General features: G+C 68.9%; 59 protein-coding genes, 1 tRNA gene and 1 riboswitch (1 of these 61 running past the window's edge). Of the genes, 24 read left to right on the forward strand and 36 right to left on the reverse strand.

What is annotated here, in order from left to right:
• The 5 genes from ACIBO8_RS13815 to ACIBO8_RS13835 form a co-directional block, all read right to left on the reverse strand.
• A protein-coding gene (locus tag ACIBO8_RS13815) for an MHYT domain-containing protein (RefSeq protein WP_396115488.1) crosses the window boundary here: on the reverse strand, positions 1-870 show its 5' portion. Its footprint begins 42 nt before the window's first position; the window shows 870 of its 912 coding nt (coding positions 1-870); its start codon is at positions 868-870; its stop codon lies beyond the left edge, outside the window.
• Positions 871-1,075: 205 nt separating this feature from the next.
• On the reverse strand, positions 1,076-1,219 hold the full coding sequence (locus ACIBO8_RS13820) for a GPGG-motif small membrane protein (RefSeq protein ID WP_364706203.1): 144 nt from the start codon (positions 1,217-1,219) through the stop codon (positions 1,076-1,078).
• A gap of 96 nt (positions 1,220-1,315) precedes the next feature.
• Positions 1,316-2,059: a metallophosphoesterase gene (locus ACIBO8_RS13825; protein WP_396115490.1), complete on the reverse strand. Its 744-nt coding sequence runs from the start codon at positions 2,057-2,059 to the stop codon at positions 1,316-1,318.
• A complete protein-coding gene (locus tag ACIBO8_RS13830; RefSeq protein ID WP_396115491.1) occupies positions 2,056-2,310 on the reverse strand; it encodes a hypothetical protein in 255 nt (84 codons plus the stop codon). Before ACIBO8_RS13830 ends, ACIBO8_RS13825 begins: the two co-directional genes overlap by 4 nt.
• A 1-nt stretch (position 2,311) precedes the next feature.
• A complete protein-coding gene (locus ACIBO8_RS13835) occupies positions 2,312-2,896 on the reverse strand; it encodes a nucleotidyltransferase family protein (protein WP_396115492.1) in 585 nt (194 codons plus the stop codon).
• A 184-nt stretch (positions 2,897-3,080) separates the two neighbouring features.
• Here ACIBO8_RS13835 and ACIBO8_RS13840 point away from each other — a divergent pair, with 184 nt between their 5' ends.
• Positions 3,081-3,854 (forward strand): thymidylate kinase, encoded by a 774-nt coding sequence (locus ACIBO8_RS13840; RefSeq protein ID WP_396115493.1) that lies wholly within the window; start codon positions 3,081-3,083, stop codon positions 3,852-3,854.
• Here ACIBO8_RS13840 and ACIBO8_RS13845 read toward each other — a convergent pair.
• On the reverse strand, positions 3,851-4,537 hold the full coding sequence (locus ACIBO8_RS13845; protein WP_396115494.1) for an SDR family NAD(P)-dependent oxidoreductase: 687 nt from the start codon (positions 4,535-4,537) through the stop codon (positions 3,851-3,853). The two genes, ACIBO8_RS13840 and ACIBO8_RS13845, sit on opposite strands and share 4 nt — an antisense overlap.
• 595 nt (positions 4,538-5,132) lie before the next feature.
• On the opposite strand from ACIBO8_RS13845, the gene ACIBO8_RS13850 reads away from it, so the two are divergent.
• A complete protein-coding gene (locus ACIBO8_RS13850; RefSeq protein ID WP_396115495.1) occupies positions 5,133-6,134 on the forward strand; it encodes an RNA polymerase sigma factor RpoD/SigA in 1,002 nt (333 codons plus the stop codon).
• Positions 6,135-6,211: 77 nt separating this feature from the next.
• On the opposite strand, the gene ACIBO8_RS13855 is transcribed toward ACIBO8_RS13850, so the two are convergent.
• From ACIBO8_RS13855 to ACIBO8_RS13865, 3 genes are all read right to left on the reverse strand, one after another.
• Positions 6,212-7,141 carry an NlpC/P60 family protein gene (locus ACIBO8_RS13855; protein ID WP_396115496.1) on the reverse strand — a complete coding sequence of 310 codons (930 nt, stop codon included), beginning with the start codon at positions 7,139-7,141 and terminating at the stop codon, positions 6,212-6,214.
• 42 nt (positions 7,142-7,183) lie between these two features.
• A riboswitch (cyclic di-AMP (ydaO/yuaA leader) is annotated at positions 7,184-7,314 on the reverse strand.
• A gap of 214 nt (positions 7,315-7,528) precedes the next feature.
• Positions 7,529-7,858 carry a DUF3817 domain-containing protein gene (locus ACIBO8_RS13860; protein WP_396115497.1) on the reverse strand — a complete coding sequence of 110 codons (330 nt, stop codon included), beginning with the start codon at positions 7,856-7,858 and terminating at the stop codon, positions 7,529-7,531.
• Positions 7,859-7,871: 13 nt separating this feature from the next.
• Positions 7,872-8,300 carry a hypothetical protein gene (locus tag ACIBO8_RS13865; protein WP_396115498.1) on the reverse strand — a complete coding sequence of 143 codons (429 nt, stop codon included), beginning with the start codon at positions 8,298-8,300 and terminating at the stop codon, positions 7,872-7,874.
• A gap of 80 nt (positions 8,301-8,380) precedes the next feature.
• Here ACIBO8_RS13865 and ACIBO8_RS13870 point away from each other — a divergent pair, with 80 nt between their 5' ends.
• Both ACIBO8_RS13870 and ACIBO8_RS13875 read left to right on the forward strand, forming a co-directional pair.
• The gene (locus ACIBO8_RS13870; RefSeq protein ID WP_396115499.1) at positions 8,381-8,626 is read left to right on the forward strand and encodes a DUF6158 family protein; all 246 of its coding nucleotides are present in this window, start codon (positions 8,381-8,383) and stop codon (positions 8,624-8,626) included.
• A 15-nt stretch (positions 8,627-8,641) separates the two neighbouring features.
• Complete coding sequence (locus tag ACIBO8_RS13875; protein WP_396115500.1) at positions 8,642-9,208, forward strand: DUF1360 domain-containing protein; 567 nt, start codon at positions 8,642-8,644, stop codon at positions 9,206-9,208.
• A gap of 55 nt (positions 9,209-9,263) precedes the next feature.
• Here the strand turns inward: ACIBO8_RS13875 and ACIBO8_RS13880 are convergent, their stop codons facing one another.
• Together ACIBO8_RS13880 and ACIBO8_RS13885 are read right to left on the reverse strand one after the other, a co-directional pair.
• Positions 9,264-9,449 carry a hypothetical protein gene (locus ACIBO8_RS13880; RefSeq protein ID WP_396115501.1) on the reverse strand — a complete coding sequence of 62 codons (186 nt, stop codon included), beginning with the start codon at positions 9,447-9,449 and terminating at the stop codon, positions 9,264-9,266.
• Between the two features lie 8 nt (positions 9,450-9,457).
• Complete coding sequence (locus tag ACIBO8_RS13885) at positions 9,458-9,658, reverse strand: hypothetical protein (RefSeq protein WP_396115502.1); 201 nt, start codon at positions 9,656-9,658, stop codon at positions 9,458-9,460.
• 279 nt (positions 9,659-9,937) lie between these two features.
• On the opposite strand from ACIBO8_RS13885, the gene ACIBO8_RS13890 reads away from it, so the two are divergent.
• Together ACIBO8_RS13890 and ACIBO8_RS13895 are read left to right on the forward strand one after the other, a co-directional pair.
• Entirely contained in the window at positions 9,938-10,141 is a 204-nt protein-coding gene (locus tag ACIBO8_RS13890; protein WP_396115503.1) for a hypothetical protein, read from the forward strand.
• Positions 10,142-10,188: 47 nt separating this feature from the next.
• A complete protein-coding gene (locus tag ACIBO8_RS13895; RefSeq protein ID WP_396115504.1) occupies positions 10,189-11,115 on the forward strand; it encodes an ANTAR domain-containing protein in 927 nt (308 codons plus the stop codon).
• Positions 11,116-11,123: 8 nt separating this feature from the next.
• Here the strand turns inward: ACIBO8_RS13895 and ACIBO8_RS13900 are convergent, their stop codons facing one another.
• The 5 genes from ACIBO8_RS13900 to ACIBO8_RS13920 are packed head-to-tail and all read right to left on the reverse strand — an operon-like array spanning position 11,124 to position 14,934.
• Positions 11,124-11,426: an antibiotic biosynthesis monooxygenase family protein gene (locus tag ACIBO8_RS13900; protein WP_396115505.1), complete on the reverse strand. Its 303-nt coding sequence runs from the start codon at positions 11,424-11,426 to the stop codon at positions 11,124-11,126.
• Positions 11,427-11,480: 54 nt separating this feature from the next.
• A complete protein-coding gene (locus tag ACIBO8_RS13905) occupies positions 11,481-13,115 on the reverse strand; it encodes an MDR family MFS transporter (RefSeq protein WP_396115506.1) in 1,635 nt (544 codons plus the stop codon).
• Positions 13,112-13,597 (reverse strand): MarR family winged helix-turn-helix transcriptional regulator, encoded by a 486-nt coding sequence (locus ACIBO8_RS13910; protein ID WP_396115507.1) that lies wholly within the window; start codon positions 13,595-13,597, stop codon positions 13,112-13,114. The genes ACIBO8_RS13905 and ACIBO8_RS13910 overlap by 4 nt, the downstream gene beginning before the upstream one ends.
• Positions 13,598-13,635: 38 nt before the next feature.
• Entirely contained in the window at positions 13,636-14,274 is a 639-nt protein-coding gene (locus tag ACIBO8_RS13915; protein ID WP_396115508.1) for a class I SAM-dependent methyltransferase, read from the reverse strand.
• Positions 14,275-14,307: 33 nt separating this feature from the next.
• A complete protein-coding gene (locus tag ACIBO8_RS13920) occupies positions 14,308-14,934 on the reverse strand; it encodes a hypothetical protein (RefSeq protein WP_396115510.1) in 627 nt (208 codons plus the stop codon).
• A gap of 240 nt (positions 14,935-15,174) precedes the next feature.
• On the opposite strand from ACIBO8_RS13920, the gene ACIBO8_RS13925 reads away from it, so the two are divergent.
• Complete coding sequence (locus ACIBO8_RS13925; protein WP_366157726.1) at positions 15,175-15,837, forward strand: response regulator transcription factor; 663 nt, start codon at positions 15,175-15,177, stop codon at positions 15,835-15,837.
• A gap of 875 nt (positions 15,838-16,712) precedes the next feature.
• Positions 16,713-17,759, forward strand: coding sequence for a hypothetical protein (locus ACIBO8_RS13930; RefSeq protein WP_396115511.1), 1,047 nt, complete (start codon positions 16,713-16,715; stop codon positions 17,757-17,759).
• A gap of 16 nt (positions 17,760-17,775) precedes the next feature.
• On the opposite strand, the gene serA is transcribed toward ACIBO8_RS13930, so the two are convergent.
• The 4 genes from serA to ACIBO8_RS13950 form a co-directional block, all read right to left on the reverse strand.
• Positions 17,776-18,990 (reverse strand): phosphoglycerate dehydrogenase, encoded by a 1,215-nt coding sequence (gene serA / locus ACIBO8_RS13935; protein WP_396115644.1) that lies wholly within the window; start codon positions 18,988-18,990, stop codon positions 17,776-17,778.
• Positions 18,991-19,129: 139 nt separating this feature from the next.
• Positions 19,130-20,053, reverse strand: a complete 924-nt coding sequence (locus ACIBO8_RS13940; protein ID WP_396115512.1) for a phosphotransferase family protein — start codon at positions 20,051-20,053, stop codon at positions 19,130-19,132.
• Positions 20,054-20,263: 210 nt separating this feature from the next.
• Complete coding sequence (locus ACIBO8_RS13945) at positions 20,264-21,472, reverse strand: glycosyltransferase 87 family protein (RefSeq protein ID WP_396115513.1); 1,209 nt, start codon at positions 21,470-21,472, stop codon at positions 20,264-20,266.
• 39 nt (positions 21,473-21,511) lie between these two features.
• Positions 21,512-21,946 carry a MarR family winged helix-turn-helix transcriptional regulator gene (locus ACIBO8_RS13950; RefSeq protein ID WP_396115514.1) on the reverse strand — a complete coding sequence of 145 codons (435 nt, stop codon included), beginning with the start codon at positions 21,944-21,946 and terminating at the stop codon, positions 21,512-21,514.
• 64 nt (positions 21,947-22,010) lie between these two features.
• Between ACIBO8_RS13950 and ACIBO8_RS13955 the strand changes: the two genes are divergently transcribed.
• Positions 22,011-23,234, forward strand: a complete 1,224-nt coding sequence (locus ACIBO8_RS13955) for an FAD-dependent oxidoreductase (protein ID WP_396115515.1) — start codon at positions 22,011-22,013, stop codon at positions 23,232-23,234.
• On the opposite strand, the gene ACIBO8_RS13960 is transcribed toward ACIBO8_RS13955, so the two are convergent.
• Together ACIBO8_RS13960 and ACIBO8_RS13965 are read right to left on the reverse strand one after the other, a co-directional pair.
• Positions 23,210-24,184: a hypothetical protein gene (locus tag ACIBO8_RS13960; protein ID WP_396115516.1), complete on the reverse strand. Its 975-nt coding sequence runs from the start codon at positions 24,182-24,184 to the stop codon at positions 23,210-23,212. The genes ACIBO8_RS13955 and ACIBO8_RS13960 overlap by 25 nt on opposite strands.
• Positions 24,181-24,504, reverse strand: a complete 324-nt coding sequence (locus ACIBO8_RS13965; protein ID WP_396115517.1) for a PadR family transcriptional regulator — start codon at positions 24,502-24,504, stop codon at positions 24,181-24,183. Before ACIBO8_RS13965 ends, ACIBO8_RS13960 begins: the two co-directional genes overlap by 4 nt.
• An 83-nt stretch (positions 24,505-24,587) precedes the next feature.
• Here ACIBO8_RS13965 and ACIBO8_RS13970 point away from each other — a divergent pair, with 83 nt between their 5' ends.
• From ACIBO8_RS13970 to ACIBO8_RS13985, 4 genes are all read left to right on the forward strand, one after another.
• Positions 24,588-25,592 carry a hypothetical protein gene (locus ACIBO8_RS13970; RefSeq protein WP_396115518.1) on the forward strand — a complete coding sequence of 335 codons (1,005 nt, stop codon included), beginning with the start codon at positions 24,588-24,590 and terminating at the stop codon, positions 25,590-25,592.
• A gap of 49 nt (positions 25,593-25,641) precedes the next feature.
• Complete coding sequence (locus ACIBO8_RS13975) at positions 25,642-26,337, forward strand: 2OG-Fe dioxygenase family protein (protein ID WP_396115519.1); 696 nt, start codon at positions 25,642-25,644, stop codon at positions 26,335-26,337.
• 136 nt (positions 26,338-26,473) lie between these two features.
• A complete protein-coding gene (locus tag ACIBO8_RS13980; protein ID WP_396115520.1) occupies positions 26,474-26,914 on the forward strand; it encodes an SRPBCC family protein in 441 nt (146 codons plus the stop codon).
• 121 nt (positions 26,915-27,035) lie between these two features.
• Positions 27,036-27,269 (forward strand): hypothetical protein, encoded by a 234-nt coding sequence (locus ACIBO8_RS13985; RefSeq protein ID WP_396115521.1) that lies wholly within the window; start codon positions 27,036-27,038, stop codon positions 27,267-27,269.
• 13 nt (positions 27,270-27,282) lie between these two features.
• Here the strand turns inward: ACIBO8_RS13985 and ACIBO8_RS13990 are convergent, their stop codons facing one another.
• Positions 27,283-27,549, reverse strand: coding sequence for a helix-turn-helix domain-containing protein (locus ACIBO8_RS13990; protein WP_396115522.1), 267 nt, complete (start codon positions 27,547-27,549; stop codon positions 27,283-27,285).
• 64 nt (positions 27,550-27,613) lie between these two features.
• On the opposite strand from ACIBO8_RS13990, the gene map reads away from it, so the two are divergent.
• Positions 27,614-28,384, forward strand: coding sequence for a type I methionyl aminopeptidase (map, locus tag ACIBO8_RS13995; protein ID WP_396115523.1), 771 nt, complete (start codon positions 27,614-27,616; stop codon positions 28,382-28,384).
• On the opposite strand, the gene ACIBO8_RS14000 is transcribed toward map, so the two are convergent.
• Positions 28,377-29,150 carry a DUF4352 domain-containing protein gene (locus ACIBO8_RS14000; RefSeq protein ID WP_396115524.1) on the reverse strand — a complete coding sequence of 258 codons (774 nt, stop codon included), beginning with the start codon at positions 29,148-29,150 and terminating at the stop codon, positions 28,377-28,379. The genes map and ACIBO8_RS14000 overlap by 8 nt on opposite strands.
• Positions 29,147-30,184, reverse strand: coding sequence for an SPFH domain-containing protein (locus tag ACIBO8_RS14005; protein ID WP_396115525.1), 1,038 nt, complete (start codon positions 30,182-30,184; stop codon positions 29,147-29,149). Before ACIBO8_RS14005 ends, ACIBO8_RS14000 begins: the two co-directional genes overlap by 4 nt.
• Positions 30,185-30,515: 331 nt before the next feature.
• On the opposite strand from ACIBO8_RS14005, the gene ACIBO8_RS14010 reads away from it, so the two are divergent.
• A complete protein-coding gene (locus tag ACIBO8_RS14010) occupies positions 30,516-31,592 on the forward strand; it encodes a calcium-binding protein (RefSeq protein ID WP_396115526.1) in 1,077 nt (358 codons plus the stop codon).
• Between the two features lie 79 nt (positions 31,593-31,671).
• On the opposite strand, the gene ACIBO8_RS14015 is transcribed toward ACIBO8_RS14010, so the two are convergent.
• Positions 31,672-32,049 (reverse strand): HEAT repeat domain-containing protein, encoded by a 378-nt coding sequence (locus tag ACIBO8_RS14015; RefSeq protein WP_396115527.1) that lies wholly within the window; start codon positions 32,047-32,049, stop codon positions 31,672-31,674.
• Positions 32,050-32,201: 152 nt separating this feature from the next.
• On the opposite strand from ACIBO8_RS14015, the gene ACIBO8_RS14020 reads away from it, so the two are divergent.
• Entirely contained in the window at positions 32,202-32,681 is a 480-nt protein-coding gene (locus tag ACIBO8_RS14020; protein ID WP_396115528.1) for a hypothetical protein, read from the forward strand.
• Between the two features lie 492 nt (positions 32,682-33,173).
• On the opposite strand, the gene ACIBO8_RS14025 is transcribed toward ACIBO8_RS14020, so the two are convergent.
• A complete protein-coding gene (locus ACIBO8_RS14025) occupies positions 33,174-34,007 on the reverse strand; it encodes a hypothetical protein (protein WP_396115529.1) in 834 nt (277 codons plus the stop codon).
• A gap of 238 nt (positions 34,008-34,245) precedes the next feature.
• On the opposite strand from ACIBO8_RS14025, the gene ACIBO8_RS14030 reads away from it, so the two are divergent.
• Together ACIBO8_RS14030 and ACIBO8_RS14035 are read left to right on the forward strand one after the other, a co-directional pair.
• Positions 34,246-34,458 carry a hypothetical protein gene (locus ACIBO8_RS14030; RefSeq protein WP_396115530.1) on the forward strand — a complete coding sequence of 71 codons (213 nt, stop codon included), beginning with the start codon at positions 34,246-34,248 and terminating at the stop codon, positions 34,456-34,458.
• A gap of 510 nt (positions 34,459-34,968) precedes the next feature.
• Positions 34,969-36,243: a competence protein CoiA family protein gene (locus ACIBO8_RS14035; RefSeq protein WP_396115531.1), complete on the forward strand. Its 1,275-nt coding sequence runs from the start codon at positions 34,969-34,971 to the stop codon at positions 36,241-36,243.
• Positions 36,244-36,363: 120 nt separating this feature from the next.
• Here ACIBO8_RS14035 and ACIBO8_RS14040 read toward each other — a convergent pair whose 3' ends face one another.
• Both ACIBO8_RS14040 and ACIBO8_RS14045 read right to left on the reverse strand, forming a co-directional pair.
• Positions 36,364-36,528 carry a hypothetical protein gene (locus tag ACIBO8_RS14040; RefSeq protein WP_396115532.1) on the reverse strand — a complete coding sequence of 55 codons (165 nt, stop codon included), beginning with the start codon at positions 36,526-36,528 and terminating at the stop codon, positions 36,364-36,366.
• A gap of 425 nt (positions 36,529-36,953) precedes the next feature.
• The gene (locus ACIBO8_RS14045; RefSeq protein ID WP_396115533.1) at positions 36,954-37,475 is read right to left on the reverse strand and encodes a hypothetical protein; all 522 of its coding nucleotides are present in this window, start codon (positions 37,473-37,475) and stop codon (positions 36,954-36,956) included.
• A gap of 615 nt (positions 37,476-38,090) precedes the next feature.
• Between ACIBO8_RS14045 and fxsT (ACIBO8_RS14050) the strand changes: the two genes are divergently transcribed.
• Positions 38,091-40,598, forward strand: a complete 2,508-nt coding sequence (gene fxsT / locus ACIBO8_RS14050) for an FxSxx-COOH system tetratricopeptide repeat protein (protein ID WP_396115534.1) — start codon at positions 38,091-38,093, stop codon at positions 40,596-40,598.
• A 297-nt stretch (positions 40,599-40,895) separates the two neighbouring features.
• On the opposite strand, the gene fxsT (ACIBO8_RS14055) is transcribed toward fxsT (ACIBO8_RS14050), so the two are convergent.
• Positions 40,896-43,415, reverse strand: coding sequence for an FxSxx-COOH system tetratricopeptide repeat protein (gene fxsT, locus ACIBO8_RS14055; RefSeq protein WP_396115535.1), 2,520 nt, complete (start codon positions 43,413-43,415; stop codon positions 40,896-40,898).
• A gap of 204 nt (positions 43,416-43,619) precedes the next feature.
• Positions 43,620-43,790, reverse strand: coding sequence for a hypothetical protein (locus tag ACIBO8_RS14060; protein ID WP_396115536.1), 171 nt, complete (start codon positions 43,788-43,790; stop codon positions 43,620-43,622).
• A gap of 485 nt (positions 43,791-44,275) precedes the next feature.
• Between ACIBO8_RS14060 and ACIBO8_RS14065 the strand changes: the two genes are divergently transcribed.
• The 3 genes from ACIBO8_RS14065 to ACIBO8_RS14075 all read left to right on the forward strand — a co-directional run bounded on the left by ACIBO8_RS14065 (position 44,276) and on the right by ACIBO8_RS14075 (position 47,329).
• Positions 44,276-44,998 (forward strand): Ltp family lipoprotein, encoded by a 723-nt coding sequence (locus tag ACIBO8_RS14065; protein WP_396115537.1) that lies wholly within the window; start codon positions 44,276-44,278, stop codon positions 44,996-44,998.
• A 563-nt stretch (positions 44,999-45,561) separates the two neighbouring features.
• A complete protein-coding gene (locus tag ACIBO8_RS14070; protein WP_396115538.1) occupies positions 45,562-45,903 on the forward strand; it encodes a hypothetical protein in 342 nt (113 codons plus the stop codon).
• 676 nt (positions 45,904-46,579) lie between these two features.
• On the forward strand, positions 46,580-47,329 hold the full coding sequence (locus ACIBO8_RS14075) for a DUF4352 domain-containing protein (RefSeq protein WP_396115539.1): 750 nt from the start codon (positions 46,580-46,582) through the stop codon (positions 47,327-47,329).
• Between the two features lie 1,707 nt (positions 47,330-49,036).
• Here the strand turns inward: ACIBO8_RS14075 and ACIBO8_RS14080 are convergent.
• The 3 genes from ACIBO8_RS14080 to ACIBO8_RS14090 all read right to left on the reverse strand — a co-directional run bounded on the left by ACIBO8_RS14080 (position 49,037) and on the right by ACIBO8_RS14090 (position 50,664).
• Positions 49,037-49,519, reverse strand: coding sequence for a hypothetical protein (locus tag ACIBO8_RS14080; RefSeq protein ID WP_396115540.1), 483 nt, complete (start codon positions 49,517-49,519; stop codon positions 49,037-49,039).
• Positions 49,520-49,631: 112 nt separating this feature from the next.
• Positions 49,632-50,396: a hypothetical protein gene (locus ACIBO8_RS14085; RefSeq protein ID WP_396115541.1), complete on the reverse strand. Its 765-nt coding sequence runs from the start codon at positions 50,394-50,396 to the stop codon at positions 49,632-49,634.
• Positions 50,397-50,415: 19 nt separating this feature from the next.
• Positions 50,416-50,664 (reverse strand): hypothetical protein, encoded by a 249-nt coding sequence (locus tag ACIBO8_RS14090; protein ID WP_396115542.1) that lies wholly within the window; start codon positions 50,662-50,664, stop codon positions 50,416-50,418.
• Positions 50,665-50,921: 257 nt separating this feature from the next.
• On the opposite strand from ACIBO8_RS14090, the gene ACIBO8_RS14095 reads away from it, so the two are divergent.
• Complete coding sequence (locus ACIBO8_RS14095; RefSeq protein ID WP_396115543.1) at positions 50,922-51,104, forward strand: hypothetical protein; 183 nt, start codon at positions 50,922-50,924, stop codon at positions 51,102-51,104.
• Between the two features lie 21 nt (positions 51,105-51,125).
• Here ACIBO8_RS14095 and ACIBO8_RS14100 read toward each other — a convergent pair.
• Positions 51,126-51,201 (reverse strand) — tRNA-Arg (locus ACIBO8_RS14100).
• A gap of 48 nt (positions 51,202-51,249) precedes the next feature.
• Positions 51,250-52,323 (reverse strand): alpha/beta hydrolase, encoded by a 1,074-nt coding sequence (locus ACIBO8_RS14105; RefSeq protein ID WP_396115544.1) that lies wholly within the window; start codon positions 52,321-52,323, stop codon positions 51,250-51,252.
• 171 nt (positions 52,324-52,494) lie between these two features.
• Between ACIBO8_RS14105 and ssb the strand changes: the two genes are divergently transcribed.
• On the forward strand, positions 52,495-53,274 hold the full coding sequence (gene ssb / locus ACIBO8_RS14110; protein WP_396115545.1) for a single-stranded DNA-binding protein: 780 nt from the start codon (positions 52,495-52,497) through the stop codon (positions 53,272-53,274).
• The last annotated feature ends 799 nt before the right edge of the window (positions 53,275-54,073 follow it).

Consider the following 54,073-nt stretch of genomic DNA (forward strand, 5'->3'; position numbering starts at 1 on the left):
CCGGGGCGGCACCGGGCGCGGCGAGGGGCGGCTGCCGGGCGTACGCCGCATCGCCGACAACGACGCCTGCTTGAGCGACCACGGGTGGGAATTCTCGGCGTGCACACCGCGGCGGCGGATGCCGGCGCCGTCGGTGAACTCCTCCTCGGTCATGGCCTGCAGAGCGCTGAGCGCGACGCCCAGAATGGTGGCGGCGCTGACCAGGGTGATCGGCACGATCATCAGCAGCGGCCGGATCCCGGTGGTGCCGCCGGACAGGGAATGGCTCAGCTCGACGCTCATCCCCGCCATGCCGGTGTAGTGCATGCCGCACACGGCGAGCGCCATGATCGCTGCGGCGCCGAGCATCGGCAGCCAGCCGTGCACCGAGACGGTGAACCACAGCGCCGTGGTGGAGGCGACGATGGCGATGATGCCCGAGGCGATGACCAGCGACAGGTTGTAGTGGATCGAACCGGAGACGTGCATCCCGGCCATGCCGGTGTAATGCATGCCCATGACGCCCGCGCCGGTCAGTACGCCCGCACTCACCACCCGGGGCACGCTGCGGCGCCCGTGGCCGACGACCAGCAGCCCGAAGCCGACCGCCACGACGGCCAGGCCCAGGCTGGCCATGGTCAGCAGCGGGCTGTAGCGGACCGGGCTCTCGGGGACGTCGAAGCCCAGCATCGCGGTGAAGTGCATGAGCCAGATGGCGGCACCACCGATGGAGAATGCAGCGATGATGAGCCATCGAGAACGCCTGCTGCGGGTACGCGCCGATCGGGCGCGGCCGGTGGAGAGCAGGCCGACGAAGGAACCCAGAAGCGCCACGAGATAGGCGGCGATCGGGTTGAAGGCACCGTAGGTGAAGTGATGGACCTCGGCCACAGCCGGGACTCCTCGCGAACGTCGGGGGGATCGTTTCGCTGAGGATTGAGCCATGAGTCCGATCTCGGACATCGCACTTCGTGTGCGGGTCACTACATAGTGAACCGGGGCCACCGTATGGCTGCCTGCGAGAGGTAGCCATACGGCAGCCCCGGTGCGGTCGTAGGAGACCGGCCAGGTGAATCTGCCGGGGGGACGGGGAACGTTAACTGAAGATGCTGACACCACCGGGGCCGACGAGCAGGCCCACGACGATGAGCACGACGCCCCAGAGAATCTGCCGCCGGAACAGCGCGAGGATGCCGGCGACCACGAGTACGACTGCGAGGATCCAGAGCAAAAGTTCCATGGTCAGCTGATACCCGACCCGTGGAAATCGAAAACCTGGTCCACACACGACGAGGCCCCGTCCCGGCGGCGGGACGGGGCCTCGGTGCATATCCGGCTAAACCGCTACAAGCCCGGCGTCCACATTGTCCGACAGGAGCTGGTAGACGTTGTAGGCCTGCTTGATGACCGGGTGCGCGACGTTCCGCACCGGCACGCCGCCCGGCGTACGCCCCCGCTCGGCGCCGTGGTGGGCATGCCCGTGCAGCGCCAGCGCGGTCGGCGCCGAGTCGATGGCCTGTCCCAGCAGGTACGACCCCAGGAACGGATAGATCTCCAGCGGCTCGCCGACCAGCGTCTCGGGCACCGGCGCGTAATGCGTGAGCGCCACCAGCGCGTCGCACTCGAGTCCCCGGAGCGCGGCGCCGAGCTTCTCGGCGATCGCCTCGGTGGTGCCGACGAAGTTCTTCATCTCCCGCTCGCCGAACGAGCTGGCGCAGGCCCCGGCGAACCCGCCGCCGAAGCCCTTCGCGCCGGCGATGCCGAGCCGGTGTCCGTTGAGCTCGAGCACCGTGCCGTCACCCTCGAGCACCGTCATTCCGGAGTCGGCGAGCACCCGGGCCACGTCCTCCTGCTGGTCGCTCTGGTGATCGTGGTTGCCGAGCACGACGACCACCGGCACGCCGAGCTCGCCGAACTCGGTCGCCATGCACTTCGCCTCCTCGACCGTCCCGTGCCGGGTGAGGTCGCCCGCGACCAGCAGCACGTCGGCGACGTCCGGGAGGCGTTCCAGCGCGGGCCGGTAGCGGCCCAGCACGTCCTTGTCCACGTGGACGTCGCCCACGGCGGCGATCCGGATCATGAAATCTCCTCCACCTCGCTGGGCGCCGCGGCGCGGACGATACCGATGTCACAGGCGATCTCCACGTCCGGGAAGTTCGTCGTGATCTGCCGGCAGATCTCGTCCCGGCGCTGCGCGCTCTCCACCTCGCCGCCGAGCACCAGCAGGTGCTCCCGGCGCTGCAGGGTGATCCCCTGCTCGGCGATCGCGCCGTTCTCGGTCAGGAGGCGCTGGATCTCCGCCTCCACGTACTCATCCAATTGTGGTGTCATCTCATCCCCCCACGGTCAGCTGGGCGTTTCCCGGCTCCGGAACCACCTCGAGGCGGTCCAGCAGCACGAGGAACGCCTCCGCGTACGGCGACTTCGCCGTCTCCTCGCGTACCCGGTCCCAGTCGATCTGCTCCCGCAGCGACCGGGCCACGGGCAGCCCGGTCGCGAAATCGCAGTAGTGCTGGGTGTAACTCAGCAGCTTGTGCATCATCAGCTGGGTCGCCGACAGCACGGGCATGTTGATCGCCTCGACCGGGCGCATCACCGTGTCGCGCAGGGTCGCGTCGGTCACCGGCGACTCCACCGGGCGGTAGATGAGATCCACCATCCGGCCCTCGTCGTAGACCTTGACCAGCCAGTCCTCCGGCGGTTGCTCCACCTCGAAACCGACCGCGGCCAGCTCCGCGAGTGCCCGTTCCTTGTCCTGCTCGCGGATCAGGAAGTCGACGTCGTGGTCGCTGGAGTGACCGCCGTGGGCATACACGGCGAAGCTGCCGCCGAGGGCGAACGGGATCTCCGCCTGTTTGAGGACGGATGCCACCCGTTTGAGCGTGTTGACCAGGCCCTCGTCCACCCGGTGCGGCATGGCGTCTCCCTGTGTCGATGGATGTCCGTTTCCTTCACGGATCGACTACCCCTCAAGGCAAACCTTGTAACGCGAGCGGTGCCGGGCCCAAGGTCAAATTCCACTGCTAAGACCCATTTTGTACGTCCGGAGCGGCCCGCACCTCGGGAACGGTCGGTGACACCACCGGCTACCGTCGGTGGGTATGGTTCCCCGGCCTCGTACCGCCAACCCCGTCCGGACCATCGCGCTCGTGGGCATCGACGGCTCCGGCAAGACGACCCAGGCGCACCTGCTGGCCACGACGCTGGCGGATCGCGGACTGCCGGCGACCTACCGCCGCAACGCCGGAGGCCGCCGCTGGTTCGGTCGTCTCGCCACGGCGCTGGGCCGGCGCGACGGTGAACACCTGCTCGGGCGCCGCGCGATGCTGTTCGTCGAGTCGGTGCTGCGCTGGCTGGCCATCCTGCGAACGCTTCTGCGCCGCCGTTTCACCGGCGAGCTCACCGTCATGGACCGCTACGCCGTGTGCCAGTACGCGAGCATCCGCGCCCACGCCAAGAACCCCCGGCCGGAACGGCTGAACCGGGCGGAACGCCGGGCGCGGCTGGCGTACCGGATCTTTCCCCGGCCGGACGTGACGTTCCTGCTGGTGGTCGACCCGGGAGCCGCCTATGACCGGATCGAGCGCCGCGGGTACGACCACGAGGAGATGGACTACCTGCGCGCGGCAGCCGCGGCCTATCGCGCCATGCCGGAGCACGACGACTTCGTGGTCATCGACGCGAACGGCACGCCGGAGCAGGTGCACGCGGCGCTGCTGGCGCATCTGCCCGCACCGGCTCCTCTATCCGTGCCGATCCCGCGGCGCCGGGTGCCGGCCGTGCTCGTCTCGCACGCCCGGCCCCTCATCGTGACGGCCGCGACGCTGGCGGCCGCCGCGACGGCGGTGACACTCCAACTGGCCGAGGTCTTCTAGGCCCGTCCGTAGACGGGGATGCTCGCGCCGCTGGTCGGGGAGGACGCGTCGTCGGCCAGGAAAGCGATGACCCCGGCGATCTCCTCGGGTGTGACCCACCGCCCGTGGTCCGCGCCCGGCTGCTGCCGGCGGTTGACCGGGGTATCGATCACGCTCGGCAGCACGGTGTTGGCCCGTACGCCCTGCTGCCGGTACTCGACCGCGACCGCGTTGGCGAACGCGAGCACCGCCGCCTTCGCCGTGGCATAGCCCGCGGCCCCGGCGAACGGTGCCACCGCCGCCCGGGACGAGACGCACACCACGGAGCCGCCGCCGGCCGCGACGAGATGAGGCAGCGCCGCCGCCGTCACCAGGTACGTCGGCCGCAGGTTCAGCCGCAGCATCGCCTCGAAGTCGTCCACCGGCGTCTCGTGCACCAGCCCGCCCATCGCGAAGCCGCCCACCAGATTGATCACGGCGCGCAGGGGCGCACTGGGCTCAGAGGTGGCGAGCGCCACTACGGACGCGACGTCCTCCGCCTCGGTCAGGTCGGCTGCGACGCGCGTCACGCCATCCGGCAGCTTCGCCGTCGCCTCGTCGCGTACGGGAGCCACCACCCGCCATCCCGCGTCCCGGAGTTGCTTGACCACGGCCCCACCGAGACCGCCGGCCCCACCCGTCACCACCGCGCTGCGTTCCGCCATGCGGCCACCGTAGCCCTGTGTTTTGCGTCACTGTCCGTGTGGCCGGGCGGTGTCGCGGTAAGGGTTTCAGAAGCCGGTGGTCGCCCGGGCGGGGGTCACCCGGACGGGCTAGTGATCTGCGGCGCGATGTGCCGCATGGTGGCAGATGGTCCCGCGTCGACGAGGCGCCGGGATCTTCGCCGTGGCGTTTGCATCAAGCCCGGCGGCAACCTGTCGATGCTGGACGTGAACCCAATTGGCTACCGGGCCGTACTGGGTAGTGACGAGCGTCGCAAGGCAATCCGTGACGCCCGTCGCTGTGACGGATGAGGGGCTGATGGTGTCATGTATCGGGCGAGGGGTATGCGTGAGGCCTGCAGGTGATCGCTGCAGCCATCAGATCGCCTGTGGCCAACACAGGACGCATCCGACGCCGGGTTCGGCTCCGAATGCCTCTGCAGAGAGCCTTCTTCAGTAAGTATGCACGCGGCTCTCAGGTGACGCTCAGGCATTCGTGACACTTTCGACCCACCAGCCGGAATCAGTGCAGGGCGCCACTTGTTGTGTAGGTGTCAGCACCGCAATGCACGAACTGCGGACGTTACGGGGAGGGCTGATGGAAGCAGGAATTGCCCGTAACAGGGTTAGTGAAGGCAATGAGGGGACCGTGGGCAACGTGGAGAAGACAACCGTGATGCGGACGGACGAAGTCGCCGAGGAGCGCGACCTCGTCGGCGTCTACCTGCACGAGATCTCCCGCACGCCGCTTCTGGACGCCGCCAGGGAGGTCGACCTCTCCAAGGCAATCGAGGCCGGCCTCTATGCCGAGCACCTGCTCGAGAGCGGTGACGTCCGTCGCGGCGTGAGCCGGGAGGAGCTGGAGCGGCTGGTCGTCGAGGGCGAGCGGGCCAAGGACCTGTTCATCCGCGCGAACCTCCGCCTGGTCGTCTCGATCGCACGCCGGTACGTGCGGTCGGGCATGCCGATGCTCGATCTGATCCAGGAAGGCAACACCGGCCTGGTTCGCGCCGTGGAGAAGTTCGACTACGAGCGGGGCTACAAGTTCTCGACGTACGCGACGTGGTGGATCCGCCAGGCGATCAGCCGGGCGATCGCGCAGCAGGAGCGCACCGTGCGCCTGCCCGTGCACCTCGTCGAGGACGTCAACCGGATGCGCAACGTCACCCGCCAGCTCGTCCGCGAGCTCGGCGCCGACCCCGAGCCGGAGCAGATCGCGAAGGCGCTGGGCGTGACGGTGGAGCGCGTCAGCGAGCTCACCCGCTGGGCCCAGGACACCGTGTCCCTGGACACGCCGGTCGGCGACGACGGCGACACCAACCTCGGTGACCTGGTCGCCGACAGCGACGCGCCGTCGCCCGAGGAGATCGTGCTGACCGCCCTGGAGCGCCAGCGCATCGAGGGCCTGCTCAACCACCTCGACGACCGGTCGGCGGGCATCATGCGCGCCCGCTACGGCCTCGAGGACGGTCGCGAGCACTCGCTGACCGAGGTGGCCTCGCGGTTCTCGCTCTCGCGCGAGCGCATCCGCCAGCTCGAGATCCAGGCCCTGGGCCGGCTGCGCGAGCTCGCCCGCGCCGAGGGCCTCCAGGCCGCGTAACTCCTTCCCCCGGCAAACGCCGAAGGCCGGTGCCCCTCACGGGACACCGGCCTTCTGTCGTGCCGGGGGCTGCGTGATCAGGTCACGCGGCCGTAGCCGTACGGGGTCATGATGTCGATCGTGCGATGTTTCACCGGCTCACCGGCTCGTGAGGCGTCGATGATCTTCCCGTCGCCGACGTAGAGCGCGACGTGCCCGAGGTTGCGGTAGAAGACCAGGTCGCCGGGTTCGAGCTGGGACCGGCTGATCCGCCGGGTGGCGCTGTACTGGGCCGCGGCGTTGTGCGGCAGCGACTTGCCCGCCTGGCTCCAGGCCCGTGAGGTCAGGCCCGAGCAGTCGTACGTCTCGAGCCCGTCGGCGCCGAACTGGTACATCTTGCCGACCTGGTTGAAGGCGAACCGGACCACGACCCCGGCGTCGCCGGAGACCGACGGGATGCTGCCGGTGTAGCTCGAGCCCTTCTCGGTGGCCCGGCCGTACGCCGCGGTCCGCATGGCGTACAGGTCTTTGAGCTGGCCCTCGATCTTCTTCTTGCGGGCGGCGAGCTCCTTGACCTCGGCGGTCTGCTTCGCCTGGGTCGTCTTCAGCGCGGCCTGGCGCTCGTTGTAGTTCTGCGTCGTGGCCGTGTACGTGTCGATGTCGCGCTGCCGGCTGCGGGACAGCTGTTCGAGGATGGACATGCGGTCCATCAGATTGCTGCTGCCCTCGAGCACGACGTTCATCGTGCCGACCTTGCCGGTCTTGTACGCCGAGGCCGCGATGACGTTCATCTGCGCGCCGGCGGCCTCGAGGGCCTCCTTGGCGGGTCCGAGCGAGGCGGCGAGCTTCTTCTCGTCGTCCTTCGTCTTCTGCAGGCTGATCTTCATCTTGTTGTACGACTCGACGACGTCCTCGAGCTCGTTGGACGCCTTCTCGATCTTCTTGTTGATGTCACCGGTCGAGGGCGCCGCGTGCGCGGCCGGCGCGACGGTGCCGGTGATCACGATCGCCAGGGCGGCGACCACCATGGTGCGTAGCCTCGTGCGGGCGTGTGGCAACGGAACGTGGCCTTTCTTCCGCTGGGCCGCCTACCGGGTTAGCTGACGGATTCGGGCGGGAAGAAGGCCCTACCGCTGGCGCGGATTCACCCCGGATGCTGCTTCGGTGGTTCCCCGGCTCGCCGAGACGGTGGCGGCGGCCCCGGGGGATGGGGACACCGTCTCCGCCGTCGAGGGATTCGGCGGCGCTGGCCGGCGCCACTTGAGGGTATGGCTGCGGACCGGACCAACCGCATCAACTTATCGGCGATCTCGATTAATACAAGAGCCGGAAGAGTGACTTGCGCCAATTATCACAAATATGGGAATGATCCCGATAACGGACCGCAATTCAACGCCTTCGCAGCGTGACCCCTTCTATTTCTGTGCCATCGCGGGCGGGATGTCCATCCCCTGGACGGCCCACTTGCGGGAAACGACGCGCTCGGCCCAGAACGAGAAGAACGGGACCGTGCCGGCGAGCATCACCAGCAGCATCCGGCCGAGCGGCCAGCCGGCCCGGCGGCTCAGGTCGAAGGTCGCGACGAGGTAGATCATGTAGAGAAAGCCGTGGACCGGCCCTACGGTGGCGACCACCGTGTCGTTGTCGCCGGCGTACTTCAGCGGCATGCCCACCAGCACGAGCACGACGAGGACCACGCCGACGATCCAGGCGATGATCCGGTAGCGGGTGAGGGCTCCCTGCACGATCCACGTCCTTCTACTTGGTGCTGCTCTTGCGTCCGGGGTAGTCGCCGGGCCGGGCGCCGGGATGGGCGTTGAGCCAGGCGAGATAGTCGTTGTAGGCGTCCAGCTCCGGGTCGTCCGCCGGAACCGCCTGCGGAGCCACGGGCACTCGCACCGGCCGGCGCACCGTCACAGGCGCGTCGTCGCCGGGCGCTGCCGCCGGGGGCTCGGTGGGCTCCTCGGGCGCTGGGCGGCCGGCCCGGAGCTCCTGCTGCACCTCGCGCACCCACAGAAACACCACGAAGAGGGCGAAGACCGGCCACTCGAAGGTGTAGCCCCAGCTCAGCGTGTTTCCACCGGTGGCCCGGCTGAACTGCCACCAGCCCAGCGCGAGAAAGCCGGCGACCAGCACGAGCGCGACCACGTGGCGGGCGATCCACGCCGGGGTCCACAGCGCTCTCATGCGGTCGAGCGTACCCACCCGGGGTTTGACGGCAGGCGCCACGGGCAACCGTTGCGTGCAAGCACGAGAAGGGAGAGATCATGAGCGACCCCGAGGTCGACGACCGCGTCGGCACCGAGCAGGGCATCGACCCCGCCGGGCTCGCGGACGAGGACCTGCTCCGTGAGCTGGGCAGCCTGCACCGTACGCGGCTGCAGACCCTGCGGCACGGTCCCGACGCGGCGCTCGCCAACCACCTGCGCCGTACCGCCGAGCTGGAGACGGAATACCTCGCCCGGCACCCCGGCCGTGAGGTCGACCCCCACCGGCTGACCCAGGACTTCTGAGAGGACCTCTTGCGCATGACCTCCTCGGTACGCCGCCGGTTCGACCGGTTGCGGCGCCAGTACGCCCCCCACGAGCACCGCCCGCTCGACGGGTACGCGGCGACCATGGGCGCCTTCGGCGTGCTCGCCGGCAGCCTCACCGTCGCCGCGAAGGTGACCGGGCGTACGGTCCCGGAACGCCCGGCCGTGTCGGACGTGGTGCTCATCTCGATCGCCACGCACAAGCTGAGCCGGCTGATCGCCAAGGACTCGGTGACGAGCCCGCTGCGGGCGCCGTTCACCCGGTACGCCGAGCCCGGCGGCAGCGCCGAGGTCAACGAAGAGGTCCGCGACCAGGGCAGCACCATCCGGCACTCGATCGGCGAACTGATCAGTTGCCCCTTCTGCCTCGCCGTCTGGGTGGCCACGGGCCTGACCAGCGGTCTGGTGTTCGCGCCGAGGCTCACCCGGCTGGCCGCCACCGTGTTCACCGCGACGGCCGCGTCCGACTTCCTGCAGATGGCGTACTCGCTCGCCAAGGAGGCGGCGGAGGGCGGACCCGAGGAGCCGCGCCCTGCGGTGAACGGCCGCGCGATGGCTTAGGGCGTAGACGGAAAAGGCCCCGGCTTCCCGCCGGGGCCTTTGCGCTGTGGACAGATCAGGGAGGCCCGTCGCCGTCCATGCCCGACCAGCCGCGCGGGCTCTCCTCCTCGCCGGAGTCCTCGTCCTCGATGATCGCGGGCTCGACGGCGGTGTCGTTGTGCTCGCTCGCGAAGTCGCTGTCCCCGTCGGGGGTGCCGTCGGAGTCTCCGAAGGCCGGCAGGCGTTCGTTCTGCTGGGTCATGTCGCTCCTCAGGCGTCCAGAGTTCGCAGGGCCTCGGCGGCCTCGTCCTGGGCGTACTCGCCCTCGGGCAGCGCGTCGATGCGGGTCAGTGCGGTCGCGGGCAGGTCGGCGGCGATCGCACCGCGCTGCAGGTCGGCGCTGCTCAGGCGTTCCTGCCCGGAAAAGGCCTCGTCGAGGTATTCGTCCAGTAGGCGCAGGTCATCGCTCACGGCTTCGGACTACCCGGCGAGACGGCCGGCAATCATGTGGTCCAGGTCACAAGTACTCCTGGAATGGGTCCGGGGTGCCGACCGTTGAGAGCAGATGTCGGTGTGCCCAGTGTCCCCGGGCCTCACCCTTTGCCTTCGCGGACTACCGTTCGGCTGGAGCCGCGTTGAGCCTTTCGCCGCGAGGCGACCTGCACACCGGCACCTACGTGACGTCGCTCCCGGCCCCGGCCGGGAGCGACGTTTGTTTTCGGCCCTCACCATCGCGGGTACACGACCGACATGAGTGATGATCGGATCGGGCAGCGGGCAGCGGACCTGCTGCCGGAGGAACGCACCGCGGGAAGCGCCGACCCGCAGGGGCAGGCCGAGGCCATTCTCGCCGAGTCCGACGAGCGCGAAGAGCTCCCGGACGCCGCGCCGAGCACATTCCTGGAACATCGCACGTCGGACCAGACGGTTACGCCCGCCGACGGCACCCGTTAGTGGACACCACTTTCGTGTTCACGGATCCGCATGGCAATATCGGGCAAATGTCTGCCCCGCAACGGAGCATCGGGCGGCGTCTGACGCCGCGTCGCCGCACGACCGCGAGCACCCCGGAGACCACGATCGCAGTGGCGCCCCGCGCCGCCGCGGACCCGGATTCCGGGCGGGAGGCGGAAGGTGTGCCGGGCGGGAAAGCCAGGCGCGGACGGCGGCCCCGGCGCAACGGGAGGCGGGGGAGTGCCAAGACCCGTCGGCCGGCCCCGGGGAAGGCGTCCCGGTCCGGTCGCGGGGAGCCCGCGCATCCCATCGAGCTCGCCGGCCTCCTGCACGAGCTGTCCGTACGCCTGCTCGGCGCCGACGACGTCCCGCAGGCCCTCGACCGGCTGGCCGCCTTCGTGACCGCCGCACTGCCGGGGATGCTGCGCTGCTCGGTGGCCCTGATCGGCGAGGGCAGCCCGCCCACGCTGGCCGCGTCCGGATCCCAGGGCCGAAGCGTCGACGACGTCCAGTACGCGACCGGCGAAGGCCCCGGACTCGAGGCCGCCCGCACCCGTACCGTCGTCGCCGTCCGCGACCTGGCGGCGGACGAACGCTGGCCGGAACTCGCCGCCCGGGCGCGCGCCGAGGACGTGCACGGCGTCGCGTCCGTGCCGCTCGACATCCCGCGTACGGCGGTCGGCTCGGTCAGCTTCTTCACCGGCCGGCCCGGCGGCGTCGACCCGGAGGCGCTGCTGACCGTGCTGGCGGTGGTCAACCAGGCCGAGGTCCTGGTGGGCGAGGTGCACCGCCGGGAAGCCCTGCGCGAGGGCACCGCCGTCGACCGGGCCGCGGGTGTGATCATCGCCCAGCGCGGGTGCGGCGTACGGGAGGCGTACGACGTGTTGCGGGACACCGCCCAGCGGCTCGGCCTCCCCCGCGAAGAGGTGGCCGAGCGCCTGATCGCGGCGGCAGCCCGCAACGCCGACGGCTGACGGATTCCTTACTTCGAGACGTGCTGGACGACCTCGAACTCGAGCAGGTCGGCCCCCGACGCGACCGGCCGCGCGCGCTCACCCGCGTGCGCGGCTCGGCCCATGCCGGACGACCAGGCCTGGAAGGCTTCCTCCGACTCCCAGCGGGTGTAGACGAAGTAGCGGGTCTCGCCCTTGACCGGCCGGAGCAGCTCGAAGCCGAGGAAGCCTTCGGCATTCTCCACCGCGCCCTGCCGGGCGGCGAAGCGCTTCTCCAGTTCGGGGCCCGCGCCCTCGGGGACGTCGATCGCGTTGATCTTCACAACTGCCATACGGAACAGGGTACGAGCGCGTGCTGCGCCCGTACCCTGTGCGGTCGTTGATGCTCAGTGGGCTCCCGGCGGACCTCCCGCGGCGGAGGAGGCCGCGGCGTCCTCGGCGCGCTGCTGTTGCGCCGAGCGCTGGGACAGCGGGATCTCCGGCAGGAAGAAGACCACGACCAGGCCGATGACCATGACGGCGAGCGCCATCAGGTAGACGACGTGGATGCCGTCGGCGAAGCCGACCTTGAACGCGTGCGCGAGCGGTGCCGGCAGCTTGCCGATGAAAGAGGTGTCGCTCAGGTCGCCGCCACCGCCGCGGGTGGGGAAGCCGGCGTCCTCGAGCTTGCCCGGCAGCACGTTGAAGAGCACGGACAGGAAGATGGCCGTGCCCAGGGTGCCGCCCATCGAGCGGAAGAACGTCACCGAGCTGGTGGCCACGCCGATCTCGCGCGGCGACACCGCGTTCTGCACCGCCGTGATCATCGGCTGCATGTTGCCGCCCAGGCCGAGGCCCATCAGCACCATGATCAGCATCGTCTTCCACAGCGGGGTGTCGGCGCCGATGAGCGAGAAGAGCGCCAGGGCCGCCGCCATGAGGATGCTGCCGATGATCGGGAAGATGCGGTAGCGGCCGGTGCGGGCGATCAGCTGGCCGGCGGTGATCGAGCCGGCCATGATGCCGACCACGAACGGGATCATCTGCAGGCCCGCCACCGTGGGCGAGCTGCCCTTGACGATCTGCAGGTACAGCGGGACGGTCATCAGGCCGCCGAACATCGCCATGCCGACGATCGTGCTGGAGGCCGAGCCGACGGCGATCGTACGGTTGCGGAAGAGCCGCAGCGGCAGCAGCGCCTCGTCCTTGTACGCCCGCTCGGCGAACACGAAGGCGACCAGGCCCACCGCGCCGATCACGTAGCAGCCGACGGCCCTCGGGGAGTCCCAGCCCCAGTCGCGGCCCTGCTCGGCGACGGTCAGCAGCGGCACGAGCCCGACGATGAGCGCGAGCGCGCCGGGCCAGTCGATGCGGTGGTCGGTCCGGTGGTGCGGCAGGTGCAGCACCCGGGCGACCACGACCATGGCCGCGATGCCGATCGGCACGTTGAGGTAGAAGACCCAGCGCCATCCGTCGACCCAGAGGATCTTGTCGGCGCCGGCGAAGAAACCGCCGAGGATCGGGCCGATGACGCTCGCGGTGCCGAAGACCGCCAGGAAGAAGCCCTGGTACCTGGCGCGCTCACGGGGCGGGACGATGTCACCGATGATCGCCAGGGCCAGCGACATGAGGCCGCCGGCGCCGACGCCCTGGATCGCGCGGAAGGCCGCCAGCTCGTACATGTTCTGCGAGAGCCCGCAGAGCATGGAGCCGACGATGAAGATCCCGATCGCGAAGAGGAAGAACGGCCGCCGCCCGTAGATGTCGGAGAGCTTGCCGTAGAGCGGGGTGGAGATCGTCGACGTGATGAGGAACGCCGTCGTCGCCCACGCCTGCAGGTTGAAGCCGTCCAGGTCGTCCGCGATGGTCCGGGTCGCCGTCGCCATGATGGTCTGGTCCAGCGCGGCGAGGAACATGCCCATCATCAGGCCGATAAGAACCGTGATGATCTGCCGGTGGGTGAATTCCGCGGAGTGCTCGGTGCCCTTCGCGGCAGCCCCCGGCCCGGCGCCCGCCGGTGCGGTGGTGCTCGACTTGCTCACAGGTTCTCCCGTACTGATACGGCTGGGTCGCTGCGCAGAAGCGCCTCGACAGAGCTGTTGAATTCTTCGAACAGGTCGGCGAACGCGCGGACGCGCTCGGCCGGCCAGTCGCTCAGCGCCTGGCTGAGCAGTGCCTGGCGGACCTCGTGCAGACGGTCACAGGCCGTGCGGCCGGCGTCCGTGACGGCCAGCCGGGAAGCGCGGCCGTCGGCCGGGTCGGCCTGCCGGCACGCGAGGCCGGCCTTGACGAGCTGGGCCGTCTGCCGGCTGACGGTGGACGGGTCGGCACCCTTGACCTCGGCCAGGTCGGTGACCCGCATCGGGCCGAGGTGGCGCAGCGGGAACAACAGCATCAACGCGGAGAACTCGGCACCGAACTCTCCCGTGTTGAGCATGCCCTTGGCGCGTGGCCCGAGGCGGAAGAACCGAACCAGTTCGTCGGCCAGCCGCCCGGTCGCGTCCCCGGTGTCCGGCTTCGTCACGTACGCACCTCCCCGGCCTTCCGGCGGATGCGTGCAGCCTACAACTTGTTGGTTGATGAACGCATTGTGTTCCGCATCTCCCACACCCCCGTGACCAGCGCATCCGTTTCCTCCAGGGCTGCCGGGACGGGCACGGTGTACTCCGCCCGGCGGACGAAAAGCCGCTCCGGGAAATACCCGCGTCCGGGATCGCCAACCAGGATCAGACCGGTCGAACCGGCGGCCCGCCGCAGCGCGGTCGTCATGGCGCCGGCGACGCTGCGGGTGTAGAAGACGTCCCCGGCCAGGATCACGTCGGCCGGTCCGGCGTCGGAGATGTCGGCGGCCCATGCCCGTACGGCCACACCGTTGGCGGCGGCATTGCGCTCGGCCGCCGCGGCCGCCGCGGGGTCGAGGTCCACCGCCTCGACGGATGCCGCCCCCGCGCGAGCTGCCGCGATCGCGGCTACGCCGGAACCGCAGGCGACGTCCAGCACTCGCCGGCCCGTCACCGTCTCCGGGTGGTCCAGCACGTATCGGGCGAGGGCCTGGCCGCCGGCCCAGACGAAGGCCCAGAACGGCGGCGGGACGTCGCTGCGGAACTCGCCGCCGGTCGCGTCGAACAACCCCGTGCCGCCGCCGGCCAGGTGCAGAGAGATCTCCGGAGCCAGGGGTACGGGGAGCAGCTCGGTGCGCACCGCACGATTCTCCCTGGTCGTCGCCCTCCGAGCCTATGCGGCGATTTCTGCCGGTTCGTGATCAGCCGCGTCGGCCAGCGCCCGGCCGAGCGGGCAGCGCGAGTCCAGCTCCAGCACCTGCTCCGCCAGGCGTCGGGCCGTCCCGGAGTCGCCGGATGCCAGTGCGCGTCGGCCGGCATCCAGCAGGGCTTCGGACAGGCGCCGGCGGTAGCGCTCGCGGGCTTCCACGGCCCAGCTCGGCTGGTCGACGTCCTCCAGCAGAGGGCGGGCGGCCAGGTGACCGGCGGCGGTCAGCGGGCGCAGGGCCCGGCTGGCCGTGCGGCCCGATGCGGCGGCCACCAGTTCGTCGAAGCGGGCGACGTCGACGCGTACCCGCTCGGCCACCAAGGAGTAGCCGCCGGGAGTTGCGGCGATCACCGAGTCGCGGTCGTCGCCGCCCGGGTCGAGCCGATGCCGCAAAAGGGACAGATGACCCTCCACCTTGTCCTCATGGCCCGGGCCGCCCCAGAGCAATTCGGTCAACTCCGCCGTACGCACCTCGCCGTGCAGCGCCAGCAGTGCCAGGATCTGCCGGGGCTCGGCGCCGCCCAGATCCGAGCCGGAAAGCCGCAGTCCGCGCGTGCGGACCTCGAGGGGACCGAAGAGCTGGATTTCGTACATGGCGTAACACCCTGGACGGGGGACGGTCGTGCGACAAGCCACCGCGACGGTGAAGAGAACCCCGAAAGCAAGGGGTAGGTTCCACCGAAGATACGAGTTATGGCGGCCGCTCGGACTCATCCGCACGGCGGGCGGCCACTGCGATCGGATTGGCTCGGATGGGCTGTCAGACTGTTGGTACGCCTTGGCTTCGCGCGGGGGACACATAGACTTCCAGCGCTGGCGGATCAGGAGGCGTGAATGGTGAGCGAGGCGATCACGGTGCTCGTGGTGGACGGGCACCAGACGTTCGCCGAGCTGCTCGGTGTGGCGCTGGCCGGGCAGCCCGAGCTGCTGTACGTGGGACATGCGCGTACGGGCGAACAGGCCATCCGGATGGTGCAGGAGGTGCGTCCGGACGTCGTACTGCTCGATCCGGACCTTCCGGACGCGGACGGCATCGCCATCGCCGAGCTGCTGCGGCATCGGCAGCCCGACACGCGGTTCGTCATCCTCACCGCAAACAACGAGTCCGCTCTGGTCGGTCGCGCGACGGCCGCCGGCGCCTCGGGCTTCCTGTCGAAGAACGGCCCGCTCGGTGACGTGATGAACGCGATCCGCACGGCCCACGGCGGCGGTATGACGGTGTCCACGGACATCCTCGCGCGACTGCTGCGCAGCACCGCACCGGTCGTCGGGCCCCGCGCTGGTGGGTTGACGGCGCGTGAGCACGAGGTGCTGGTGCTGATGGGCTCCGGCCTCGATCCGCGGGCGATCGCCCGGCGGCTCGGCATCAGCGTGCACACGTGCCGTGGCTACGTGAAGGCGGTGCTGGGAAAGCTCGGCGCGCACAGCCAGCTGGAAGCGGTGGCGGTGGCCACCCGCCGGGGTCTGCTACGACCGGACGGACATAACGCAGAGTAATTCACGCTTGCACTCATCCGCTAAGCCGCGGGATCCGTACCACTCGCCGGGAGCGCCTCGTGGGAGACGGCGCAGGCTGGGCGGGAGGGCTTCGCGTGGAACGACCGATCGTGGATCCGTCCGATGTGTCCGTTGCGCTGACGGCTCTGCCGCCGAACTCCGGTGCCGGGTGGGCCAACCGGGACAACGACTCGCTCTACCGCCGCCCGTCCGCGGCAACCCCGCTCCGTGATGAGGTAGATGACAGCATGGCCGACTCCGGAAGCTGGAACGCTTTCTCCGCACCGTCCGAGGGCAGGCGGCAACCGGCACCCGAGCCGGAGTTCGGACCCGCGCCGCCGGCCACGTCCGGGCGGACGTCCTTCGGAGTGAGCGCCGGACCGATCAGCGGCCGCGACGCACGCCCGACATCGGGCGGGCCGACACAATCGCCGGAAATGCCACTTCCTTCGCGGACTGCCGGAGAATTCTCTCCGGCGCGCGGCTGGAGCAGCTCTCCGGCGGCCGGATGGGACAGCCCTCGGGCGACGCACGGCTCGGACGCCGCTCCAGCGGCGCACGGCACCGATACTCCTTCTGCCGCCCACGGCGCAGGCACCTCGCCGGCTATGTGGGGCGCGGATGCTCCCGCCTCGTCGCGCGGCGGAAACAGCCCGTACTTCGCGCCCGGCGCCGACACATCCGCCATGACGCGCGGGGCGGACGCCTCTTCCATGACGCGCCCGGCGGATGCATCTGGCTCGACGCGCGGCGGGAACAGCCCGTTCTTGGCGCGCGGGGCGGACGCCTCTTCCATGACGCGCGGGGCGGATGCCTCTGGTTCGACGCGCGGCGGGAACAGCCCGTTCTTGGCGCGCGGGGCGGACGCCTCATCGATGACGCCCGGCGCGGGCAGCTCCTCGGTCGCTCCCGGCTGGGACACCGGCGAGACCGCCCGTGTGGCCCGGCACTCCGATGCGGACGATTGGTTCAGCGCGCTGCGGCCCCCGCCGACGGTCAGCGCGGACGCCGTTCTCGAGCGCTCCCGGCGACCGTTCTCCGCACCGGTCGCCGACGCGGACGACGGTGTCGGGGACATCATCGGCGGGCCGGGCCACGAGATCCGGCAGCACCGGGCGCCCCGGCATCCCGCCGCGCCCGTGTCGCCCGCCGCGAAGCCGGCCGAACCGCGCCGGGGTCGCGGGGTCATGGTGGCCGGTATCGCCCTCACCGCCGCGGTGCTGCTGGGTGCCACGGTCGCCGGGGTCACGTACTTCTCGGGCCCGAACAAGGACCTCACGTCGGTGCTGGAGCTCGGCGCGGGCAAGAAGGAGAAGCGTACGGTGGCCGCGCCGCTGAACGGGCGGACCGCGGCGAGCTTCGAGCTGGTCAGTGCGGTCACCCGGGTGACCGTCCGCAATGAGGACCTCGGCAACGACCTCTACCGGATGACCGCGCCCGCGGGCTCCGGTGTGCTGCCCGAGCCGGAGCTGACCCAGGACGACGTGCGGCTGCAGCTCACGCCGGACGCCGACGGTGGCACCGGCGACGTGGAGGTCGTTCTGTCCGCGGATGTGACCTGGACGCTGCGCTTCTCCGGCGCCGCGGACGAGCAGATCCTCAATCTGGAGGCCGGCAAGGTGGCCGGCATCGACCTGGTGGGCGGCGCGCGACGTACGGCGATCCAGCTGCCCGAGGCGGCGGGCACCGTGCCGCTGAAGGTCACCGGCGCCGTGGACGAGCTGGCGATGACGTCACCCGCCGGCAATCCGGTCCGGGTGCAGGTGAAGGGCGGCGCCAAGACCGTCGCGGCCGGCACGCGGACGCTGCGCGACGTGCCTCCGGGATCGACCGTGACGCCGAAGGACTGGGCCACCAATGACCGCTACGACGTCGAGGCCGAGGCCCGGGTGACCCTGCTGTCGATCGAGACCGCCAAGTAGGGCCACCCGGCTCCGCTCAGGAAAGGACCCGCAACCGGACCGTCTGGCTCATCGCCCGCAGCTGGTCCAGGACGTCCTCGCTGTAGCTGCCGCTGATGTCGGTGATCAGGTAGCCGTACTCGCCGCGGGTGCTCAGCAGCTGGCCCTCGACGTTGACGCTGTGCTCGGCGAGGATGCTGTTCACCTGTGCCAGGACGCCCGGCATGTTCAGGTGCACGTGGATGATGCGGCTCATGTCGGTCTGCGCCGGGAGGGCGATGCTGGGCAGGTTCACGCTCAGCGTGGTGTTGCCCTCCTGCACGAAGTGCGCCAGCTTGTTGGCGACGAAGTCGCCGATGTCGGACTGCGCCTCCTCGGTCGAGCCACCGATGTGCGGGGTGAGGATCACGTTCGGCAGGCCGCGCAGCTCCGAGACGAACTCGTCGCCGCGGCCCTTCGGCTCCTTCGGGAACACGTCGACGGCCGCGCCGGTGAGGTGACCGCTGGTCAGCGCCTCGCGCAGGGCGACGTGGTCGACCACGATGCCGCGGGACAGGTTGAGGAAGATCGCGCCGGGCCGCATCTTGGCGAACTGCTCGGCGCCGAAGAAGCCGGCGTTGCCGGGGCGGCCGTCGACGTGCAGCGTCACCACGTCCACCGACTCCAGCAGCTCGTTCAGGGAGCTGCACCGCTGCGCGTTGCCGAGCGCGAGCTTGTCGGCGGTGTCGTAGAAGGACACGTGCATGCCGAGGTTCTCGGCGAGCACCGAGAGCTGGGTGCCGATGTTGCCGTAGCCGACGATGCCCAGCCGCCGGCCGCGGACCTCGTGGCTGCCGTTGGCCGCCTTGTCCCAGACGCCCTTGTGCATCAGCTCGTTCTTCTCGGTCAGCCGGCGCGTCATCGCGATGATCTCGGCCAGCGCCAGCTCGACGACCGAGCGGGTGTTGGAGAACGGGGCGTTGAAGACGGCGATGCCGGCCTGCGAGGCGGCGGCGAGGTCGATCTGGTCCGTGCCGATGCAGAACGCGCCGATGGCGACGAGGCTGTCGGCCGCCTCCAGCACCTTCGCGGTCACCCGCGTCTTGGAGCGGATGCCGAGCAGGTGCACGCCCGGGATGCGCTCGAGGAGCTCGACCTCGTCGAGGGCGTTGCGGACGGACTCGACCTGGTAACCCTCTGCCTCGAGCCGGGACACCGCGTCGGGGTGGATGCTCTCGAGCAGCAGAACTCGTACCTTGGCTTGGTCGATCATCACTTTCCGTTTCCTTGGGGAGAACGTTCCTCAGGGGGTTCGTCCGGGCCGCCACGCCGAAGCCCAGCTCACAGGCGTACCAGACTAATGCCCTGGATTGCCCGGACCCCGACGGTGTGCTGGAGGTCCCACCTGCCGGTCACCCCGCCGGGTGGAGTCGCTCGCGCAGCCACGGGAGCAGGGCGTCGGCGTGGGCCCGCTGGAAGTCGCGCACGTAGGGAATGCCGGGCGCCGGATGCCGCGACCGCTCCATCAGATATCCGACGAAACCCGCGCACACGTCGGTGGCCCGTCCCGGGTCGATGCCCGCGAGCAGCCGATCGCCGTCGCCGCCGTGCGCGATCACGTTCATGGCCAGCAGGGCGGTGTCCAGCCACGGCGGCCCCGCGCAGGCCCACGGCCAGTCGACGACGGTGACCGAGCCGTCACGGCGTACCAGAAGGTTGTCGGCCCTGATATCGCAGTGCGCGACCGTCACGCCGGTCCGGAGGATCTCGAGGCCGCGCCCGGCGGCCTCGCTCAGGTCGTCGAGATGGGCCGCGGCCCACGGATCGAGGCCGGGCATGGGATCGGTCCGCAGCAGCGCCCACCCGGCGAACTGCTCCGCGAGTCGCTCGCCGGCCTGCGGCACGCCGTGCATGGGCGCCGGCGTGAGGAGGTGGCCGAGGTCGCGCAGCGCGCTCACGGTCGCATCCACCTCGTCGTCCACCCACGGGGTACGGGGATGCCGGCCGTCGACGTCCTCCAGCACGAGCACCATCCACTCGCCGTCGTCGAAGCTGCCGAGGAGCCGGGGCACGGGCGCCGCATCGGGCATCTGCCCGGTCAGGTGGGCTTCGCGGCGGGCCAGCTCGACCGAGGTCATGTTGAGGTGGATGCTGACCGCCTTGACGAAGGCCCGGCGGCCGCCCTCGGTGACCACCCGGTCGGCGGTGCCGGGTGAGAAGCCGCCCCGCTGGGACGTCGCCGTCGTCACGCGGTCACCGATCAGGCGCTCGATCTTCCGCCGTACGGGACCCGGCAGATCGTGCCACCCGATCCGGAGTCCTGCCGCCTGGATCATGCGTAACCCCTCGTCACCCGCCTCGCCTCGGAGATCCTCGCAAGGTGTCCGAGGTTCGCCAACGGACACGGTGGGTGGCGTGGCACAGGCGCTCTCCTGGACAGCCGGGTTCGGTCGCCGAAAGTGTCAGGGGCGGGCGATAGCGTCCCGGGTGGTTCGCGGAACGGAGGACGGCACGTGACGGAGTTGCCGGAGGAATGGCGGCATCGGCTACGAGCGCGCACGGAAGAGGCGGTGAGCCGGCGAGCCGCCGCCGCCGCGGCGCGGCTGTGCCGGAAGCGCCGGCGGGGGCACGGGCTGACCGAGCGGCACGCGACGCGGCTGGCGCGGAGCCGGGCCGATCGTCGGCCCTTCGCTCCCGATCCCGCCTGTTCGCAGTAGGGCGGGTGCGAACACGGCGATCGCCACGGCGAGCAGGAATCGGGAGTTGCTCCACACCGGTGGGTCCAAGGCCGTCACCGGCAGCACCATCAGGCCGAGGACGAGGACCGGCCAGAGCCTTCCGCGTACGGGCAGGAGCGCCGCCAGCACGAGCCAGAGCTGGTGGTGCGTCCACGAGACCGGAGAGAGCACCACGCTCGCCGCCCCGGTGACGATCAGGGCCGCGAGCCACTGCTCCCGGCGGCCGAGGCGGGCGGCATGCCACAGGCCGGTGGCCGCGATGCCGCCGCCGACGACGAGCAACAGCCAGGAGCGGGCCGGGACCGGCACGCCGAAGCGCATCAGCACGCCGTTGAGGGACTGGTTGCCGACCGAGGTGATGAACCCGAGCCGGCTGACGTGGAACACCTCGGACGTCCAGAAGCGCCACGAGTCGCCGGGCAGGGCGACGGCGGCCGTGAGACCGCAGGCGAGGAAGGCCGACGCGGCGGTCACGGCGGCGCGGCGGCGACCGGCGAGCCACAGCATCGGGATGAAGATCAGCGGGGTCAGCTTGACGGCCGCGGCCACCCCGATGAGGACGCCCTGCCAGCGGCTGCGTCGCAGGGCCAGCACGTCGGCCGCGACCGCCGCGGCGAGGAAGAGGCTGATCTGCCCGTACTTCAGGTTCGAGGAGACGGGGGCGGAGAGGACGAGGACCAGCGCGTACGCCGGTGCACGCCGCCGGTCGAGCAGCACGGCGACCAGCGCGACCACGGCGATGGTGGCCAGCGTCCAGAGCAGCTGCAGCGGCAGTGCCGGCACGTCCGCAAGCGGCAGGAACAGCAGGCCGGCGAACGGGGGATAGGTGAACGGCGCGTGCCCGGAGCTCATGAAGTCGTAGAGGCTCGCGCCGTGCCGTAAGCCGTCGACCGCACCGGTGTAGACGCCGAGGTCGGAGAGGCGGACGCGGGCGGGGCGGGCCAGCACGGCCCAGGCGGTGATCGCCGCGGCGACGGCAGCGGGCAACCAGAGGAGTGGCCGGCGTGGGATACCCATGCTCGGAACTCTACATAGGGGTGGCAAGGGCCGCCCGGGTCACGGTTGTTCGGCGACGGTGGCCATGAAGTCCGCGATCAACGCCAGCTGGGCGTCGTCGTAGCGGGCGAGAACGGTGATCATCCGGTTCGCCTGGCCCTGGTAGTGCGGTGCCACCAGCTTGGCGATCTGCGCCGGTTCCAGCGACACGATCACCTTGCGGCGGTCGTGGGGATCGCGGTCGCGGCGGACGAAGCCGGCCCGCTCCAGGCGGTCCAGGACGCCGGTGACCGTACCCGTCTTGAGGCCGGTCAGTTCCGCCAGGCGGCCGGGGGTCAGCGGTCCGTGGACGTCGAGCAGCGTCATGAACTGGGCGTCGCTCGGCCCCAACTTGAGGCGTTCGGCCACCTGGTGGCTGAAGAGCACGGCCGACGCGATGACGCGCTTGGTGGATTCGACGATCGCCTGCTCGTGGCCCGACCGCGTGCTGGACACAGTTATCTCGCCTTCGCTAGTATCTCGCGCAGACGAGATAATTGGCGCTACGAGGGATTTTCTCATGGGTGCAACGGGCGAGGCGTTGATCATCGGCGGGGGCATCGCCGGACCGGTGGCGGCGGTGGCGCTGCGAAGGGCGGGTGTCGCGGCCACGGTCTTCGAGGCGTACGGGAAAGAGGCGGACGGCATCGGCGGGGAGTTGATGCTGGCCCCGAACGGAATGGCGGCCCTCGCGGCGATCGGCCTCGACGAACCGGTGGCGGCCGCCGGTGTGCCGACGCCGCGGATGGTCATGGAGACCGGCACGGGACGGCGGCTGGGAGCCTTCGAGGATCTGCCCGGCCTGCCGACCAGCCGTACCTTCCCGCGGGCGGTTCTCTATCGCGCGCTGCTCGATGTGGCGGTCGACGAGGGCGTGCACGTTCGCTACGGCAAGCGCCTGACCTCGTTCACCGACAACGGAGAGTCGGTCGTGGCCACGTTCGCGGACGGCTCCACGGCCGAGGGGGACGTCCTCATCGGTGCCGACGGCATCCGGTCGACCGTGCGCGGCCTGCTGGATCCGCGGGCGCCGCAGCCGCGCTATGTCGGCCTGATCGGCCTCGGCGGGTGGGTGCGCGACGCCGGCCTGCCGAGCACGGGGGGTGCTATGCATCTGGCGTACGGGAAGAAGGCCTTCTTCGGTTATCGCGTCGACGACGACGGGACGGCGGGGTGGTTCGCCAACCTGCCGTCCGCAGAGATGATGACCGCCGGCGAGGCACGCAGCATCCCGGACGCCGAATGGCTGCGGCGGCTTCGGACGCTGTTCGCGGGCGACCGGCTGCCGGCGCTGCGGATCCTCGACCGGGTCGGTGACGGGCAACTCGTCAATGTCGGAGGGCTTCAGGACATGCCTCCGGTGCCGGTGTGGCACCGCGGAAGGGCTGTTCTCGTCGGGGATGCCGCGCACGCCACCTCGCCGAGTTCGGGGCAGGGTGCCTCGCTGGCGATCGAGAGCGCCGTCGAGCTCGCTCGGTGCCTGCGCGACCTGCCGGTGCCCGCGGCGTTCGACACCTACGAGGCGTTGCGCCGGCCGCGGGTCGAGCGGGTGATCGCGCAGACGGCCCGGGTCAACCGGGACAAGGCGCCCGGTCCGATGGGCCGGTTGCTGCGCGATGTGCTCTTCCCGGTCGCGATGCGCACCTTCTACGACCCCGAGAAGATGATGGGCTGGATGCACCGCCATGCCATCGCGTGGGAGCTTCCGGCAGCGACGCATCAGTCCTCGGCCGGGCGGCGGTAGGCAGCCAGCAGGGCGACGATCAGGGCCGTGGCGGCCAGCGCCGCCGGATGCGTGAGAAAGCCGAAACCGAAGACCGCCGAGTTGTCGGCCAGCCGTTCGACGCTCGGACTCGACCGGCGCAGCAACTCGCCCGCGGTGACTGTGCCGATGGCGGCGGCCACTCCGGCGGCCGTGCCGGCAACCGCGACGTGGCGGGTCCCCGGTCGGCGTAGCAGCCCCGCCAGCACGTACGCGGAGCAGAGCGCCATCGGCCCGGCCATCGCGGCCGCGTTCCCGACCAGCAGGGGTGGCAGGAACCGCGTCGTGCCACCCGGCAGGAGGGCGAGCGGCAGCCAGAGCGGAGCCGATGCCGCCGGTGCGCCGAAGGTCGTTGCCGCGTGCAGGGACCCCGCGGCGACCGCGAGATCGAGGGCCGCCAGCGTGCCCACGACAGCGACGACGCGGGACCGGGTCAGTCGCAGTGCCAACGCGGTGAGGACGGTCCACACCACGACCGCCGGGCCGACGTCCCGCCAGCCCATGAACGGCATCACGGCGACCGCGTTGCCCGCCATCAGGAACGCCCACAGGGACGCGCCCATGCGGATGACCCGGCCGGCCGTGGGGCGACGGCTCGTGACGGCCATGATCGCCACCGCGGCCGTCAGCGCCCCGGCAGCTCCGGGCGCGCCCAGGTGGTGCTTCGCCGATTGGACGCCGTTGAACAGCGCAGCGGCCAGCAGAGTCACGGCGATCGGCGTCGCGGTGGCGCGGGCCCGGTCGCGCCACGACGGGCCGTCGGCGGTGGGGGAGATCGCCAGGCTGGCGGCGAAGGTGAGCATCCGCGCCGGCCGGTCGCGCAGGACGTCGAGCTCGGCAGACCATTCCCGCTCGAGGCCGGCGGCGAGGTCGGCGGGCCAGCGGCGGGCTGCCAGCGCGACCAGCCACCGGGCGAGGGTGGCGGCCCTCATGTCGTCAGTCCCGGCTGCGTGCTGCCCGTGCCCCGGCTCAGCTGCTGGTGCATGGCGGCCACCTCGCGGCGCGCATCCGTCTCGCCCTCGGCGGTGAGCCGGTAGTAGCGGCGGCTCGGCCGGCCCTCGGCGACCGGGTCGATGTCCTCCCACTCCGATCGCACCCAGCCGGCGGCCTCCAGACGGACCAGGATCGGGTAGAGGGTGCCGCTCGGCAGCCCGGTGGCCTCCATGAGCTGCAGGCCGTACCGCTGGGCGGTGGGGTCGGCCAGCAGCGCGGCGACCACCTTGAGGACGGAGGACGTCATGCGCAGACCCATGTACGCACCCTACATAGGGTGGGCAAGCAAGGTAAGTTGCCTCTTGCTGCCACTGTGGACGCCGGAGGACCTGGGGAGGTCGGTTGAACGGGCGCAACAGCCAGTGGGTGGTCCCCGGTGTGCTGCTGAGTGTCTCCGTCGTCTCGTACCTGTTGCTCTACACGCTGCGCGAAACGGTCCATCTGCAGACGAATCTCCCCGTGGTGGACCGCATCTGGTCCGACGTCAGCACCACGATCCTGCTGGCCGGCATCGTGCTCGCCACCTGGGAGCGGTCGTCGCGCCGCGACATGGAGCGGTTCGTGCGCCGGCTGTCGCAGGAGCAGCGGGAGATCTCCGAGCGGATGCTCGAGAACGTGCTCGAGCGCGGCAGCGTCCGGGCGCTGCTCGCCGAGAAGATCACCGAGCCGGTCTTCCTCTCCATCCAGCGCCAGATCATCGACGTGCCCGTGGTCAACCGCGACTACCGGCTCAACCTCAAGATTCAGCGGCTCGCCGAGGCGCCGGAGTTCGTCAGCATCAAGATCTTCGAGCGCTACCGGCTCTGCAACACCTCGCCCGAGTCCCGGGTGCTCGATCTGCACTGCATGTCGGACTTCAACTACGAGGACCGATTCCCCGGGTACGGCCGCCTCACCGAGGTGCGCCTGCAGCCCAGCCGCCAGCGCGACCGGCTGCGCGCGGACGGGGTCGGCTCGGACGACGACCAGACCCTCGGTGAGGACAAGCTCGCCCAGTACGCCGAGCGGCTCGGCAGCGCGATCGAGTACCACATCCCCACGCCGCGGGTGGACCCCGGCGACGAGATCATGATCATGGTGCGGCGTACGAAGATCCAGCGCGCCAACGACGTGAACTTCTGGCGGGCGCTGCAGGCCACCGAGAGCGTCGAGCTGGACATCGAGCACGACGAGGAGATCGAAGTCTCCGCCTTCCAATCCGCGCCCTGGCGTGCCTTCAGCAAACAGGTGCACAGCGACCGGACCCAGAGCATCTGGACCATGGCGTACGCGATCATGCCGCACCAGGGCTTCGACATCTCGTGGCGGGTACGCGAGCCCGGCGAAGAGCCGCCCGAAACCGTTTGACCTCGGCGGACGCCGTACTATGGGAAGATCCGCTGTGGAGGCGACGATCGTGATCTCAGCACGTCAATCCATCACCACCGACCTGGCCGAGCGCGGCTACTGCCTCCTGCGGGGCCGCGACCTCCGGCTCGGTCCCGAGCATCCGGCCACCCTGTCCGCGCTGGCCGAGGCGTGGAACGACCTGCCCGCCGACCCTTACCTGGCGGAGCCGCATCGCTACCGCTTCCGGCGGCACGCCCGCTACCGCTTCGAGGGCGGCGAGCTCACCCGGCAGCCGGACGGGCCGTATTACCAGTCCAAGAAGGACAACAAGCTCTTCGGCGGCACCGAACGGATCTTCGCGCCGGTGACGCCCGAGGTCGGCGCCAACCCGTTCCTGCGGGAACTGCTGCTGTTCAACATCGCCCAGCTGCCGGCGTCCGCGACCGGCTGGGACGTCAACATCCACGTGGTCCGCATCGTCGGTTCCCGCGACGTGGTCGGCGAGCCCGTGCCCGAGGGGGTGCACCGCGACGGCTTCGCGTACGTGTCCATGCACCTGATGAAGCGTGAGAACGTCGTCGGCGGCGAGACCGAGGTGCGCGGCGAGGACGGCACCCACCTGCTCAAGGGCGTGCTGGAGCACCCGCTCGACTCGCTCTACCTCGATGACCGGGCGCTGCTGCACTACACGTCGCCGATCTCGCCGGCGGACACCGAGCCGGCCCACCGCGACATGCTGCTCGTCAGCTACGACCAGAACTGAGCCGCCTGCTCGACGTGCTTTTCGCCGTGCGCCCGGGCGACCGATCGCCGGGTCCCGGCCGCCGCCCGATGTGGCGAGCCGGCGATTCGCGCCGCCCTGCTGCCCCGGACGGAGGCGCCGGCGGCATCCTGATCGGGTGCCAGCATTCGACATCACGACCGCGATCGCGGCCACCCCGGAGCAACTCTTCGACCTGAGCCTCGACGTCGGCGCCCACACGGCGTCGATGTCGGGGTCGGGGGAGCGGATCGTGGCGGGGGTGCGCAGCGGGCAGATGCGGCTCGGCGACGAGGTCACCTGGTCGGCGCGGCATTTCGGGGTGCGGTGGCGGATGACGTCACGGATCACGGCCTACTCGCGGCCGGAGCGGTTCGTCGACGAACAGGTCCGGGGCCCGTTCCGCCGGTGGCATCACGAGCATCTGTTCTCGTGGGACCCGGAAGCCGGGGTCACGGTGATGCGGGACGTGATTGCGTTCGTGGCTCCGGTGGGGGTGGTGAGCCATGTGCTGCTGGGGCCGTACATGAAGAAATTGATCGAGCAACGCAACGCCCACCTCGCGGATTCCTTTTCCTGACGTCGATGCCGTCTTCGGCATCGTTCGTTCGGCTTGCCGAGTCGAGATCGTCGGTTGACCGTGCGCGGGAGGCGTCCCCGTAACCTCGTCGCATGATTTCCGCCGTTCCGGGTCGTCGGCATTGACGGGCCCGAAGCACGCAGCCGTCTACCCGCCCGGGGAGCGCGGCCGGCGGATCCTCTGGCGAACGGTCACGATGGGGCTGTTCTTCGCCCTCGAGGTGGGCGGATTCTGGGTCGCGCACGTCCTCGGATGGGCCGACGGGCTTGTCGGCGCGCTCATCGCCGTGCCGTATTGGACGGCGGTGACCTCGGTGTGGTCCCGCTACGGGCCGGAAATGCCCGGGCTGGGCTGAGCGTCTGGCTCGTTCAGGAGGCCTGGCGGGCGGGCATGTCGGCCCGCCAGGCCTCGGCCAGGTCGCTGAGCGGGATGCCGAGGGCCTGGCTGAGACAGACCACGGTGCCGAACGCCGGCGCGGGCAGGCGGCCCGCCTCGATCTTGCGCAGCGTCTCGGGAGAGATGCCGGCCGCCAGGGCCACCTCGACGAGGCTGCGGCCGCCCCGCGCGGCCCGGAGGGCGACTCCCAGGCGCCTGCCCGCTGCGATCTGCTCGGCGGTGAGGGGTTGGCGAACCATGCCAGCAGGATAGCCCTCCGGAGGGCGTGGTATAAAAATACCGCATGGGGAGAGGCAGGTTGTCGTGATCGAGCTCAAATCCGCCGAGGAGATCGGCCTGATGGCCGTGACCGGCCAGTTCGTCGGCGAGCTGCTCGCCGAGCTGCGCGGCGTCGCCGCGGTGGGCGTCAACCTGATGGACCTCGAACACCACGCCCGCCGCCGGATCGAGGAACGCGGTGCCGACTCCTGCTACTGGGACTACGAACCCTCGTTCGGCCGCGGCCCGTTCCGCAACGTGCTCTGCCTGTCGGTCAACGACGCGGTGCTGCACGGCCTGCCGCACGACTACGTCCTGCGGGACGGTGACCTGCTCAGCATCGACATGGCGGTCGCCATCGACGGCTGGGCCGCCGACTCCGCGCTCTCCGTCGTCGTCGGCACCCCGGACCCGGCCGACCTGAAGCTGATCGAGGCCACCGAGGTCGCGCTGGAGGCCGGCATCGCGGCCGCCCGGCCGGGCGGCCACCTCGGCGACGTCTCCGCCGCGATCGGCGAGGTCGCGAGTTCCTACGGGTACGGCGTGAACGGCGAGTTCGGCGGGCACGGGATCGGCCGGACCATGCATGAGGCGCCGCACGTCGCGAACAGCGGTCGTGCGCGGCGCGGCATGAAGCTCGAGGCGGGCCTGACCATCGCGATCGAGCCGTGGTTCTGCCGTTCCACCGACAAGATCCGGTTCGACGAGGACGGCTGGACGATCCGCTCCGCCGACGGATCGCGGACCGCCCACTCCGAACACACGGTCGCCATCACATCGTCCGGCCCCCGGGTCCTGACCCGCGCTCTCAGCTGACCTTCACCTTGATGGTGGAGTCGGCGAACAGATCGTCGGAGATCCGCAGGTACGCGAGGGTCGTGTCGGCCGGCACGTCGTACACGAGGAGCTGGTCGACGGTCTTTCCGGGATCGATCGGCTCGTCGAGATCGGTGCCCTTCGTGTTCGCGTACATCTCGGCGATCGTGCTCCGTTCCAACACCCGTTCCGTGGGGCTGGTGGCCTCGAGGCTCGTGGTGGGATAGCTGTCCGTCTTGTCGCCGACGTTCTTCACCGAGAACGACACCACGCAGAACTTGCCCTTGGCCTTCTCGGTGGCGCTGTCGTCGTAGGAGGTCGCCGGATCATCGGGTTTGGTGATCGCCTTCTTGCTGCAGTCGACACCGCGGACCGTCGCCTCGAACGACTTGACCCGCGCCGTGGCCCCGACCGCCACCTCTTCCACGTCGCCCGACGAACCCGAGAAGATCGACCAGAACGACGGGATCAGCACGCCGCCGACCGCCAGCAGTGCTCCCACCAAGAAGACCACGGCGATCAGCTTCTGGCGGCGGATCACCTCGGGTGGTTGCCGGATGGTCCGCGTGCTGGTGCTGATGGTGATGTGCGGCACGCCGGTGCCACCCGCGCCGTAGGGCCAGCCGGACGCCTGCGACGCCGGCATGGGCACCTCCCGCCGGCAGTACGGGCACCGCATGACACCCGCGGCCTGGTCGACCTCCATGCCGGCCCCGCAGGACGGGCAGCTGGACGAGACGGTGGCGGACTGCCCCTGGCCGGTCATCGCGGCATCGGGGGCGGCGTGTGGGCGAACAGGGGCGCGAGCTCCGCCACGTCCGCGGCTGGTGTCCATTGAGGCATCCCGGCCCGCCACACCAGCGTTTCCCGGGTGATCGCGCCGGCGCCCACCTGCCCGGCGAGGGCGGCGGGGTCGAACGGGCCCTGCTGGCTGCCGCCCACGCCGGCGTACCACTGCGGCGTCACCGGCAACGGCGGTGGCTGGGCGGGCGCGGACGCCTGGTTGCCCAGCTGCTGGCCGAAGAGCATTCCCACACCCAATCCCGTGCCCACCCCGGCGGCGCCGGGGTTCCGGGCGGCGTCCTCGATGGCATTGGCCGTCTGGAAGGTCGTGTATCGCTGCAGGTCGCCGATGATGCCCATCTGCGTACGCCGGTCGAGCGCCTGCTCCACCTCGGGCGGCACGGAGATGTTCTGGACGATGACGGTCGGAATCCTCAGGCCGAGCGGGGCGAGCTGCTCGGCGAGCGCCTCGGTGAGCTGCGCGCCGATGGCCTCCTGGTGGGCTGCCATGTCGAGCAGGGACACGTGCGCGGTCGCCAGCGCGGAGGTCAGCCGGCTCACGATCAGCTGCTGGAGATACCCCGCGACTTCTTCCGTACGGAATTCCGGATCTGTGCCCACCAGCTCGGTGAGGAACCGCCGGGCGTCGCTGATGCGCATCGCGTACGCGCCGTATGCACGCAGCCGCACCATGCCGAATTCCGGGTCACGCACGATGACCGGGTTCTGAGTGCCCCATTTGAGGTCGGTGAACTGCCGCGTGTTGACGAAGTAGACCTCGGCCTTGAACGGCGACTCGAATCCGTACTTCCAGCCCTTGAGAGTGGACAGTACGGGGAGATTCTGGGTGTGCAGCGTGTGCGTGCCGGGGCCGAAGGCATCCGCGATGGTGCCCTCGTTCACGAAGACGGCCACCTGAGACTCGCGCACCACCAGGCGGGCGCCCATCTTGATCTCGTTGTGATACCGCGGGAAGCGCCACACGATCGTGTCACGGCTGGCATCCAGCCATTCCACGATATCGATGAATTCGCCGCGTATCCTATCCATCATCGCCATACGGACCTACCCGACATCTCTTACGCGGCCGGTGCTCGGCCCCCGTCATCCCGGCCGGATGATATCAACGGTGATCAACTCGACGTGTACCCGTTCGGGCGGCTTTCCGGACGGCTGGTTCGGCGCTCGCACCCGCCTTCGAGTCCACAATGAACCGCTGGTCGCGGCTCCGGGGGAATTGACCGAAATCAGCATCCGGGGCCCCGCCGGCTTGTTGATCTCCCGTACGCTGCAGCATCCGTGCCCTTTCCTTCGGCACGCGGCGATACACATCGAGGAGTCATTCCGCATGGCAATGTCCTTTCCGCCCCGGCTCGCCCACATCACCCTGGGCCTCACCGTCGTAGCCGCCGCCACGACGACGATCGGCGCCCCGGCCCTGGCGGCGGCGCCGGGCGTCGCCAAGGTCGTCGGCTCGTCCACGGTCAGCTTCACTGCCAGCGCCGGTAACAAGAACGCGGTCGTCGTCACGCGCTCCGGCAAGACGATCACCATCGACGACCGGGTCAAGGTCAAGGCCGGCCACGGCTGCACCGCGGTACGAGGCGACGCGACGAAGGTCCGCTGCAAGACCGCCGACACACCGACCTACGTGACCGTGAACCTGGGCGATCTCAACGACTCCGCCACCAACAAGAGCGACCTCGGCATCGTCGCCGTCGGCGGCGCCGGCGACGACACGCTGACCGGTGGCCCCGGCAACGACTCGCTGTCGGGCGGGGCAGGCAACGACAAGCTCGTCGGCAAGGACGGCATCGACAGCCTCATCGGCGACGCCGGAAACGACCGGCTCGACGGCGGCACGGGCGGCGACGTGTTCATCGGCGGCACCGGCGCGGACACCTTCATCGGCGGAGCCGGCGCGGACACCGTGATGTACACCGATCACACCGCCGCCGTGACCGCCGACCTCGACGGGGTGGTCGGCGACGACGGTCAGCGGAACGAGAAGGACACCCTGCAGGCGGACATCGAGAACCTGTACGGCGGCAGCGGCAACGACACCCTCACGGGCAACGCCGCGGTGAACGTCATCTCCGGCGGCAAAGGCAACGACACGATCCACGGCGCAGCCGCCAACGACGTGATCAGTGGCGACGACGGCGACGACAACCTCTACGGCGACGAGGGCGCGGACGTGCTGACCGGGGCCAACGGCAACGACACCATCTACGGCGGCGAGGGCAACGACATCGGCCAGGGCGGCCTCGGCAGCGACCACCTGTACGGCGAGGCGGGCGACGACTTCCTCTCCGGCGACGGCGACAGCGCCGCGCTGGACGTGCTGGACGGCGGCCTGGACGGGGCGACCGGTGACTTCTGCACGGTTGCGGCGGCCGGGACGAAGACCAACTGCGAGATGTAACAGCCGATCGGTGCGTACGCCCGAGCCAGCTGCCCTTCGTGGCCGGCTCGGGCGTTTCGCGTTCGTGGTCGGCGGCGGATCAGGTGAAATCAGCGGCGGGCAACGCATCGGCCGGGGCCGCTACGGGCGGATGGTTCTGCTCGTACTGCCACAGCACCCGCCGCGACTCCTTGGTGTCCAACAGCCGCAGACCCCGCTCTGCCCAGTCCCGCAGGTCCTCGTCCTCGCCCTGCAGCTGTGCGACCAGCACCTCGAACGACCGCGGTGAGCGAGCCTGCCCGAGGAGCTCCAACAGCCAGCACCGCAGTCTGTGGTCGGTCTCTCGGCCGAACTCGACGATCAATTGGTCGACGTACGCTCCGGCGATCTCCGACAGCCGCTGAAAGCCGTCCTCCGCCAACTGGGGGTCGTGGCGACGCATCAGCCGCAACGCCCGCTCGAACTCGCTACCCACCATCGCAGGCTAACCGCCACGCGGACCTCGGCCGCTACGCTTCGCCCAGCACGGGCGGGACGCCCGGGTCGCGAACCGACAAGCTCGGCCCCGGACGAGCATCAAGGCTCGCAAACTCAGCAACTGAGTGCCTGGACCCCAGGCACAATAGCCGGATGCTTGCCGACGACGCCCAGCTCTGGCAGCTGTTGCACTCCCTCGACGACCCGGATCACCTCGAGTTTCCTGCAAACTACGACCACCACCGGGCCAGAGCCCGCTTCAACGCCCTGGCCGAGCGACTCGACCGCGACTTCAACTGCCAGACCGACGTCGACCGGAACGCGCAAGACGCCAGCTTCCACGGGCGCATCGACATCCCTGCCGCGGCCACGGCCACCGGCGAACGTCTCGTCATCGTCATCAGCAACTTCGGCGACCTGGCCGTTCTCGCCGTGGAAAACCCTGGTGTCTGGGACGCGGAGGAAGCCGCCTCGGTGCTGAATCCCGACGACAACAACCGGATCCACAGGGCCCTGCACGACCTCGGCTACGTCGCCGTTCCCGAAGGACCCCTCTGGAAGCGCTACGACGGCCCCGGGGGCGTCTTGGCCTCCGACGCCTCATGGTGGAACCGCTACTTCGACTATCTGTGACCCCGGGTCGGGTAAGCGGCCGAGCTCAGAACCTTGGCGACGGCTCTACGGTCGCATCAATGCCGGGATGGCTCTGGGTTGGGATGGGCTGGCGCGCCCGGCAGGATTCGAACCTGCGACCGACGGATTAGAAGGGGGCTTGATTCGCCGAGCTGTGGCATCTAGCAGCGACTTCTCTGTCGTAGACTCAATCTCCTGTGTCTCCACTGTTTCGCCGGAGCCGTGGTTCGTGACACGAGCCGTGCCACGGGTGGCCGTTCAAGACAAGCCGGTTCTGGGATATTGGGTCTGTACCGTCCCCTAACGCACAGTGAATCTGCCGGCGCCACGTTCACCCCAAGGGCGCAGATCGGTGCATCGAGCGTGTGCCCTGGACGGCGAGGGCGTTACATAGTTCTGGCGGTCGTAAGGCGGCCCACTCGGACGACCTCAGTGTTGCCGGCAGTGTCGCCGCCCAACGCACGGTCATCGGACGGCAGATAAGCGCTCGACCTACTTCACTCGCCTTGCCTGCTCATTCAAGGCAACAAGCCACCGGTCGCCGTCGACATCGGTGAACTCCACCTCGGTGCGAAACAGGGCAGGCAGTTGGTGTGGTTCGAGCCCCGCGGGCCAGGAGACGCTTAGGCCCTTGAGATCCCAGTTCAGAGACTTTGGAGGTGCCCCCGCTGGCAGGACCGGAAGCACTCCTAGCCCGAACTGCGCGGGTCCTCGGGGATGCAAGGCTTTGCCGTCCGCGGTGGGGTAGAACAGTCGGGCCTCAATTCGGAGGATTGGTTCAGCGCCGTAATTTCCCAGCCTTACCTGGAAATCGCTGACTGTCAGGAACTGCTGGCCGCTGCATCCGGCGTCAGTGAGCACTACAGCGCGGGCCTGCCGTGTGATCGGCTGGCGCTCTGACCGCGCCAGCGGCTCGGGAACACTTGTATCGGGGAGTGCGGGCCGCCGATCAGTGACACGCTGGCTAGGGATGGCTTCTGCTTCCGGCGCAAACCGGGCTCTCGTCCACCTGTGGCGCACGTCTTCGAGAAGGCTGGCGCTGCTGACAAGCGATGAACCTGGTCCGGTGGGGTTCTTGCCTGCCAACTCGGCCAGCATCCGGGTGATGGCCTCTACGTCGTGCCACCGGGTTGGGGCGTCACGTCCGAGAGCCTTCCGGATCGTCTCGTGGCTAGGGCTAGCAGGTAGATCATCGTTCGCCTTCATTTGCTTCGCGAGATCGCGGTGGGTGGGGCAGCCAGCCAAACACCAGAGGTCAAAGAGCAGGTAGACGAAGTCCGCCACTGGACCCGGCGCTAACACGGGTCTTTTCAGCTTCGGCGGCATACCCCTCCTTCAGCCAACCGCTGCCAAGCGCAGCCAACCCAGGGTACGGATAGAAGTCGATGATGCGAGGTGACGCGCCGAGTCAACGAACGCCAGTCATCATCAGCGGTTGCCTAGAGTAATCAACGCCCCTTCTCCGTCGCTAACACTGGATGTGCGGCTCACCTTTGAGCCCGCACTCAAGCTGCTGCCTCGGCCCACGCCGAGGGGGATCGGATGAAGGGTTCTTGCACGCACCATGAACGTTGCCTCGACCCGAGCTCTTTGGCTCGCACTGATCATGATCTGCTCCGCGCTCGTGGGCCTGGTCGCCAGCCTGCTAGATATGAGCGACGGCACCTTGCTGGCCGACGCCATCGTCACCGGCATCAAGGCCGGCGCGGGAGCCGTCGTGTTCCTGATCGCGGTGTTCTGCTTCGCTACTGCCGGCAGCGGCCCGCCTCGAGCGTAAGCGTGTCAGCGACTGCGCCAACGAAAGTGGCCACGTCTAGCTCTTGGCCGCAGTTATCACGCCTTCGTCAGTCTGCCGCGCAGGCCCGGCCATGAACCAAGATCATCAAAACAGGTCAGGCCCGGCTCAGACCGTCACCATCAGGAGCTACGAGACGGTGCCGGCGCCTGACCTCGAGAAGCACGGCGACTGTAGAGAATCCCAGTCCGGCCTGCTCCGATCGAGCGATCGAGGAGTGACTGTGAACATCTGACCAGTTGCTTGGTGCGGACTTGGAGGTGGCCGGATGGGCCGGTTCTGGGATGCGGCAACGGATCAAGCAGGCCGGGAGTTCGGCGAGCGCCACTAACGGTGGTTCGCCGGTCCCCGGATCGCGTGCGGGGTTGCGCCGCGGTGACGGGCTGGGGCGACCGCCATTCGATTGACGCCTACCGGTTTTGTCAGGGGTCAGTCCTACACTGTGCGCACGTCCAAGGTGTGCACATTTGTGGATCTTTGTAGGGGGCGGTCGTGTCGGTATCTGAGCCCTCCTTCACGGTTGAGGACATCAACCCGGAGGACTTTGCGGACGGAGTCTTTTACCTTCCGCTCGGGATTGAATTGCAGCCCCGCAGCCATCGTTGGGGCTATCCAGACCGGGCGCGGCTCCGGGAACTGGTGGCGCAGGACCGACCGCACGGGGCCAGTGGCCGCAAACTGTTGTGCTTGCTGTGTATGCGGCAGAAGGCGGTGCGCGGCCAGGCTGTCGAGCCAGTGTGGATGACGTTGGTGGAGACGCGGTTCGGACCGGTATTCCGGCACGAGAACGGTCGGTCGCCGCACGAGGAGCACACCCCGGAGAGCGATACGCATAAGGCGCTGAAGGAGCGCGAGGCGTCGGCGTGGGAGGCGGCCGGTGCGGAGGTGCAAGTGGAAGAGTGGCGGCCGCGGGCCAAGCGTCGACCCGATGTGCTGGCGGTGGGTGCGCGGCTGACTGTGGCCGGGGAGGTGCAGCACTCGACGATCTCGGCCTCGGTGGTAGGGCGGCGGCAGAAGGCGCTGGCGGCGGCTGGTCATCGGGTGGTGTGGACCACGGGCCGGGATGCTACTGACGTCGACTTCCTTCGGCGTGTCCCACATCTGGCGGTACCCGCTCTCGATGATCACCGGTTGTATTTGCGGGCACGAACGCCGACGTTGAACGTGGTGACGGGGTGGACGTTCTTTGAGGCCCAGCGGTGCGGCTGGGCGGACCTGTGGCGAGGGGTGAGCCGGTGCCCGGTGTCCGGGCGGGCGGCGCCGTGTGGGCGGCTGCATCTATATCCGACGTTGAACGCGAAGGAGTACAAGTCCGACCCAGACGCGATGTTTCCGTTCGGTGAGACTGTGCACCTTGACCATCTGCTCGAAGGGATTCTGCACGAGACGTGGGTTCCATATCGGGCTGCGGAAAGCCGGACTACTTGGGTGCCCGCGGCGGCATATGAGCGGGTTGTCGATGAACGTGGTGAGTTCGGTGATCCCGACATGCCGGGGCGGTTGCGTGGTGTGCGGCGGGAAGCGCGGCGGGTGTGTGAGCGGAACGGTCGCACCGCTGCGGCGGCGCCGCCGGCGCTTCCTGCGCCTGCGGTCGTGGTGCCGGCTGCCGCGACTGTCCCGGAATCGGCGGCGGTCGAGCAGGCGGAACTTCCCGGGGTCGGCGCCGGCGTGCTCTGCTGCGGTGCCCGGAGCGCTGTATGGGCGGGCGGGCCGCTTCAGCTGGGCTGCCAGCTGTGTCGCAACTCCCCTACATACTACGGGCGTTGACCTGAGGCGGGCCCGGTAGCTCACCGTTGCTCTGCGACCGTCGAACCCGGAATGGCCCGCTTCCGTTAGCTCCTAACACGACCTGCTGAATCGATGTTAATCGGCGCTACAAGGTGAATGTCACTCTCGTTTGGCTGTCGGGCCGGGCGCGATGGTCTCGGTGAGGTCGTTCCGCTTGCCGGTGATGGGATCAATGCCGGCGTAGACCTTGACCCTGAGTGACCCACTCGGCAGGGTTTCGATGCGTCCACGTTGGCGCCCGGTGGATCGGGATGCGGCTGCCATGGGCCGAACCTAGCTCGTTCGTGCCATGAATCGCACCACGCGAAGTAGTTCAAGATCCGTGATCATGGGATTGACCTGGGCGCGCCCGGCAGGATTCGAACCTGCGACCGACGGATTAGAAGTTGTAGCGCTTCGAGTTGGCCTGAGGGTCGGAACCTGCGCTGACCTGCGAATGAACTCTCGCGGTCCTCGCCGTTGGGGGCTGTTGTTGTCCGTCATTGACCGCCGTATCGGGCACGTATCGGGCACGATCTCGGCCGAACCGACGCTCTCTTCCGTGTCAACTAGGTCAAGGTCGAACGTCTACTTCGACGTACTGCTGTGTGCCCTGGTCAGGGGCGTGGTTTTCATCGGTCTAGGGGAGTGTTGGAGGCGGTGCTTTACAAGATCGTCTCCCCGCTTTCTCCCAGATGTGCGGCGATGGTCTATCGCTCCCCGTCGTCGGCGCCGAGCTCTCGCCGCATCGCGTCGAGCAGTGCTTCCAAACGTTCTTGGTAGCCGCTGCGGAACGCTGCTGCGTCCCGCTGGCTTTCCGACCGCGTGTCTGGAGGCCCGAGCGCTTCACCTGGGAGCCACCAGAGGTGGTCAGCCGCATCGCGAACGGCCTTCGAAGCAAGGAGGAAGAGATCTTGACGGCAGATGTTCGCTGGTCGAACCGCATCTAGTGCTGCTGATCGTCTTGCCGGTGCGCTTTCGTTGTTCTGGGCGAGGGTTGTTAAGTACGCGGATGTCCTCATGTAGACCTCGTCCATCGCCGCTACGTAGGCCGCGTAGGACCTTCGGCGGTCGCCGTGCCAGCGGCTGAGGTCCTCCCGGCGGCTTCTCCTGCGATCCAGCAGCCACGTCGTCATCTGGGTAGCGAGTACGCCGAGGATCGCGAAAGCGCCGGCTATCACAGGGACGCCCCACCATGGGGAAGTGTTCGCGGCGGCAGCAGCGATCAGCATCTGGGCCTCCAAGCGCTTATGTGCCACTTCCGAGGGCGCGTACTGGCATCGTATGTCGTCGGCGAACGGGCGTTATTGCGGCAGTTATCCGGCGTACAGGCCGACTCGTCCGTCGCCCGCCTGCTTACGGCGCTTTTCATGGTCCTTGAGCTGGTGTTTCGAACGTCAGTACTGGTTGATGTCGGTCAGTACTGGTCGGCGTTTGACGGCCCAGCCACGGTCCTGACGGCCCAGAGACGGCCCAGGAACGATCTTCAAAAGCACGAAGCGGGCGACCGTTTACCGGTACTGGCATCCCGTCGCGCAGGCTCCGCCCTGCCGGGCCGCGCCCGGGTGGTGAAGGTGGAGCGCCCTACCGGACGAACGACCTTCGCCACCCGGGCGCGGTCTGGCTGCCTCCGGTGTGCGATGGGTCGCGGTACCGGACCGGACATCCCGGAGTCGCCCGGGTCCAGGGGCGGAGCCCCGGCCGCCGGAGGCCTTCTCCGGGTCGTAGGGCCGGAGGCCCTACCCGCCGGAGGCACGGTTGTCGCGTTCGGCTGGGTCGACGCGGGTGTCGCCGTGCGGGTGATCGACGGCTGCAGGGCTGCTGTGATGGATGGGATACTGTGCGTTATGCCGGAGCCTTACAGGACGCCGCGTCGGGTGTTTCTGAGTCACACCTCGGAGTTGCGGCGGTTGCCTGTGCCGCGATCGTTCATCGCGGCGGCCGAGGAGGCGGTGACCAAGGCCGGCGACGCGATGACGGACATGAAGTATTTCGCCGCGCGAGATGACAAGCCGGCGGCGGTATGTCGGCAAGCGGTGACGGACGCCGACGTATATGTGCTGGTGGCGGGGTTCCGGTACGGGTCACCGGTGCGGGATGAGCCGGAGCTGTCGTACACGGAGTTGGAATTCGCGGCGGCGTCGGAGGCGGGGATGCCGCGGCTGGTGTTCTTGCTGTCCGAGGAGGCGGAGGGCCCGGCCGACCTGTTCCGTGACGTGCGGTTCGGCGATCGGCAGGAGGCGTTTCGGCGGCGCCTGCGCGATTCGGGGTTGACGACGGTGTCGGTGTCCTCGCCGGACGGGTTGGCGGCGGCGGTGTTGCACGCGCTGACCGAGCTTGCCCGGCCACGATCGGCTGACGTGCCGGTGGGCCGGGTGTGGAACATCCCGGCCCCCACTGCGACGTTCACCGGCCGGGACACGCTGCTGGGCAGCCTGCGGTCGGGGCTGGCCGCCCGGGGGCGGGTGGCGGCCGTGCACGGCATGGGTGGGGTGGGCAAGACCACGACGGCGATCGAGTACGCGCACCGGTTCGGCGAGGGCTATGACGTGGCGTGGTGGGCTGCGGCGGAAGACCCGGCGCTGATTGCGGACCAGTTGGCCACGCTGGCGCAGGCGCTGGGCCTGGCCGATGCCACGGTGGCGGCGGAGGCGGCGGTGACTCGGCTGTTGGGGGCGCTGCGGGGACGGGACCGGTGGCTGGTGGTCTTCGACAACGCCGAGGACCCGTCAGCGTTGGCCCGGTTCTTGCCGAGCGGTGCGGGCGGGCACGTGATCGTGACTTCCCGCAACCCGGATTGGCATGATCTGGCCGCCGGGGTGGAGGTGGAGGAGTTCACCCGGGCCGAGTCGGTGGCCCTGCTACAGACCCGCGTGCCGGCGATGTCCGGGGTGGACGCCGATCGGGTGGCGGCGGCGGTGGGAGATCTGCCGTTGGCGGTCGACCAGGCCGCTGGCTTGCTGGCGGACACCGATCTGACCGTCGACGACTACCTCGAGCTGCTGGCCGTCCAGTCCCGGCGGCTGCTCAGTCGGCGCGGCGAGGGTAGGTATCCGCTGTCGGTGGCGGCGGCATGGACCGTCGCGTTCGACCGGCTCGCCGCGGACGATGCGGCGGCGGCGCAGGCGTTGATGCTGCTGGCCTGGCTGGCGCCGGAACCGGTGCCGATCAGCCTGCTGACCGGGCACCCGGGTCTGCTGCCCGAGCCGCTGGCGGGGGTGGTCGCCGATCCGCTGGGGATGGCCGGGCTGCGCACGGTGGTGCGGCGGCGGGGCCTGGCCCGGGTCGGGACGGACAGTGTGCTACTGCATCGGATCCCGGCCGCGCTGCTGCGGGCCCGCACCGAGGACGACGCCATCGAGGCGACCCCCGGTGGTGCGGGTTGGGCTGTGGTGGTGGTGCGGTTGCTGAAGGCGGCACTGCCGGGCGACCCGTGGGACAACCCGCCGGTGTGGCCGGCCTGGCGCCGGCTGCTGCCGCACGTGCTGACCGCAATCGACCCCGACCGGCAGCTGACCGCCGCCGCCGCCGAGCTGGCCACACTCTGTGATCAGGCCGCGTCCTACCAGCAGGCCCGCGGTGAGCCCCGCGAGGCGCTGCCGCTGTCGCAACGGGCCTACGACCTGCGGCATAAGCTGCTCGGCCCCGACGACGACGGCACTCTCGTCTCGGCCAACAACCACGCCCTCGACCTGCGCGAGCTGGGTGAGATCGGTCGGGCGCGGGAGTTGGACGAGGACACCTACGCCCGCCGCCGCCGGGTGCTGGGCGAGGACCATCCGGACACCCTCACCTCGGCCAACAACCTCGCCCGCGACCTGCACGTGCTGGGTGAGGTCGCTCGGGCGCGGGAGTTGGACGAGGACACCTACGCCCGCCGCCGCCGGGTGCTGGGCGAGGACCATCCGAACACCCTCACCTCGGCCAACAACCTCGCCCTCGACTTGCACGCGCTGGGTGAGGTCGCTCGGGCGCGGGAGTTGGACGACGACACCTACGCCCGCCGCCGCCGGGCGCTGGGCGAGGACCACCCGGACACCCTCACCTCGGCCAGCAACCTCGCCTATAGCCTGCACGTGCTGGGTGAGGTCGATCGGGCGCGGGAGTTGGACGAGGACACCTACGCCCGCCGCCGCCGGGTGCTGGGCGAGGACCATCCGAACACCCTCATTTCGGCCAGCAACCTCGCCTATGGCCTGCACGTGCTGGGTGAGGTCGCTCGGGCGCGGGAGTTGGACGAGGACACCTACGCCCGCCGCCGCCGGGCGCTGGGCGAGGACCACCCGGACACTCGCGCCGTGGAACGACGGCTACGCGAGAAGGAAGACCTCGGCAGCAGTGCGGCATCCGAATAGAAGCCCCAGTTCCGCGGTGTCCGGCGGTGCTGGGGCTTCGCCGTGTCCGGCGAAGCTTTCCGTGTGCGCGGCCGGGGCCGGCGCGGAGCCGAAGGCGGGAGCGCCGTGCCCCGAAGCCGCGCCTTGAAGATGTGGAGAAAGTTCTCACCCGGAAAAGACAGGAAAGACAGGAAAGACAGGAAAGACAGGAAAGACAGGAAAGACAGGAAAGACAGGATAATTTGCCGTGTCCCGGGGCCGACATGACAGGTCGGCATCAGGACATGCGGTGACACTCCGCTCGGACATAGTCGGCCCTCATGGTTCTGTTGGGTCAGATGGGTTGAACTGCTGTCGGAGTTTGCTGGCCTCGGCGTGTTGGCCGAGGGCGTCCAGGTCGACGGCGAGGTTGTGGGCCGAGCCGAGGGTGAGGGGGTGGTCGTCGCCGAGGACCCGCCCCCTGCGGGCGAGGGTGTCCTCGTCTAGCTGACGTGCCCGTTCGTGCTCCCCGACGTGGCGCAGGTCGGCGGCGAGGTTGTTGGCCGTGCGTAGGGTCTCGGGGTGGTCGTCGCCGAGGACGCGTCTGTACCGGGCGAGGGTGTCCTCGTCCAGCTGGCGGGCTTGCTCGTGCTCCCCGACCTGGCGCAGGTCGGCGGCGAGGTTGTTGGCCGAGCCGAGGGTGTCGGGGTGGTCGTCGCCGAGGACCCGCCGCCTGCGGGCGAGGGTGTCCTCATTCAGCTGGCGGGCTCGCTCGTGCTCCCCCACCTGGCGCAGGTCGACGGCGAGGTTGTTGGCCGAGCCGAGGGTGAGGGGGTGGTCGTCGCCGAGGACCCGCCGCCTGCGGGCGAGGGTGTCCTCGTCCAGCTGGCGGGCTCGCTCGTGCTCCCCCACCTGGCGCAGGTCGTCGGCGAGGTTGTTGGCCGCGGCGAGGGTGTCGGGGTGGTCGTCGCCGAGGACGCGTCTGTACCGGGCGAGGGTGTCCTCGTCCAGCTCGCGGGCCTGCTGGTAGTGGCCGAGCTGTCGGCGGATTTCGGCGAGAGTGGCCGCCGCCGCCAGGGTGCTGGAGTCGTCCGGGCCGTGCCGTTGGGTCCATGCCTGGTGCAGGTGCTCAGCCAGGGGCAGGGCGGTGCGGGCGTCGCCGCGGGCGGCCAGCTGCCACATCGCGTTAATGGCGGTCCAACGCAGGTCAAGGTTACTGGTGGCGGCCGGGTCGGCGGCCAGGAGGTGAGGCAGCAGCATGGTCCATCGCGGCCACCATTGCGGGTTGGTGCCGTCCTCGGGGGAGGCGGCAACCAGTAGCTGTTCGACGGTGCTGCGGTGGGCGTCGGGGGTGGGGTCGGTGTCGCGCAGCACGGCTTGGACCAGCCGGTGCAGTACCGGGCCGGTGTCGGTGAGCCGGGCCAGCCCGTACCGGGCGAGCTGGGCCACGGCGCCGGCGAACGGGACCGGCCGACCCGCCATGGCGGCCAGGGGGTCGGGGAGCAGGTCGGGCCGGGCGGTGAACACGTCGGCCGGGATGGGTTCGGCTCCGAGCCGCGCACACAGGTAAAGCAGCTGCCCGGCCCCGGGATCGGCGGTGCGTAACCGATCGGCGGTCAAGGTGATGGTGGCGGCCAGCGGGGCCGGGTAGCCGGCCGGGGGTCGTCCGGTCTGCATCAACTCGGCGGCGTGTTCACGAAGCTCGCCCAGGTAGGTGCTGACGTTGAGGCGGGTTTCGCCGAGCAGGTCCGCGGCTTGCCCGACGGCCAGCGGCAGGTCCCCCAACGCCTCGGCGAGCTGATCCGCATCGGCCTGACCCAGATGAGGCAGATGGGTCTGGAGCAGGGCGACGGATTCGTCGCGGGTGAACACGTCCACGTTCACCCCGGTGGCGACACCGGTCCAGTTGGGGTTGCGGCTGGTGATCAGCAGATGGCCTGGCCCGTCCGGCAGCCACGGCGCGAGCTGGTCGCGGTCTTCGGCGTTGTCGAAGACCAGCAACCACCGCTCCACCCGGCGCAGATGATCGTGCAGCGCCTCGACCGCCTCCGGCGTGGCCGTGCCGGCCGGGACCAGAGGTAGCTTCTGGGCCAGGGTGGCGAGGTGGTCGCCGATCACCTCGGGCTGCTCGGCCGGGATCCACCACACCAGGTCGTACTCCCCGGCGAACCGGTGGGCGTATTCGAGGGCGAGCTGGGTCTTGCCGACGCCGCCAAGGCCGTGCAACGCCTGCACCGCGACCCGGCTGCCGCCCCGCAGGGTGTCGTGCAACCGGTTCAGCATGCCGTCGCGGCCGGTGAACCCCGGATTGCGGCGGGTCAGGTTCCACGCCGCGGGCAGCGACCCGGGCGGCCGCGGCCCCCCACGTCCATCAGCCGCAGGAGTCGCGGCGCGCTGGCCGGGATAGGTTGGCGCGACTGCCGACAGCGTTCCGGCGGGCGAGGGGTCGAGCACCCGCCGTACGGCGTCGACCAGCACGGTGACAGCCTCGTCCTGGGACAGGTCGAACACGTCCGGCACGATGATCGGTGACCACAACCCGCCGTGCAGATCAACGCCGTCGACCCGCAGCGGGATCAGCTTCGCGTCCGGATCCTTGCGGCGCTGCGCCAGCCGGCTGGTCCATTCATCGGTGGTGTACCGGCCCGGATCCAGGTAGGCCGCCGACAGCAGCACCAGCATCGGATTCTTGCGGTGCAACGCCTCGTGCATGGCCTGCATGAAGTTGGTCCCCGGCGCCCAGTCGATCGTGTCCAACTCGGTGCGGTAACCGGCCGTCTCCAGGTGCCAGCGTGCCCACTCGGCCCACGCCCGGTCCCGGCCCGCGTGCGAGATGAAGATCCGGGACGCATCGCTCACAGCATCCACAATGCACCAGCCACCATCCGTACGACGACCACCGAACGGCGGATCTGCACAGCTACCGTCTCTAACCCGATCTGTCATCCCCGCGTCCTGATACCGATCTGTCGCCCGGGTCATGGGACCACACATTCAGCGGATCGCTGTCTAGTCCCACCTGATGTTTGACGTTTCCGTCCCAGCTGTGGCTTGACGGTTGGTCTAGGTCTCGTTGCTGGGCTCGGCTGCGGAAGGGTTTGCCGAGCCCTCGGTGCCGTCGGCGCCACCTTTGCGGCCGAGAACTTGCCACCCCGTTTCGGTGCGGAGCAGGTAGACGTCGCGCCGGTTCATTCCGTACCGGCGGTTGAACCAGTGCTCGACAGGTTGAGCCATGCCCTGACGTTAGAACGCATGTTCGATTGGATCAAGCGCTCGAAGGCAACAGGGGTTTGGGTTCTCAGCGGAGTTGATCCCTTCTCGCTCGATCTGATCCACCCCGGCCCACCTGCGGACCAGTAGGGCCGCAGCCTCCCGGGGCGATGCAGCGCCGAATCGGTAGCGAATCTCTCATGTCGGTGGATGACCGGGTCTCGTGGTGGGCAGTTCCGGTCTTCAGTGGCCTCTTACTCGCTCAAGACAGGAAAACTAGTAAGTCACCGGTTTGGGTGGCGCCGAGTGGTCAGACCCGTCCGCTCTTCATACGACTCCATGGCGCGGCCCCTCGCGTCGGTGAACTTCTGCGCCCGACAGTGGACAGGACGTTCTGTTCTGCCGATCAGACGCCGACTAAAGAGGCTCCTCCTATAAGCCCGCGTCAGTACACAGTCGAGGAGTGCGCAATGTCCTTTACTCCACCGCCGAACCCACACCAGCCACATGTGCCCAACAAGCGGAAGAAGCTGCCGATCGTCCTCGGGAGCCTGGGTGCGGGGTTCCTTCTCTGTGTCAGCGCAACAGTTATCGCTGCGGTCGCCAACGACCGTGCGCCGCAGAGCATCGCGAGGGATGTTGGGAACACGGCGACGCCGGCTGCCGGGACCTCGGTGTCGCCAGCGGTAGCGCCCACATACTCCTCCGCTCCGGAGCAGACCACCGCGACGCCGAGTCCGAGGCTGACCACCACTGAGCCACCGAGCGTTGAGAAGACCGCCGAGGCGCCGACCGAGCCGGGGCTGTCCGTAGAGCAGCAGAACGCCATCGAGACCGCCGAGCGGTATCTCGACAGCCAGTCGTTCTCCCGCTCCGGACTCATCAAGCAGCTGAAGTATGAGGGGTACTCAACGAAGGTTGCGACCAAAGCGGTGGAATCCCTGGGCGCCGACTGCAAGAGGCAAGCAGCCAAGAAGGCGGAGGACTATCTGGACAGCTCGGCTTTCTCTCGCACGGGCCTGATCAAGCAGCTGGAGTATGAAGGTTTCACGCGCGCTCAGGCCGTCTACGGTGTGGACTCCTTGCGCACCAATTACAAAGAGCAGGCAGCCAAGAAGGCGGAGGACTATCTGGACAGCTCGGCTTTCTCTCGCACGGGCCTGATCAAGCAGCTTGAATATGAAGGTTTTACGCATGAACAGGCCGTCTATGGTGTCGACCAGGTGATGTAAGAGAAGGAGCTCATCGGACGAGTGCCTTCTCAGGCGCCAACGATGAGCCGCACTGATCGGGCTGGAGCTTCGGTAGCGTTCGATCGGATGCAGCACCAGCGACGGCGCCCTCTGGCGGCCCGCCCGTCGGCAGCGAGGGCCACATCCTCGGCCTTCTGGCTGCGTTGTATCAGTTCGGGCTGAAGGAACCGCCTCGTCTTCTTCGCAGCCGTCTTGGCTACGGGGCCGACATGCCGATCCTTCGCTCGAACGATGACGCGCCGTTGAGGGTTTGATCTAACCCGGCGCCTGCGGATTCGGGCGCTCCACGCATTTCATGCGCAATGCCGCTAGCGAGTCCTGGTGCACCAGGCCCGCGGCGGGCGTTTCCCAGATTAGGAGAAGTCATGACTCAGCCCCGCCGCGTCGCCATGGCGCTTGCCGGCATGCCGCTGCTAGCTGGATGCGGGGGAGGCCCCCAGCCGGCCGCAGCGCCCAGCCTCCCGGCGCCGACAGCGGCATCGTCCCCGTCCACCACACCGGCCACCGCGTCGCCGTCGCCCACACTGTCACCATCGCCGTCGATGAACCGCAAGCAAGCATGCCAGCAGGTGGTGGAAGGCGCCACTGACTGGATTTACCTCATCGCTCGAGTCTCTGACGACCCGTCTCTACAGAGCGTCAACTCGATGGAACTCGATCAACTCTCATTTAAGATCAGTGAAACGCTTCCGTATCTGGATAGGACCACTGCCGAGCATGCCGGAAAGCTGGTCAATCCACTCACGACCCTTCAGTCGGTGATGGCGACCGGCGAGAATCTCGATGTCGACCTTGAGGAGGCGCGCGACGCGGTCCCTGATGTATTGGCGGGTTGCCGCGGGAAGGCGAGTCTTAAGGGCTACGACTCGCCGTACAACAAGTGATAGCCCAAGTGTGCACTTGGGCGCGAGAAATACCTGCTCAACCGCCTGCGGCTCTATCCCTCAGGCGACAGAAAGGTCGGCCGCGGTGAACTCCCACGGCGGTGGCATGCGAAGGCCGCCCCCTCGCCGTAGGCGGTAACCGAGAAGTAGCGGGGCCGGCCAGCCGCCGCGAAACATTCGTTGTTGAGCTAGACGCGTCCTGGTCCTCAACTCGGCGCGTCTCAAACGGTGCATGAGACGCCAGCACACGGCTCACCTGCTGTACAGCAGCCAAGTACAGCAAGCGATGAGACTGCACCGAGCCGAACGAGACGACCGCACGTCGTCTGACCTCATGCCCGGCTTGATCCAAGCGCTCCGCCTAGACTCCCTCGGTCGCGGGTTCGAGTCACGCCCGGCCCACCAAGCCCCTGCTCAACGGCTCGGCCTGTCCGGTGAAGGGGCACCGAGGGGCCCGGTGCAGCTGAGTAAAGGAGCACGTCGGATAGACGTGGTCACCTAACCGGACAGCGACCGTCGACTTATGTACAGATCCGTCGGTTATCAGCACTATGTGTCGGCGTGCCTAGTTTGGTATCCCGGTTCCGACCTTGAAAGTGATCGAGCGGCCGGGTTTCTTGGACTGGGGCCCGGCCGCATCACCAGTCCTGTCTCGGTCCAGCACGGAGCCCGCCCAATGTCATACCAACCACCGGATCCGAATCAGCCTCAACATCCCCCCGTCCCGCCCGGGTACGGTCCTCCCCCGCCGGGATTCCCGACCGGGCCAGGACAGGCACCCTATGGCCCGCCGCCAGCGAAAAAGAGCAAGAAGAAGCTGATCTTTGGCATCGTCGGTGGAGTGTTGGTCTTGTGTTGCGGCGGCGGTGTGATCGCCGCTATCGCCGGTGGAGACGACGACAAGCCCGACGCGTCAGCGACCACAGCGTCAGCCAAGAGGCAGGCCACCACCAAACCCGGCGCGAAGACCGCCCCGAAAGCGCCGGCGGGGAAGGTGACGACGGAACCTGTGGCCACCCGCGACTCCGGGCCAGGCCTGGGCGACCCCGTCCGCGACGGCAAGTTCGAATTCACCGTGACGAAGCTCGACTGCTCCAAGACCAAGGTCGGCTCTGAATTCCTGAACGAAAAGGCTCAGGGTAAGTTCTGTATCATCTCGGTCACGGTGAAGAACATCGGCAAAGAGGCCCAGACCTTCGACGGCTCGTCACAGAAGGCCTACGACGCCGAGGGCACCGAGTTCTCGAACGACACGGGCGCTGAAATTTACGCCAATGAGGGAAGCCCGACCTTCCTCCAGGAGATCAATCCCGGGAATCAAGTGAAGGGCAAGCTCATTTTCGACGTGCCGAAGTCGACGACGCTAACCGCTCTCGAGCTTCATGACTCGGTATTTTCGGGTGGCGTGAAGGTGTCCTTGTCCTGAAGTTGTCCCCTCCTTCCGACTGGAACGCGACACGTTAGTAATGCGGTTCATGCTCGTGCGTGTGCAATGTCGGTGGGGGCCCTTGGGTGGCTTCCTAGCCAGCGCTGAGGTGGCGGCAGTCTCCACCTCACGCCGTCAGCTCAGACGGATCGCAGGTCGGTTGCAGTGGCACTTGATGTGCGACCGACCTGCAGGCCGCGCGCCGCTACTCCCTCGTTAACTTGGGAAGGCGGCCAAGCTGGCACCTGGGTGAGCCGTGGGCCGAGGAGCGCCGGCCCGACTGGGAGGCGGACCTAAAGATGGTTGGTCGGCACGACTGGTCGAACGAAGAAGCCCCCAAAGCGGTTCTAGCCGGTGTCCGCCATTGGAAGGCCGGTCCGATCAACGGTGCGCCGCGCTGGCAGTGTGGAGGTCGGTACAGCACCGCAGTACAGCAACCGACCGAGCTTCACCCACACAAACCGAACTCGGTGACCACACCTGACCTCGTATGAAGCCTTATCCGGCCGCCTCGCGCGAACTTGACACGGAAAAGGTTCCGGCCGACGGTCCGGTCTGACGCAACGACATCGTCAGCGTCGCGTCCTATTCAACTTGGCTCACGCCCGGGTCGCTAGTAAAGAATATGAAAGCCTCGCCATCGGAATCGATGCGCAACTCTACGCGGACTCCGGTGTGGTTGTTGCCGTTCGACCAAGTGCCTATACCCCTACATTCCAGGGCGGTTTTAATCTTCGAGCCCTTCGGAAGGTGGAATCCACGACGGTTGTCGCGCACAACCCTTGGTGTTCGCACCTTCAAGAGCTTGACCTTATTTTGATCGTGAGCCGAGTTCTGAACTGCCGCCGCCGAAATCTGCGAGCAGTCCACGTCCAGGAGCGACGACGTCGAGGGAGAGCTAGGAGTGAGATCGGTTGACGCAGACGTCGATTGTTTCGATCTCGAGCCAACCGAGCCCGAAATCAGCGGCGCCGAAGACGGCGTCGAGGGGAGAGAAGACGGGTCGGTGGCCTCAGAGTGCGAATCGCACCCGAGGCCGCTCACTATCGTGGCAAGAGTCACTGCGGCGGCCGGGATTGAGAGTCGATGGAGCCTCATCAGTCCTCCAGCGCTCGTAGACCTTTGGAGATCACGTTAGACAGGACTCCGCTCGTACGTTCGCGCTTCACTCGAGTTCCCACTGGGTACACAGCGGCTCGGCGGACTCGTGAGTTCACAGGGGGCTGCTGCGCTCAGGTGGTCATGGCCGACGGCGGGATCACCTACCGTCGCCATGTCCGTCGAGCCGAACCGCCACGCGGACACCCGCCCGCACCCTCGACACCGACCGCCGAGCTGAACGAGGTCAGCGCGTCCGCGCCGGGCCGGTTCTGATCGCCGCCTTTGCGTGGTCTAGGGCATCTTAGAGTTCGGTGTGGCGTGTTCGTTGGGCCGCGCACCTCTCCGGTGTCGGATGGAGCCGGTCGCGGGGAGACCAGGGTTCTTGAGCGGCAGAGCTGTGGCGGCCTCCGCTGATTCAGTAGGCGCCTCAAGTCATGCCGCGTTCGTCCGAAAAGACTCGAGGCGGCCAGCGGGCCTTCGTTCTGTGGCAGTCAAACGAGGAAGTGGTATCGGCTGACCTCGCCGGACGCCTTACGAAGCCGCTTTGCGTTGTGCTGGGGGTTAAGCGGTCGACAGTTCGTCCAAGTCGCTCGCTACACGCGGTGGTCAGCGCGGCGTGACCGAATGCTGAAGTGCCTGTGTGGTGGCTGCTGCGACCGCGCTAACGGCGATGAGCCATGCCAGGTAATAGAGGTGGCCAGCATCGGTGAAGGGCGAGTCGAAGGCTTTGCTAAAGGTGAACATGCGGGCAGCTGGTGGCGTGCCAGACAACGTATTGGCGCTGAGGCCGAGCACTACTCCCAGGGCCACGAGAAAGCCAACTCCCCAGCCCGCCTGCAACTTCCAAGCGACGGCCAGAAACCGGGCAAGGGTGTCACGACGCTCGCGGATGACGAGCACGGTCGCGCCAGCGACGACGATGGTCGATAGGATTGCGACCGACCAGGACGACGCATAGGCCATCGTTCTGGTGAGCCGCAGCAGCGACAGTTGGTGTCCCACAAGATTCGCTGCGTCGGGAGCACACGACGTCAGAGCCTTACATTCGCGCTCGGCAAGATCAGCCTCGCCGGGCAACGGCTGGAGCATCTGATGAACGTATGCGCTGGTCGTCAACCATGCGAAAGCGACGATCGAGCCGAGCGCGACGAGCCAGCCGCCGACGAGATATCGGAACGGTCGGTGCCCGGTCCTCGTGGGGTCAACCAACGTTCACCGCCTGCGGCCAAGTGCCGACCGGTGGGCCGGCCAGCTTCTCCAGGTTGTTGATCGAGGCGCTGGCGTCACGCGCGTTCTTCAGCAGGTCCACGACCCGGGTGGCGATGCTGAACAGCTGGTTGATGGCCTTGTCTACAACGGCGCCGGCGGCGCTAGCGACGGCGTTGATGGCCTCGATGATCCCGAACACCGATTCCGCGTCGACAGCTGCTTGAGTGACGGCCCCGGCGATGAGGGCGATGTACTCGCCCATCTTGACGGCGTACTCCACGTTGGCCTTCGCGATGGTGAACAGCCAAGTGCTGATGAAGTCCGCCTTGGTCGCCATGTCGCTGGCGGCGGCCTGCTGGAACGGAATCTTGGCGCTGTAGGCGTCGGCGGCCGCACCCTTCCAGTAGATGAGCTTGTCGCCCTTGACGGGGATCCTGCCGGCGGCGGCGGATGCCGGCCTCTGAACCTGGGCGAGCCAGTCGAAGCTGGTCAGGATGAGCGAGACGACAGGGGTCGAGTGCTCGACCAGGTACCGGGCCTTGTCAATGATCTTTTGCAGGCCTTCCCGGGCGCCGTCGAGCTTTTCCTTGACCCACAGCAGGACGGCGGCACCCAGCAGCCATCTCTTGCTGCTGACTTCGTCGACGATCTTGTTGAAGCCATCGATGATGAGTTCGATGCCGCTGCGAGCCTTGTCGATTGCGGTGCGGAACTCTTGGGTCAGTCCCTCTGGGGTGATCGCGGGATCCGGGGCCATGCGTGGGGGTCTCCTTGCCTCAGAGGTTGCCGTAGATCTTCGTCAAGGTCTCGGCGGAAACCTCGTCGGTGCCGTCGTACTCGTCGGCAGCTCTGTTGAGGGCCTCGCCGATCTGCTCGCACTCGGCTGACCCTTCCCGGCAACGGTCTTGCACGAATTTCTGGTAACCGGCGTAGATGGGAGCGGCTGCGATGGAGATGCCGTCGCCGCACCAGAACGCACTGTCATCCAGGGTCAGATTTCCGACACAGCTGGCGACGGTGTCCATCTCACCGGACAGCGCGAACCACTTTTGGCTTCTCGGTGCAAAGTCTCGGTGACGACTCCGAGGTCACTCATACAGCGCTCCTGTTCCGTTCTGTGGCGTCAGGCAATGGCTTGGAACGCGGCCAGGGCGTCGGCGGCGAGCTCGCCGGGCGACTCCCGCATCGCTACGTGTGTGTCGATTCGGACTTGTGTCACCCTGAACCCGGTCAACACGAGCCGGACCAGACCGGCCGGACCGGCGATGATTCGCTCCGCGGCATGCCTGTCATCGTCACAGCCGCCCGTCGGCTGGGGCACGCCAACGCGAGCGTGACGACCCGGCACTATGCCCGGCCCATCGACGGGCGGGACGCCCAGGTCGCGAAGCACCTCGACAAGCTGGGCACCGAACGGGCATCGGGCACGCAGCGGGCACGGAAGTCCGGAAAGACGAGCACATGATCGGTGAACAAGGCACTGACCTGGCGCGCCCGGCAGGATTCGAACCTGCGACCGACGGATTAGAAGTCCGTTGCTCTATCCGCTGAGCTACGAGCGCCTGGCCAGCACATACTAGAGTCCCGGCGCCGTCGTGGCGAGCCGGATGTCAGGCCGTCGTGGTGTCCGCTTTGTCGTCCGATGTTCCCGCGGCCAGCTCCGCCTCGGCCTCCGCGCGGGCGACTCCCTCGGCGCTGTCCTCGGGGGCCGGCGGGATTTCCTCCTCCGGGGTGCCCTTCGGCGGCAGGAACCCGTCCACCCAGCGGCCCAGTTCGCGGAAGACCTCGGCGCGTACCTCCTTGCCCGACAGCGTCAGGTCGTGCATGCCGCCGTCGAACCGGGCGATCGTCACCCGGGAGCCGAGCTTCGGCGCCCAGCGGACGATGTGGTCGACATCCAGCACCGTGTCGGTCACCCGGGCGTCCTCCGACCACGCGCGGCCGCGATAGGTCCGGGTCGAACAGGCGACAAGGACCGGTGCGTCGATCCTCAGCCCGGCGCGCAGGCGGGCCTGGCCGCGGCGAATCGCTTCAAGCCATCCGGTACGCACGGGGAAACCGAGCAGTGGCTTCCAATTCAGCTCGTACGTCCACTCGCCACGGTGGTCGGAGTGCAGACTCTGCCCGTACACGCCGAGAGTGCCCACGGGCAGGACGCGGTAGGGGTTGCGGGAGCTCGTACGCCCGACGAGGTTCATCAATGGGCGGCGCAGCACCCACGGCACGTTGAAGTCGAAGAACGGGCTGTTGAGGAACAAGCCGTCGACGATGCCGCGGTCGCTGCGCGCGTGCGACCACAGGGACGTGATCAGCCCTCCCGTGGAGTGGCCGGCCACCAGCATCTGGTCGTGGCCGTCCTGCTCGCGGATGATGCGCGCCGCCTCGTCCAGCTCCGGGAAGTATTCCGTGAGGCTGCGCGCGAAGTTCGGGGTCTGGTGGGGCAGGAGGCTGCGGCCGTACTTGCGCAGGTCGAGCGCGTAGAAGTCCCAGCCCCGCTCGGCGAAGAAGTCCGCGAGGTGGGTCTGGAAGAAGTAGTCGACGAAGCCGTGCACGTACAGCACCGCACGCCGGGTGGGCTTGTCCGCGCGGCGCCGGACCAGGGTCGCGACGACCGGGCCCTCGTCGTCGGTGCCCAGGTCGATGGTGTGCCGCTCGTACGGCGGGCCCAGGACGTCGATCTCCACGCCGCCAGGTTACCCGCAAGTAGGGCGGGGTGCGCCATAGCACGCACGGCCGATCTTCGACGGTTTTCCCCATCGCGAGGTCATCCACAGCCCCCGACCGCTCTTTCGGCGGCGCGGCCGGCATCCACGGCACGCTGCTCCCACGAACTCCGAACCGATTGAGGAGAAGCGATGTTCGACACCAACATTGTCGTGATCGGCAACGTGCTCACCGCGCCCGAGTGGCGGCGGACCGCCGGCTCCAACACGCTCGTCGCGAACTTCCGGCTGGCGTCGACGGCACGCCGGATCGACAGGGACACGGGCCGGTGGGTGGACGGCAACCATCTTCGCGTACGGGTGAACTGCTGGCGCCGTCTCGCCGAGGGCGTGGCCTCCTCCGTCACGGTCGGCGACCCGGTCGTGGTGGCGGGACGCCTCTATACCCGCGACTGGACCGACTCGGAGGGCAACCTGCGGACGACGTACGAGATGGAGGCCGTCTCCGTCGGTCACGACCTGTCCCGGGGCCGGGCCCGGTTCTTCCGGACCAAGTCGGCCGCGATCGCGGCGGTGGAGAACCCGGAATCGGTACGCGGTGAGCCGGCGGCCCCGATCCCGGAGAGCGACGCCCCCGCGGTGTACGGCGACGGCGTACCCGACGGCGACGAGCCGGCGTTCGAGGAGGTGCCTGCCGGCGCTCCGGTGCCCGTCGCAGCGCTCCGCGGTGGCGGTTTCGAACCGTTCGACACGACGGCGACGCCTCCGGACATGGAGGCGGACGCAGAGGCAGGTGAAGCCGGCACGGACATCGAGGCTGAGCAGGCTGAGCCGGAGCGCCTGACGGAGCCCGCCGAGGCCCCGAGCCGCACCGAGCCGGTCGAGTCGGCGGGTCGGGCGGAGCCGGCCGACGCACCGAGCCCGCGTCGCGTGCGGGCCCGCGCCTCGCGTCGGCAGCCCGTCGCGGCCTGACCGCCGCACGCCGCCTGACCGCCGCACGCCTGGTCCGGGCGTGAACACCGGTCGCGCCGGTCGGCCCCTGACAGCCGGCACGTCCGGGTGGGGGCCGAATACCGGCACGCTCGGCCGGGGCCCGGCCGACCTCCCTCTCGCTCGGGGGCCTGAACGGCGCCCGCTCGGTCGGGGGCCTGAACGGCGCTCGCTCGGTCGGGGGCGGTCTTGGCGGGGTGAGGCGGCGAAGACAACCGGCGGCCTGCGTGTGGCCGGCGTGGGCTTCCGGTCCGCCCGGGCGGGGTGTCCGGTGGTCGGCACCCGGTCCCGGGCGGCATAGCCGCTCGTCGCCAGGGGTCGCGAGCGAGCGGCGAAGCCCGGTCGCCGGCGTACGGCGGCGACCGGGCCCCATGAAGCCGCCGGTGGTAGGCCGCGGATAAGTACGCGGCATCCACCGGAAGGGGCGGACGGCCGGCACCCGTCCGTCCCGGCTGCCCCGCCCGTCCCACCGGAGGCGGGGCAGCGCCGGCCGCCGCTGTCGGGCAACGGCGGCGGCCGGTCCGCTGAGGCGGCGGCGGGAGTTCCCCCTCTTCCGTCGTCGCCCGCGGCGGCGCGCGGATGTTCTGGTGGCCGGCATCCGCGCGCCCTCCCGTCCTGACTCCCGGGCGGGAGGGGCCGGCCTGCCCGGCGTACGGCACAAGGAACGGCCGGGTGGGCGAGAAGACCGCCGGCCACCGGTCCCGTCGGCGGGCCGGTGGCCGGCACGCGGGCGCCGGGCCGCTCACTAGGGTGGTTCGGATGGAGCGAGGAAGGCGAGCCG

The organism is Actinoplanes sp. NPDC049681, from assembly GCF_044465265.1.
Lineage (GTDB): Bacteria > Actinomycetota > Actinomycetes > Mycobacteriales > Micromonosporaceae > Actinoplanes.

What these genes read in the sequence shown, in the direction of transcription:
- ACIBO8_RS13820 (WP_364706203.1), bottom strand. Translation starts at nt 1,219, where the DNA reads ATGGAACTTTTGCTCTGGATCCTCGCAGTCGTACTCGTGGTCGCCGGC.
- ACIBO8_RS13825 (WP_396115490.1), bottom strand. Translation starts at nt 2,059, where the DNA reads ATGATCCGGATCGCCGCCGTGGGCGACGTCCACGTGGACAAGGACGTG.
- ACIBO8_RS13830 (WP_396115491.1), bottom strand. Translation starts at nt 2,310, where the DNA reads ATGACACCACAATTGGATGAGTACGTGGAGGCGGAGATCCAGCGCCTC.
- ACIBO8_RS13835 (WP_396115492.1), bottom strand. Translation starts at nt 2,896, where the DNA reads ATGCCGCACCGGGTGGACGAGGGCCTGGTCAACACGCTCAAACGGGTG.
- ACIBO8_RS13840 (WP_396115493.1), top strand. Translation starts at nt 3,081, where the DNA reads ATGGTTCCCCGGCCTCGTACCGCCAACCCCGTCCGGACCATCGCGCTC.
- ACIBO8_RS13845 (WP_396115494.1), bottom strand. Translation starts at nt 4,537, where the DNA reads ATGGCGGAACGCAGCGCGGTGGTGACGGGTGGGGCCGGCGGTCTCGGT.
- ACIBO8_RS13850 (WP_396115495.1), top strand. Translation starts at nt 5,133, where the DNA reads ATGGAAGCAGGAATTGCCCGTAACAGGGTTAGTGAAGGCAATGAGGGG.
- ACIBO8_RS13855 (WP_396115496.1), bottom strand. Translation starts at nt 7,141, where the DNA reads ATGGTGGTCGCCGCCCTGGCGATCGTGATCACCGGCACCGTCGCGCCG.
- ACIBO8_RS13865 (WP_396115498.1), bottom strand. Translation starts at nt 8,300, where the DNA reads ATGAGAGCGCTGTGGACCCCGGCGTGGATCGCCCGCCACGTGGTCGCG.
- ACIBO8_RS13870 (WP_396115499.1), top strand. Translation starts at nt 8,381, where the DNA reads ATGAGCGACCCCGAGGTCGACGACCGCGTCGGCACCGAGCAGGGCATC.
- ACIBO8_RS13875 (WP_396115500.1), top strand. Translation starts at nt 8,642, where the DNA reads ATGACCTCCTCGGTACGCCGCCGGTTCGACCGGTTGCGGCGCCAGTAC.
- ACIBO8_RS13880 (WP_396115501.1), bottom strand. Translation starts at nt 9,449, where the DNA reads ATGACCCAGCAGAACGAACGCCTGCCGGCCTTCGGAGACTCCGACGGC.
- ACIBO8_RS13890 (WP_396115503.1), top strand. Translation starts at nt 9,938, where the DNA reads ATGAGTGATGATCGGATCGGGCAGCGGGCAGCGGACCTGCTGCCGGAG.
- ACIBO8_RS13895 (WP_396115504.1), top strand. Translation starts at nt 10,189, where the DNA reads ATGTCTGCCCCGCAACGGAGCATCGGGCGGCGTCTGACGCCGCGTCGC.
- ACIBO8_RS13900 (WP_396115505.1), bottom strand. Translation starts at nt 11,426, where the DNA reads ATGGCAGTTGTGAAGATCAACGCGATCGACGTCCCCGAGGGCGCGGGC.
- ACIBO8_RS13920 (WP_396115510.1), bottom strand. Translation starts at nt 14,934, where the DNA reads ATGTACGAAATCCAGCTCTTCGGTCCCCTCGAGGTCCGCACGCGCGGA.
- ACIBO8_RS13925 (WP_366157726.1), top strand. Translation starts at nt 15,175, where the DNA reads ATGGTGAGCGAGGCGATCACGGTGCTCGTGGTGGACGGGCACCAGACG.
- ACIBO8_RS13930 (WP_396115511.1), top strand. Translation starts at nt 16,713, where the DNA reads ATGACGCCCGGCGCGGGCAGCTCCTCGGTCGCTCCCGGCTGGGACACC.
- serA (WP_396115644.1), bottom strand. Translation starts at nt 18,990, where the DNA reads ATGATCGACCAAGCCAAGGTACGAGTTCTGCTGCTCGAGAGCATCCAC.
- ACIBO8_RS13940 (WP_396115512.1), bottom strand. Translation starts at nt 20,053, where the DNA reads ATGATCCAGGCGGCAGGACTCCGGATCGGGTGGCACGATCTGCCGGGT.
- ACIBO8_RS13945 (WP_396115513.1), bottom strand. Translation starts at nt 21,472, where the DNA reads ATGGGTATCCCACGCCGGCCACTCCTCTGGTTGCCCGCTGCCGTCGCC.
- ACIBO8_RS13955 (WP_396115515.1), top strand. Translation starts at nt 22,011, where the DNA reads ATGGGTGCAACGGGCGAGGCGTTGATCATCGGCGGGGGCATCGCCGGA.
- ACIBO8_RS13960 (WP_396115516.1), bottom strand. Translation starts at nt 24,184, where the DNA reads ATGAGGGCCGCCACCCTCGCCCGGTGGCTGGTCGCGCTGGCAGCCCGC.
- ACIBO8_RS13965 (WP_396115517.1), bottom strand. Translation starts at nt 24,504, where the DNA reads ATGGGTCTGCGCATGACGTCCTCCGTCCTCAAGGTGGTCGCCGCGCTG.
- ACIBO8_RS13990 (WP_396115522.1), bottom strand. Translation starts at nt 27,549, where the DNA reads ATGGTTCGCCAACCCCTCACCGCCGAGCAGATCGCAGCGGGCAGGCGC.
- ACIBO8_RS14000 (WP_396115524.1), bottom strand. Translation starts at nt 29,150, where the DNA reads ATGACCGGCCAGGGGCAGTCCGCCACCGTCTCGTCCAGCTGCCCGTCC.
- ACIBO8_RS14010 (WP_396115526.1), top strand. Translation starts at nt 30,516, where the DNA reads ATGGCAATGTCCTTTCCGCCCCGGCTCGCCCACATCACCCTGGGCCTC.
- ACIBO8_RS14015 (WP_396115527.1), bottom strand. Translation starts at nt 32,049, where the DNA reads ATGGTGGGTAGCGAGTTCGAGCGGGCGTTGCGGCTGATGCGTCGCCAC.
- ACIBO8_RS14020 (WP_396115528.1), top strand. Translation starts at nt 32,202, where the DNA reads ATGCTTGCCGACGACGCCCAGCTCTGGCAGCTGTTGCACTCCCTCGAC.
- ACIBO8_RS14025 (WP_396115529.1), bottom strand. Translation starts at nt 34,007, where the DNA reads ATGCCGCCGAAGCTGAAAAGACCCGTGTTAGCGCCGGGTCCAGTGGCG.
- ACIBO8_RS14030 (WP_396115530.1), top strand. Translation starts at nt 34,246, where the DNA reads ATGAACGTTGCCTCGACCCGAGCTCTTTGGCTCGCACTGATCATGATC.
- ACIBO8_RS14040 (WP_396115532.1), bottom strand. Translation starts at nt 36,528, where the DNA reads ATGGCAGCCGCATCCCGATCCACCGGGCGCCAACGTGGACGCATCGAA.
- ACIBO8_RS14045 (WP_396115533.1), bottom strand. Translation starts at nt 37,475, where the DNA reads ATGCTGATCGCTGCTGCCGCCGCGAACACTTCCCCATGGTGGGGCGTC.
- fxsT (WP_396115534.1), top strand. Translation starts at nt 38,091, where the DNA reads ATGCCGGAGCCTTACAGGACGCCGCGTCGGGTGTTTCTGAGTCACACC.
- ACIBO8_RS14060 (WP_396115536.1), bottom strand. Translation starts at nt 43,790, where the DNA reads ATGGCTCAACCTGTCGAGCACTGGTTCAACCGCCGGTACGGAATGAAC.
- ACIBO8_RS14070 (WP_396115538.1), top strand. Translation starts at nt 45,562, where the DNA reads ATGAACCGCAAGCAAGCATGCCAGCAGGTGGTGGAAGGCGCCACTGAC.
- ACIBO8_RS14075 (WP_396115539.1), top strand. Translation starts at nt 46,580, where the DNA reads ATGTCATACCAACCACCGGATCCGAATCAGCCTCAACATCCCCCCGTC.
- ACIBO8_RS14080 (WP_396115540.1), bottom strand. Translation starts at nt 49,519, where the DNA reads ATGCTCCAGCCGTTGCCCGGCGAGGCTGATCTTGCCGAGCGCGAATGT.
- ACIBO8_RS14085 (WP_396115541.1), bottom strand. Translation starts at nt 50,396, where the DNA reads ATGGCCCCGGATCCCGCGATCACCCCAGAGGGACTGACCCAAGAGTTC.
- ACIBO8_RS14090 (WP_396115542.1), bottom strand. Translation starts at nt 50,664, where the DNA reads ATGGACACCGTCGCCAGCTGTGTCGGAAATCTGACCCTGGATGACAGT.
- ACIBO8_RS14095 (WP_396115543.1), top strand. Translation starts at nt 50,922, where the DNA reads ATGCCTGTCATCGTCACAGCCGCCCGTCGGCTGGGGCACGCCAACGCG.
- ssb (WP_396115545.1), top strand. Translation starts at nt 52,495, where the DNA reads ATGTTCGACACCAACATTGTCGTGATCGGCAACGTGCTCACCGCGCCC.